Annotated in this window: 52 protein-coding genes, 1 tRNA gene, 1 pseudogene and 1 riboswitch; of the genes and pseudogenes, 22 read left to right on the top strand and 32 right to left on the bottom strand. The window is 72.7% G+C overall.

Features of this window, described 5'->3' with window-relative positions:
• Positions 1 to 254: pseudogene (locus tag ACPZVR_RS24065) on the top strand (HNH endonuclease); the annotation flags it as partial.
• Between the two features lie 72 nt (positions 255 to 326).
• Here the strand turns inward: ACPZVR_RS24065 and ACPZVR_RS24070 are convergent.
• A complete protein-coding gene (locus ACPZVR_RS24070; protein ID WP_436702221.1) occupies positions 327 to 1,520 on the bottom strand; it encodes a dipeptidase in 1,194 nt (397 codons plus the stop codon).
• 59 nt (positions 1,521 to 1,579) lie between these two features.
• On the opposite strand from ACPZVR_RS24070, the gene ACPZVR_RS24075 reads away from it, so the two are divergent.
• Both ACPZVR_RS24075 and ACPZVR_RS24080 read left to right on the top strand, forming a co-directional pair.
• Entirely contained in the window at positions 1,580 to 2,230 is a 651-nt protein-coding gene (locus ACPZVR_RS24075; protein ID WP_436702222.1) for an ATP-binding protein, read from the top strand.
• Positions 2,214 to 2,732, top strand: coding sequence for a hypothetical protein (locus ACPZVR_RS24080; protein WP_436702223.1), 519 nt, complete (start codon positions 2,214 to 2,216; stop codon positions 2,730 to 2,732). The genes ACPZVR_RS24075 and ACPZVR_RS24080 overlap by 17 nt, the downstream gene beginning before the upstream one ends.
• A 3-nt stretch (positions 2,733 to 2,735) precedes the next feature.
• On the opposite strand, the gene ACPZVR_RS24085 is transcribed toward ACPZVR_RS24080, so the two are convergent.
• Positions 2,736 to 3,842, bottom strand: coding sequence for an adenosine deaminase (locus tag ACPZVR_RS24085; RefSeq protein ID WP_436702224.1), 1,107 nt, complete (start codon positions 3,840 to 3,842; stop codon positions 2,736 to 2,738).
• A gap of 135 nt (positions 3,843 to 3,977) precedes the next feature.
• Here ACPZVR_RS24085 and ACPZVR_RS24090 point away from each other — a divergent pair, with 135 nt between their 5' ends.
• Positions 3,978 to 5,144 (top strand): CaiB/BaiF CoA transferase family protein, encoded by a 1,167-nt coding sequence (locus ACPZVR_RS24090; RefSeq protein WP_436702225.1) that lies wholly within the window; start codon positions 3,978 to 3,980, stop codon positions 5,142 to 5,144.
• A 21-nt stretch (positions 5,145 to 5,165) separates the two neighbouring features.
• Here the strand turns inward: ACPZVR_RS24090 and ACPZVR_RS24095 are convergent, their stop codons facing one another.
• On the bottom strand, positions 5,166 to 6,068 hold the full coding sequence (locus tag ACPZVR_RS24095) for a LysR family transcriptional regulator (protein WP_436702226.1): 903 nt from the start codon (positions 6,066 to 6,068) through the stop codon (positions 5,166 to 5,168).
• 88 nt (positions 6,069 to 6,156) lie between these two features.
• Here ACPZVR_RS24095 and ACPZVR_RS24100 point away from each other — a divergent pair, with 88 nt between their 5' ends.
• The 3 genes from ACPZVR_RS24100 to ACPZVR_RS24110 are packed head-to-tail and all read left to right on the top strand — an operon-like array spanning position 6,157 to position 8,804.
• Positions 6,157 to 7,167 (top strand): LLM class flavin-dependent oxidoreductase, encoded by a 1,011-nt coding sequence (locus tag ACPZVR_RS24100; RefSeq protein WP_436702227.1) that lies wholly within the window; start codon positions 6,157 to 6,159, stop codon positions 7,165 to 7,167.
• Positions 7,161 to 7,907, top strand: coding sequence for an SDR family NAD(P)-dependent oxidoreductase (locus ACPZVR_RS24105; protein WP_436702228.1), 747 nt, complete (start codon positions 7,161 to 7,163; stop codon positions 7,905 to 7,907). Before ACPZVR_RS24100 ends, ACPZVR_RS24105 begins: the two co-directional genes overlap by 7 nt.
• A gap of 48 nt (positions 7,908 to 7,955) precedes the next feature.
• Positions 7,956 to 8,804 carry an amidohydrolase family protein gene (locus tag ACPZVR_RS24110; RefSeq protein ID WP_436702229.1) on the top strand — a complete coding sequence of 283 codons (849 nt, stop codon included), beginning with the start codon at positions 7,956 to 7,958 and terminating at the stop codon, positions 8,802 to 8,804.
• Between the two features lies 1 nt (position 8,805).
• Here the strand turns inward: ACPZVR_RS24110 and ACPZVR_RS24115 are convergent, their stop codons facing one another.
• The 11 genes from ACPZVR_RS24115 to ACPZVR_RS24165 are packed head-to-tail and all read right to left on the bottom strand — an operon-like array spanning position 8,806 to position 22,239.
• Positions 8,806 to 10,041, bottom strand: coding sequence for a transcriptional regulator (locus ACPZVR_RS24115; protein WP_436702230.1), 1,236 nt, complete (start codon positions 10,039 to 10,041; stop codon positions 8,806 to 8,808).
• A gap of 32 nt (positions 10,042 to 10,073) precedes the next feature.
• On the bottom strand, positions 10,074 to 11,240 hold the full coding sequence (locus ACPZVR_RS24120) for an XdhC family protein (RefSeq protein ID WP_436702231.1): 1,167 nt from the start codon (positions 11,238 to 11,240) through the stop codon (positions 10,074 to 10,076).
• Positions 11,241 to 11,246: 6 nt separating this feature from the next.
• Positions 11,247 to 12,371 carry a vWA domain-containing protein gene (locus ACPZVR_RS24125; RefSeq protein WP_436702232.1) on the bottom strand — a complete coding sequence of 375 codons (1,125 nt, stop codon included), beginning with the start codon at positions 12,369 to 12,371 and terminating at the stop codon, positions 11,247 to 11,249.
• Positions 12,368 to 13,255 carry an AAA family ATPase gene (locus tag ACPZVR_RS24130; protein ID WP_436702233.1) on the bottom strand — a complete coding sequence of 296 codons (888 nt, stop codon included), beginning with the start codon at positions 13,253 to 13,255 and terminating at the stop codon, positions 12,368 to 12,370. The genes ACPZVR_RS24125 and ACPZVR_RS24130 overlap by 4 nt, the downstream gene beginning before the upstream one ends.
• Positions 13,256 to 13,308: 53 nt before the next feature.
• A complete protein-coding gene (locus ACPZVR_RS24135) occupies positions 13,309 to 13,893 on the bottom strand; it encodes a nucleotidyltransferase family protein (RefSeq protein WP_436702234.1) in 585 nt (194 codons plus the stop codon).
• 57 nt (positions 13,894 to 13,950) lie between these two features.
• On the bottom strand, positions 13,951 to 14,277 hold the full coding sequence (locus tag ACPZVR_RS24140) for a cupin domain-containing protein (RefSeq protein WP_436702235.1): 327 nt from the start codon (positions 14,275 to 14,277) through the stop codon (positions 13,951 to 13,953).
• Positions 14,259 to 14,975 carry a respiratory nitrate reductase subunit gamma gene (gene narI, locus ACPZVR_RS24145; protein WP_436702236.1) on the bottom strand — a complete coding sequence of 239 codons (717 nt, stop codon included), beginning with the start codon at positions 14,973 to 14,975 and terminating at the stop codon, positions 14,259 to 14,261. The genes ACPZVR_RS24140 and narI overlap by 19 nt, the downstream gene beginning before the upstream one ends.
• A gap of 1 nt (position 14,976) precedes the next feature.
• Positions 14,977 to 15,654 (bottom strand): nitrate reductase molybdenum cofactor assembly chaperone, encoded by a 678-nt coding sequence (gene narJ / locus ACPZVR_RS24150; RefSeq protein ID WP_436702237.1) that lies wholly within the window; start codon positions 15,652 to 15,654, stop codon positions 14,977 to 14,979.
• On the bottom strand, positions 15,651 to 17,306 hold the full coding sequence (narH, locus tag ACPZVR_RS24155; protein ID WP_436702238.1) for a nitrate reductase subunit beta: 1,656 nt from the start codon (positions 17,304 to 17,306) through the stop codon (positions 15,651 to 15,653). The genes narJ and narH overlap by 4 nt, the downstream gene beginning before the upstream one ends.
• On the bottom strand, positions 17,306 to 20,983 hold the full coding sequence (locus ACPZVR_RS24160) for a nitrate reductase subunit alpha (protein ID WP_436702239.1): 3,678 nt from the start codon (positions 20,981 to 20,983) through the stop codon (positions 17,306 to 17,308). The genes narH and ACPZVR_RS24160 overlap by 1 nt, the downstream gene beginning before the upstream one ends.
• Positions 20,980 to 22,239: a nitrate/nitrite transporter gene (locus ACPZVR_RS24165; protein WP_436702240.1), complete on the bottom strand. Its 1,260-nt coding sequence runs from the start codon at positions 22,237 to 22,239 to the stop codon at positions 20,980 to 20,982. The genes ACPZVR_RS24160 and ACPZVR_RS24165 overlap by 4 nt, the downstream gene beginning before the upstream one ends.
• 193 nt (positions 22,240 to 22,432) lie before the next feature.
• On the opposite strand from ACPZVR_RS24165, the gene ACPZVR_RS24170 reads away from it, so the two are divergent.
• The gene (locus tag ACPZVR_RS24170; protein WP_436702241.1) at positions 22,433 to 23,935 is read left to right on the top strand and encodes a hypothetical protein; all 1,503 of its coding nucleotides are present in this window, start codon (positions 22,433 to 22,435) and stop codon (positions 23,933 to 23,935) included.
• A 243-nt stretch (positions 23,936 to 24,178) separates the two neighbouring features.
• Positions 24,179 to 25,288, top strand: a complete 1,110-nt coding sequence (locus ACPZVR_RS24175; RefSeq protein ID WP_436702242.1) for an SRPBCC family protein — start codon at positions 24,179 to 24,181, stop codon at positions 25,286 to 25,288.
• An 82-nt stretch (positions 25,289 to 25,370) separates the two neighbouring features.
• On the opposite strand, the gene ACPZVR_RS24180 is transcribed toward ACPZVR_RS24175, so the two are convergent.
• The 5 genes from ACPZVR_RS24180 to ACPZVR_RS24200 all read right to left on the bottom strand — a co-directional run bounded on the left by ACPZVR_RS24180 (position 25,371) and on the right by ACPZVR_RS24200 (position 30,242).
• Entirely contained in the window at positions 25,371 to 25,919 is a 549-nt protein-coding gene (locus tag ACPZVR_RS24180) for a GNAT family N-acetyltransferase (protein ID WP_436702243.1), read from the bottom strand.
• A gap of 316 nt (positions 25,920 to 26,235) precedes the next feature.
• Entirely contained in the window at positions 26,236 to 27,864 is a 1,629-nt protein-coding gene (gene groL / locus ACPZVR_RS24185; RefSeq protein ID WP_436702244.1) for a chaperonin GroEL, read from the bottom strand.
• 113 nt (positions 27,865 to 27,977) lie between these two features.
• Positions 27,978 to 28,847, bottom strand: coding sequence for an ATP-grasp domain-containing protein (locus tag ACPZVR_RS24190; protein ID WP_436702245.1), 870 nt, complete (start codon positions 28,845 to 28,847; stop codon positions 27,978 to 27,980).
• Between the two features lie 9 nt (positions 28,848 to 28,856).
• On the bottom strand, positions 28,857 to 29,684 hold the full coding sequence (locus ACPZVR_RS24195) for an SGNH/GDSL hydrolase family protein (RefSeq protein WP_436702246.1): 828 nt from the start codon (positions 29,682 to 29,684) through the stop codon (positions 28,857 to 28,859).
• Positions 29,685 to 29,774: 90 nt separating this feature from the next.
• The gene (locus ACPZVR_RS24200) at positions 29,775 to 30,242 is read right to left on the bottom strand and encodes an OsmC family protein (protein ID WP_436702247.1); all 468 of its coding nucleotides are present in this window, start codon (positions 30,240 to 30,242) and stop codon (positions 29,775 to 29,777) included.
• Between the two features lie 71 nt (positions 30,243 to 30,313).
• On the opposite strand from ACPZVR_RS24200, the gene ACPZVR_RS24205 reads away from it, so the two are divergent.
• The 3 genes from ACPZVR_RS24205 (at position 30,314) to ACPZVR_RS24215 (ending at position 33,624) form a co-directional block, all read left to right on the top strand.
• Positions 30,314 to 31,921, top strand: a complete 1,608-nt coding sequence (locus ACPZVR_RS24205; protein WP_436702248.1) for an AMP-binding protein — start codon at positions 30,314 to 30,316, stop codon at positions 31,919 to 31,921.
• 97 nt (positions 31,922 to 32,018) lie between these two features.
• On the top strand, positions 32,019 to 32,378 hold the full coding sequence (locus ACPZVR_RS24210; RefSeq protein WP_436702249.1) for a YciI family protein: 360 nt from the start codon (positions 32,019 to 32,021) through the stop codon (positions 32,376 to 32,378).
• Between the two features lie 7 nt (positions 32,379 to 32,385).
• Positions 32,386 to 33,624 (top strand): RNA polymerase sigma factor, encoded by a 1,239-nt coding sequence (locus ACPZVR_RS24215; RefSeq protein ID WP_436702250.1) that lies wholly within the window; start codon positions 32,386 to 32,388, stop codon positions 33,622 to 33,624.
• On the opposite strand, the gene ACPZVR_RS24220 is transcribed toward ACPZVR_RS24215, so the two are convergent.
• Genes ACPZVR_RS24220 through ACPZVR_RS24240 form a run of 5 tightly spaced genes read right to left on the bottom strand, consistent with a single transcriptional unit; the run spans position 33,590 to position 38,292 of the window.
• Positions 33,590 to 34,363 carry an ABC transporter ATP-binding protein gene (locus ACPZVR_RS24220; RefSeq protein WP_436702251.1) on the bottom strand — a complete coding sequence of 258 codons (774 nt, stop codon included), beginning with the start codon at positions 34,361 to 34,363 and terminating at the stop codon, positions 33,590 to 33,592. The two genes, ACPZVR_RS24215 and ACPZVR_RS24220, sit on opposite strands and share 35 nt — an antisense overlap.
• Entirely contained in the window at positions 34,360 to 35,388 is a 1,029-nt protein-coding gene (locus tag ACPZVR_RS24225; protein ID WP_436702252.1) for a FecCD family ABC transporter permease, read from the bottom strand. Before ACPZVR_RS24225 ends, ACPZVR_RS24220 begins: the two co-directional genes overlap by 4 nt.
• Entirely contained in the window at positions 35,385 to 36,380 is a 996-nt protein-coding gene (locus ACPZVR_RS24230) for a FecCD family ABC transporter permease (RefSeq protein ID WP_436702253.1), read from the bottom strand. The genes ACPZVR_RS24225 and ACPZVR_RS24230 overlap by 4 nt, the downstream gene beginning before the upstream one ends.
• Positions 36,377 to 37,201 carry a siderophore-interacting protein gene (locus ACPZVR_RS24235; protein ID WP_436702254.1) on the bottom strand — a complete coding sequence of 275 codons (825 nt, stop codon included), beginning with the start codon at positions 37,199 to 37,201 and terminating at the stop codon, positions 36,377 to 36,379. The genes ACPZVR_RS24230 and ACPZVR_RS24235 overlap by 4 nt, the downstream gene beginning before the upstream one ends.
• On the bottom strand, positions 37,198 to 38,292 hold the full coding sequence (locus ACPZVR_RS24240; protein ID WP_436702255.1) for an ABC transporter substrate-binding protein: 1,095 nt from the start codon (positions 38,290 to 38,292) through the stop codon (positions 37,198 to 37,200). Before ACPZVR_RS24240 ends, ACPZVR_RS24235 begins: the two co-directional genes overlap by 4 nt.
• A gap of 136 nt (positions 38,293 to 38,428) precedes the next feature.
• On the opposite strand from ACPZVR_RS24240, the gene ACPZVR_RS24245 reads away from it, so the two are divergent.
• Positions 38,429 to 39,262 (top strand): helix-turn-helix transcriptional regulator, encoded by an 834-nt coding sequence (locus tag ACPZVR_RS24245; protein ID WP_436702256.1) that lies wholly within the window; start codon positions 38,429 to 38,431, stop codon positions 39,260 to 39,262.
• A 10-nt stretch (positions 39,263 to 39,272) separates the two neighbouring features.
• Here the strand turns inward: ACPZVR_RS24245 and ACPZVR_RS24250 are convergent, their stop codons facing one another.
• From ACPZVR_RS24250 to napA, 5 genes are all read right to left on the bottom strand, one after another.
• Positions 39,273 to 39,551: a MoaD/ThiS family protein gene (locus ACPZVR_RS24250; RefSeq protein WP_436702257.1), complete on the bottom strand. Its 279-nt coding sequence runs from the start codon at positions 39,549 to 39,551 to the stop codon at positions 39,273 to 39,275.
• Between the two features lie 46 nt (positions 39,552 to 39,597).
• Positions 39,598 to 40,884, bottom strand: a complete 1,287-nt coding sequence (gene thrC, locus ACPZVR_RS24255) for a threonine synthase (RefSeq protein ID WP_436702258.1) — start codon at positions 40,882 to 40,884, stop codon at positions 39,598 to 39,600.
• A gap of 10 nt (positions 40,885 to 40,894) precedes the next feature.
• Positions 40,895 to 41,040: riboswitch (SAM riboswitch) on the bottom strand.
• 99 nt (positions 41,041 to 41,139) lie between these two features.
• Positions 41,140 to 41,991 carry a trehalose-phosphatase gene (otsB, locus tag ACPZVR_RS24260; protein ID WP_436702259.1) on the bottom strand — a complete coding sequence of 284 codons (852 nt, stop codon included), beginning with the start codon at positions 41,989 to 41,991 and terminating at the stop codon, positions 41,140 to 41,142.
• 23 nt (positions 41,992 to 42,014) lie between these two features.
• Positions 42,015 to 42,536, bottom strand: coding sequence for a LytR C-terminal domain-containing protein (locus ACPZVR_RS24265; RefSeq protein ID WP_436702260.1), 522 nt, complete (start codon positions 42,534 to 42,536; stop codon positions 42,015 to 42,017).
• Between the two features lie 8 nt (positions 42,537 to 42,544).
• The gene (gene napA / locus ACPZVR_RS24270) at positions 42,545 to 42,844 is read right to left on the bottom strand and encodes a nucleoid-associated protein NapA (RefSeq protein ID WP_436702261.1); all 300 of its coding nucleotides are present in this window, start codon (positions 42,842 to 42,844) and stop codon (positions 42,545 to 42,547) included.
• A 132-nt stretch (positions 42,845 to 42,976) separates the two neighbouring features.
• On the opposite strand from napA, the gene ACPZVR_RS24275 reads away from it, so the two are divergent.
• The 6 genes from ACPZVR_RS24275 to ACPZVR_RS24300 all read left to right on the top strand — a co-directional run bounded on the left by ACPZVR_RS24275 (position 42,977) and on the right by ACPZVR_RS24300 (position 50,104).
• Entirely contained in the window at positions 42,977 to 44,401 is a 1,425-nt protein-coding gene (locus tag ACPZVR_RS24275) for an alpha,alpha-trehalose-phosphate synthase (UDP-forming) (protein WP_436702262.1), read from the top strand.
• Positions 44,402 to 44,429: 28 nt separating this feature from the next.
• Entirely contained in the window at positions 44,430 to 45,554 is a 1,125-nt protein-coding gene (locus ACPZVR_RS24280; RefSeq protein WP_436702263.1) for an alpha/beta fold hydrolase, read from the top strand.
• On the top strand, positions 45,551 to 46,867 hold the full coding sequence (locus ACPZVR_RS24285; RefSeq protein ID WP_436702264.1) for an MFS transporter: 1,317 nt from the start codon (positions 45,551 to 45,553) through the stop codon (positions 46,865 to 46,867). The genes ACPZVR_RS24280 and ACPZVR_RS24285 overlap by 4 nt, the downstream gene beginning before the upstream one ends.
• Entirely contained in the window at positions 46,848 to 48,284 is a 1,437-nt protein-coding gene (locus ACPZVR_RS24290) for a pyridoxal phosphate-dependent decarboxylase family protein (protein WP_436702265.1), read from the top strand. The genes ACPZVR_RS24285 and ACPZVR_RS24290 overlap by 20 nt, the downstream gene beginning before the upstream one ends.
• Positions 48,285 to 48,535: 251 nt before the next feature.
• Positions 48,536 to 49,234, top strand: coding sequence for a uracil-DNA glycosylase (locus tag ACPZVR_RS24295; protein WP_436702266.1), 699 nt, complete (start codon positions 48,536 to 48,538; stop codon positions 49,232 to 49,234).
• Positions 49,235 to 49,315: 81 nt separating this feature from the next.
• Positions 49,316 to 50,104 carry a dioxygenase family protein gene (locus ACPZVR_RS24300; protein WP_436702267.1) on the top strand — a complete coding sequence of 263 codons (789 nt, stop codon included), beginning with the start codon at positions 49,316 to 49,318 and terminating at the stop codon, positions 50,102 to 50,104.
• Here ACPZVR_RS24300 and ACPZVR_RS24305 read toward each other — a convergent pair.
• The gene (locus ACPZVR_RS24305) at positions 50,092 to 50,391 is read right to left on the bottom strand and encodes a MerR family transcriptional regulator (RefSeq protein WP_436702268.1); all 300 of its coding nucleotides are present in this window, start codon (positions 50,389 to 50,391) and stop codon (positions 50,092 to 50,094) included. The two genes, ACPZVR_RS24300 and ACPZVR_RS24305, sit on opposite strands and share 13 nt — an antisense overlap.
• An 87-nt stretch (positions 50,392 to 50,478) precedes the next feature.
• On the opposite strand from ACPZVR_RS24305, the gene ACPZVR_RS24310 reads away from it, so the two are divergent.
• Positions 50,479 to 50,922 (top strand): Hsp20/alpha crystallin family protein, encoded by a 444-nt coding sequence (locus tag ACPZVR_RS24310; protein WP_436702269.1) that lies wholly within the window; start codon positions 50,479 to 50,481, stop codon positions 50,920 to 50,922.
• A gap of 32 nt (positions 50,923 to 50,954) precedes the next feature.
• Here ACPZVR_RS24310 and ACPZVR_RS24315 read toward each other — a convergent pair whose 3' ends face one another.
• Together ACPZVR_RS24315 and ACPZVR_RS24320 are read right to left on the bottom strand one after the other, a co-directional pair.
• On the bottom strand, positions 50,955 to 52,517 hold the full coding sequence (locus tag ACPZVR_RS24315; protein WP_436702270.1) for a succinic semialdehyde dehydrogenase: 1,563 nt from the start codon (positions 52,515 to 52,517) through the stop codon (positions 50,955 to 50,957).
• The gene (locus tag ACPZVR_RS24320) at positions 52,514 to 54,181 is read right to left on the bottom strand and encodes a GMC family oxidoreductase (protein ID WP_436702271.1); all 1,668 of its coding nucleotides are present in this window, start codon (positions 54,179 to 54,181) and stop codon (positions 52,514 to 52,516) included. Before ACPZVR_RS24320 ends, ACPZVR_RS24315 begins: the two co-directional genes overlap by 4 nt.
• Positions 54,182 to 54,308: 127 nt before the next feature.
• On the opposite strand from ACPZVR_RS24320, the gene pdxY reads away from it, so the two are divergent.
• Both pdxY and ACPZVR_RS24330 read left to right on the top strand, forming a co-directional pair.
• Positions 54,309 to 55,172, top strand: coding sequence for a pyridoxal kinase PdxY (pdxY, locus tag ACPZVR_RS24325; protein ID WP_436702272.1), 864 nt, complete (start codon positions 54,309 to 54,311; stop codon positions 55,170 to 55,172).
• Between the two features lie 42 nt (positions 55,173 to 55,214).
• Positions 55,215 to 55,287: transfer RNA gene (locus ACPZVR_RS24330), tRNA-Thr, on the top strand.
• The last annotated feature ends 81 nt before the right edge of the window (positions 55,288 to 55,368 follow it).

Consider the following 55,368-nt stretch of genomic DNA (forward strand, 5'->3'; position numbering starts at 1 on the left):
GCACCCGCCCCGCCCAGCGTTGCGACGTCGACCATGCCCGACCCCACGCCGAGGGCGGTCCGACCTGTCCGTGCAACGAGGTGCCGCTGTGTCGCCGGCACCATCGCGCGAAGACCCATTCGACCTGGCGCTACGACGCCGTCATGCCGGACACCTACCTGTGGACCAGTCCGAACGGCCACCGGTTCCGCGTCGACCACCGCGGCACCCACCCTGTCAGGACCAACCGGGCCGCCGAACCGCCGGACGAGTAGCCACCCCGCCCCCTGCCCCGCGAGTCTCCGAGGTCGCGGGGGCACAGCCATGCCCGGCCCGCGACACGGCCCCTACGGCAGCGTCGCCCGCAGCACCCGCAGCGTGTTGCCGCCCATGATCGCCGCGACCGCGGCGTCGTCGTAGCCACGGTCGACGAGCTCCTGGGTGATCGCGGCGAGGTGGGTGGTGTCCCAGCCCACGGTGGTGGCGCCGTCGTAGTCGCTGCCGAGGGCGGCGGCCTCGAGTCCGCCGACCTCGACGACGTGGTCGATGGCGTCGACGACGGCCTCGGTGCTCAGCTCGCACACGGCGGCGTCCCAGTAGCCGACGCCGACGACGCCGCCGGTCGCGGCGACGCCGCGGATCTCGTCGTCGGTGAGGTTGCGGTTCACGTCGCAGGTGGCCTGGACGCCGCCGTGGCTGAGGACGACCGGCCGGGTGGCCAGCTCCAGCATCTCGGCGACGGCATCGTGACTGGCGTGCGCGATGTCGACGACGATGCCGCGGCGCTCCATCTCGGCGAACACCTTCCGCCCCAGCGACGTGAGGCCGCCCTTCTCCTCGCCATGCATGGAGCCGGCGACCTCGTTGTCGAAGAAGTGGGTGAAGCCCGCCATCCGCATGCCGGCGTCGTAGAGCCGGTCGAGGTTGTCGAGGTCGCCCTCGAGGTTCTGCAGGCCCTCGACCGAGAAGAGCGCGCCGATCACCTGCGTGCCGTCCTCGCGATCGGCGATCAGGCGGTCGAGGTCGCGGCGGGAGCGGATCATCCGCAGCGCGCCGCGGGACTCACGCGTGGCCTTCTGCAGCTTCTCCGCGTGGTAGAGCGAACGCTGCAGCAACGAGGTCCAGGTCCGTGGCGGCTGGAGCTGGGCGAAGGTGAGCAGCGTGATGTTGTCGCTGTCGGCGGAGTTGCTGTCGTAGTTCTGTCCCTTCGGGGACTTCGACACCGACGAGAAGACCTGCAGCGCGACGTTCCCGTCCTCCATCCGCGGCAGGTCCAGGTGTCCGCGGCCGGAGCGGTCCAGCAGGTCGCGGTCCCACATCAGGGTGTCGGCGTGCATGTCGACGACCTGCAGCGAGTCGTGCAGCCGCTGCGTGTCGGACGCCACCGACGGCAGGTCCACCGGATCGACCTTGTTCATGCCGCTCTCCACGATCCGCGGCGCGAACGTGAAGAACCCGATCGCGGCGACGACCACCAGGGCCAGCACCGACAGCAGTGTGACCCGGACCCAGCGGCGCGCGCGCCTTCCTCCCTCTCCCATGAGGCGAACCTACTGCGCCGGCTCGCTCCCCCGCGGCCGGTACGGCAGACTCCACCCCCATGACCGACGGACGGCCCGGGGCCCGCGTGATCGTGCTCGCCGGCCCGTCGGGTTCCGGCAAGTCCCGCCTCGCCGGACGACTCGCCAAGGCCTACGGCTGGCCGACGCTCCGGCTCGACGACTTCTACCGCGACGGCGACGAGCCGGGGCTGCCGCTCATCGCCGAGGGCGCGAACGCCGGGTTGGTCGACTGGGACCATCCCGGCAGCTGGAACCACGAGGACGCGTTCGCGGCGCTGCGGGCGCTCTGCGCCACCGGGAGCGCCGAGGTGCCGGTCTACTCGATCTCGGCGAGCCGCCGCACCGGGACCCAGCGCCTCGATCTGGGCACCGCCCGGCGGTTCTGCGCGGAGGGCATCTTCGCGACCGAGATCGTCGAGGAGTGCCGCCGAGCCGGCATCCTCGCGGCGGCGTACTGCGTCACCCAGCACCCGGTGCTCACGTTCTGGCGCCGGCTGACCCGCGACCTGCGCGAGCACCGCAAGCCGCCCCTGGTCCTGGTACGCCGCGGCCTGGCGCTGGCCCGCGCCCAGCGCCAGATCGTGCGGCGCGCGGTCGCCGTCGGCTGCCGGGTCGCGACCGGCGACCGGGCGTTCGCCGAGATCCGCGACCGCGCGGACCAGGAGGGCGACCATGCGGTGGCCGGCTGATCTCGCTCCGGACCGGCTGCGCCAGCCCGACCGCCGCAGCTGCGGCGCGGCCAGCGTCCTCGGTGCCCGCGCCCTGCTGACCGAGTGGCGCCCCGAGAGCCCCGCGGAGGACATCACCGAGGAGCACCGGCTCCTCACGTCCTCGCGCAGCCCGCGCGACCGGTTCCAGATGCCCTGGCCGCGCGCCCTCGGCACGCCGCCCTGGGCGGTCGCCAACGCCTTTCGCGCCCTGACCGGCGAGCACATCGCGACGGTGTTCGTGCGCCCCCGCCCCGTCATCGGGTACGACGTCCTGCGCGAGCAGCTGCGCGGCCGGCCGGTCGGCGTCTACCTCGGCAACCGCTGGCTACCCCGCCACGTGGTGCTGGCCGTCGGAGCCGTCGAGGGCGGCGTCGAGGTCTTCGACCCCGCCGCCGGCCGCCTCGTCACGGTCCGCGAGCAGCAGTGGACCGGGCACCGCGTCGGCGTCGCGGGCTGGTCGCACTTCTGGTTTGTCGTCTGACGGTCAGCGCCCCAGCTGCTCGGCGTACCAGGGCTTGATGGTCTCGGTGATCAGCCGATAGCGCTCGTCGTAGGGGGTGAAGGCCGACTTCATCGCGTTGACGGTCAGCCACTCCATCTCGGCCCAGCCGTAGCCGAAGGTCTCGGCGAGCAGGCCGAACTCCCGGCTCAGCGTCGTGCGGCTCATCAGTCGGTTGTCGGTGTTGACGGTGACCCGGAAGCGCAGCGACGCGAGCAGCCGGATCGGGTGCTCCTCGAGCGACGGCGCCGCGCCGGTCTGCACGTTGGACGAGGGGCACATCTCGAGCGGGATCCGCTTGTCCCGGACGTACGACGCCAGGCGGCCCAGCCGCGCGGCGCCGGGGTCGTCCGCCCCGTCGGGCACGGTGATGTCGTCGACGATGCGCACGCCGTGGCCGAGCCGGTCGGCCCCGCACCACTGCACGGCCTCCCAGATCGACGGGAGGCCGAAGCCCTCGCCGGCGTGGATGGTGAAGTGGGAGTTCTCCCGCTGGAGGTACTCGAACGCGTCGATGAACCGGGTGGGCGGGTAGCCCGCCTCGGGCCCGGCGATGTCGAAGCCGACCACGCCGCGGTCGCGCCAGGCGATGGCGAGCCGGGCGATCTCCATCGCCCGGGCGGCCTGGCGCATCGCGGTCAGCAGGTGCCGGACGAGGATCGGGCGGCCGGACGCGGCGGCCGCGGCCATCCCCTCCTCGAAGCCCTGCTGGACGGCGGCGACGACCTCCTCGAGCCCGAGCCCGGCCTCGACGTGGAGCTCGGGGGCGTAGCGGATCTCGGCGTAGATCACGCCGTCGGCGGCGAGGTCCTCGACACACTCCCGCGCGACCCTCGTCAGCGCCGCGGCCGTCTGCATGACGCCGACGGTGTGGGCGAACGTCTCCAGGTAGCGCTCGAGCGAGCCCGAGTCGGCGGCCTCGGCGAACCAGCCCGCGAGCGCCTCGGCGTCGGTCGCGGGCAGGGCGTGGTCGACGCCGGCGGCGAGCTCGACGATGGTGGCGGGCCGCAGCCCGCCGTCGAGGTGGTCGTGGAGCAGCACCTTGGGTGCCGCCCGCAGCAGGTCCTCCGGCAGGCCACGTGTCGGTTCCATGACCGCATTCTTACCGTTCCCACCGACGCCGGCCCGGCCACGGGGCCGCTGCCCGACTTCCTGCCCGGATCGCCACGGCTCTCTTGGCAGATGCTGCCATTCTCCGGACTTGCTCTCGTCAATAGTGTCTGCACCATGACCGCGCCTCTCGACGACATCCTGGTCCTCGACCTCACCCGTGCCCTTGCGGGCCCCCATGCCGCGATGATGCTCGGCGACCTCGGAGCCCGGGTGATCAAGGTCGAGAGTCCCACGGGCGACGACACCCGGACCTGGGGACCGCCGTTCATGGACCCCACGGAGGGCGAGCGCGAGTCGACGTACTTCCTCTCGGCCAACCGCAACAAGGAGTCGATCACCCTCGACCTCAAGGACCCGGCCGACCAGGACGTCCTGGCGAAGCTGGTCGAGCGCGCCGACGTGCTGATGGAGAACTTCCGGGTCGGCGTCCTGGACCGCCTCGGCTTCCCGATCGAGCGGCTGCACGCCCTCAACCCGCGCCTGATCGTCCTGCAGATCACCGGCTTCGGCCACGACGGCCCCGAGGCCACGCGGTCCGGCTTCGACCAGATCGCCCAGGGCGAGGGCGGCCTGATGTCGCTGACCGGGCTCGCCGAGCCCACCAAGGTCGGCGTGCCGATCGCCGACCTGCTGGCCGGCATGAACGGCGCGTACGGCGTCGTGTCGGCGCTCTACGAGCGGGAGCGCACCGGCCGCGGCCGCGTCGTCCACACCTCGCTGCTCGCCGGGATGGTCGGCGTGCACGCCTTCCAGGGCACCAAGTGGACGGTCGCCAAGGAGGTCCCCGGCCTGGCCGGCGGGCACCACCCCTCGATCGCGCCGTACGGCATGTTCCAGACGAAGACCGCGCCCGTGCAGATCGCCTGCGGCTCGGAGAAGCTCTGGCAGACCTTCGCCACCGAGTTCGGCATCGACCCGGCCGCGCCGGGCTTCGCGACGAACCCCGAGCGGGTCACCAACCGCGACGCCACGATCGCCCTGGTCGAGGGCGTGCTCGCCGACCTCACCGCCGAGGAGGCCCTGGCCCGCCTCGACGGCGCCGGCGTGCCGGCGGGCAAGGTCCGCACCCTCGACGACGTCTACGCCTGGGAGCAGACGCTCTCGCAGGGCCTGCTCATCGACGTCGAGCACACCACCCTCGGCGACATCCAGCTCCCCGGGCCGGCGCTGCGCTTCGACGACAACGCGTACGCCGGCGGCCGCGAGCGGCATGTCGCGCCGCCGACGCTGGGCCAGCACAACGACGAGATCCGCGCCTGGCTCGAGTCCGACGAGGGCTGAGCCGAGGGGTGGCCGGACCGGTCACCCGATCCAGCCCTGGTCGCGGGCGAGGCGACGCACGACCCGCAGCACCGCCGCGACGGCGGGCGAGTCGCGCAGGCTGTCCTCGCGGTAGGTGAGGAACCACGGCACGGAGCGGGCCGGCGCCATCGGCCGCCAGACCAGTCCGTCGAGATGGTCACGGCCGACCGACTCCAGGGTCAGCATGACGGTGTCGGCGTCGTGGAGGACGTCGCTGCCCGTGCTCAGCCCGAAGACCACCTCCTTGGACCACCGCGCGGTGACGCCGTGGTCGCCGAGGTAGGACGTCACCCAGGCGTCCCACGAGCTCATCTCCGGGTCGATCGACAAGACGGGGTGGCCGGCGAGCTGCGCCGGCGCGACGACCTCGGCCCCGGCCAGCGGGTGTCGCTCGCTGACCAGGACGCCGATCCGCTCGTCGCGGACCTTGACGCTGTGCAGCCCCGCGCGCCGGATCGACCCGGCGATGGCGAGGGTCAGCTCGCCGCTGAGGAGGTGCTCGGCCACGTCGCGCCGGGGCAGCGTGGTCTGGTGGATCGCCGCGCCGGGGACGTGCGCGCGGGCGGCGGCGAGGATCCGCCGCGGGGTGACCAGCGACGACTCGCTCACATGGACCCGCAGCACCTCGGGCAGTCCGCCGGCGACCCGGGTGCGCACGATCGCCTGCTGCACCGCCGCGAGGATGTCGCGGGCCTCGGCGGCCAGGACGTCGCCGGCCGGTGTCGGGGCGAGGTGCCGGCTGGTCCGCTCGAAGAGGCGGACGGCGAGCCGGCGCTCGATGCGCTGCAGCGCCTGACTCAGCGCCGGCTGGGCCATGTGGAGCCGGGCCGCGGCGCGGGTGATGCTGCGCTCCTGGGCGATCATCTCGACATACTCGAGGTCCCGCAGCGTCAGATCCATCATCTGAACATGCTAGATCGGCGACGATCTTGGACGTGGGCAGGCCGAGCGCCGCGCACCAGGATGAAGGCTCCCCATGAGAGGAGCACCCGTGCGCGTTGGGCTCACCCTGGAGATGAAGGCGTCGCCGTACCGCCAGCAGTCCTGGACCGACCTGTGGGAGGACTGCCTGTGGACGTTCACCGAGGCCGAGCGCCTCGGGTTCGACTCGCTGCTGGTGCAGGAGCACTTCTTCAGCGCCGACGGCTACGCGCCGTCGGTGCCGATCTTCCTGTCGCAGCTGATCAGCCGCACGTCGACCGCCCGGATCGGCTCCTACATCTACGTCGCGCCGCTGCACCATCCCCTCGCGCTGGCCCAGGAGACGGCGGTCCTCGACCAGCTGTCCGGCGGCCGCCTCGACGTCGGCATCGGCATCGGCCACCGGGTCGCGGAGTACGCCGCCTTCGGCCTCGACCCGCGCACCCGCCCCTCCCGGATGGAGGAGGCGATCGAGCTGCTCAAGCTGGGCTGGTCGGGCGAGGAGATCGAGTACGACGGCCGCTACCACCGCATCCCCGGGCTCCAGGTGCAGCCGACCCCGGTCCAGGACCCGCACCCGCCGCTGTGGGTCGCCGCCACCACGGTCGCCGCGGCGGCCCGGGCCGGCCGGCACGGCGCGAACCTCGCCGGGGCCTCGGTCGACCCTGAGGTGCACGCCGCCTACCACGCCGCCCTCGCCGAGGCCGGCCACGCGCCCGGCTCGACGCGGGTCTCGAACCCGTGGAGCATCACGGTCACCGACGAGGACCCGGAGCAGGTCTGGGAGCGCAACCAGCACCTCTACGTCGAGCGCTGGGACTACTACCGGCGCATCCGCAGCGAGTTCGGCGACCCGGACCTGGACTACGGGCTCGCGCCGGCCCATGACGCCTATCGCGCCAACGAGCTGATCGGCGACCCGGAGACCGTGCTCGCCGTGCTCGAGCCGTTCGTCAAGGACCTCGGCCTGACCGACCTGGTGCTGTTCGGGCCGCATCCCGGCATCGACCTGCGCGGCGAGGGCATCGAGAGCCTGCGTCGGTTCGCGGCCGACGTGCTGCCGACACTCAGGTCGTGGTGACCGCGCTCCCCGGCCGGGTGCTGGTGACCGGCGCCGCGGGCGACGTCGGCGCGGCGCTGGTGCACCTGCTCGCCCGGGACGGCACCGAGGTGGTCGCCGCCGACCAGCGGGTCGACCGGCTCGGCGAGGTCGTCGCCGCCGCGCAGGGTCGGGTGAGGGCGCTGGCACTCGACCTGACCCGCGACGCCTCGATCCGGGAGGCGGCCACGGCGGTGTCCGACGGCTCGGGGGATCCGCCGCTGCATCTGGTGCACTGCGCCGGCGTCACCCGGCTGGCGCCGTTCGCCGACTCCGACCCCGCCGACTGGGACCTGATGTACCAGGTCAACCAGCGCGGCCCCCTCCTGCTCACCCAGCTGCTGTTGCCGGCGATCACCGCGGCACCGAGCTCACTGGTCTTCGTCGCCTCCGACTCCGCGCGGGCGGGGGCCGGGCACGAGGTGGCGTACGCCGGCACCAAGGCCGCGCTGCTGGGCGCGGCCAAGAGCCTCGCCCGCGAGCTGGCCCGCCACCGCACGCGGGTCAACGTGGTCAGCCCCGGGCCGCTCGAGGGCACCATGTCCGCCACCGCGACCGCGTCGGACCCGGCGTACCTCGACCGCCTGCTGCGCGCCATCCCGCTGCACCGGCTCGGCGCCCCGGCCGAGGTGGCGGCCTGCGTCGCCTGGCTGCTGGGGCCGGGCGCCGGCTACGTCACCGGTCAGACGATCAGCGTCTCCGGCGGCATCACCATGCACTGACGCCTTCCCACCCACCCACCTACCTACCCACCTACGAGGAGAGACCAGATGAGAGTCGTCGACTCCCACATGCACCTGATCGACGTCACCGCCCACGACTGGTATCCCGGCCTGTCGGTCTGGGCGGAGAGCCTGCAGAAGCCCGAGCTCTACCGCGACTTCTCGCTCGAGGGCTACCGTGCGGCCGCCGGCGACCTCGTGGTCGATGCCTTCGTCCACGTCTCCGCCACGACGAAGCCCGGCGCGCACCTGTCCGAGGCCACCTGGCTGGACGAGGTGGCCGAGGCACACGACCTCGACTTCGCCGTGATCGGCACCGTCGACCCGGCGGGCAGCGTCGCGGAGATCCGCGCGGAGCTGGAGGCCCAGGCCGCGAGCCCGCGGTTCCGTGGGGTCCGTGTGCTCTACGGCTTCGACCCCGACTCCCCCGCCGCGGAGACCGTGCTCGGCTGGCTCGACGAGCGCGACCTGGTCTTCGACCTGGTGATCAACCCGGAGGCGATGGCGCCGTGGCTGCGCCGGCTCGAGCGCTTCCCCGACCTGTCCCTCGTGCTCGAGCACACCGGCTGGCCCAGCAGCGTCGACGCCGCCGGCCGTGCCGCGTGGCAGGAGGCCGTGCGGCGGTTCGCCACGGCGACCTCGGCGCCCTGCAAGCTGTCCGGGCTCGGCATGGCCACCCTCGACGTCTCCGAGGCGAGCCTGCGCCCGTGGCTGGAGTTCGCCATCGACCAGCTCGGCTGGGAGCGCGTGATGTTCGGGTCGAACATGCCGATCGAGACGATGGGGGGCTCGTTCGCGCAGCTCGTCGCCTCGCTGCGGGCGGTCGTCGGCGAGGCGTCCCCCGCCGACCAGGCGCGGTTCTGGGGCGAGAACGCCGCGGCGGCGTACCGGCTCTGACTCAGCCGTCGGCGACGGCCAGGCGTGCCTTGAGCAGCGGGATCGCCGGGTGCCGCAGCCGGCCCTCGCGGCCGAGCTGGGCCAGACAGGCCTCCAGCACCGCGGTGTCGTAGGGCGCCAGGTCGCTGTAGTGCAGGACCGCGTCGGGCTGCGGGTCGGCCAGCAGCGCCTCGCGGACCGCGACCGCGACGTACTCCCCCATCTCGACCAGCGCCGGGCTCTCGGTGCCGGGGAGCAGGTCCCCGCCGTAGGCCTCGACGGCGGCGGCGACCTGGCCGCGGCGGAGCAGGGTGAGCACGTGGTCGACGTCGGTGGCGATCGGCATGAGCAGCCGGTAGGGCCGGGAGGCGAGCTGGCCGGCCAGGGCCTGCCGCAGGTGGGAGACCTCGGCCTTGAGGGTGGAGAAGGTGACCGCGTGGTCGCCGTAGAGCATCGCGTGCAGCTGGTCGAGGGAGAGGCCGTCGGGGTGCAGCGCGAGCAGGGAGAGGATCTCGGTCTGGCGGCGGTTGAGCAGCAGCCGCCTGCCGTCGACACGGGCCTCGGCGGTGCCGAGGAGGCTCAGCACCAGGCCCGGGACCGCGATCTCCTCGGGCGACTCGTCGACGTGCTGATGGGTGCGCGGCAGGGCCTGCTCGACCAGGCGCGCGAGCACGCGCGCGGTCGCCAGGCCGATCGGGTGGGTGCGGTCCCAGGTGGTCGAGATGTCGAGGACGCCGAGCTTGGCGCCACTGACCGGGTCGTGGACCGGCGCGGCCCAGCAGACCCAGTTGTGCACGATCGGGGCGTAGTGCTCGGCGCTGAACACCATCGACGGGCGGTCCAGCCGGTTGGCGAGGTCGAGGGCGTTGGTGCCCACCGACCGGTCGTCCCAGCGTCCGCCGGGCACGAAGTTGACGGTCTCGGCCTTGCGCCGCATGACCCGGCCGCCGTAGGTCCACAGCACGCGGGTGTCGGGGTCGGTCACGGCGAGCACCAGGTCGCCGTCCTCGGCGGTGCGGCGCAGCTCGTCCTCCACCCGCTGGACCGCGATCTGCAGCGGCGAGCCCTGCCAGAAGGAGAGGGTCTCGGCCTCGTCGGCGAGCGGCGCCTGGCCGACGTCGCGCGCGACGGAGGCACCGGAGCGGGTCCAGCTGTCGAGGATCTCGGGCCGGACGGTCGTCAGCGCGCCGTCACCCTCCTCGACCCACGTGGTCCACGCGGCCAGGGCCAGCCGCCGCCGCTGGTCGAGCTCGTCCATGGCCGAACCCTACCCCGAGGGTGTGAGCCGGATCACGCGTGGATGCGGCCCGATCGCGCGGCCAGCGGCTCCCCGGATCCGCCCCAGCGGCCGGCGACGATCTCCGCCGCGATGCTGATCGCGGTCTCCTCCGGCGTGCGGGCGCCGAGGTCGAGCCCGATCGGGCTGTGCAGGAGCGCCAGCTCCGCCTCGGTGAGGCCGGCCTCACGCAGCCGCTCCATCCGGTCGTCGTGGGTGCGCCGCGAGCCCATCGCGCCGACGTAGCCGACCTCGGGCAGCCGGAGGGCGACCTCGAGGAGCGGTACGTCGAACTTGGGGTCGTGGGTGAGCACGGTGATCACCGTGCGAGCGTCGACCCGGCCGGCCTCCTGCTCGGCGGCGAGGTAGCGGTGCGGCCACTCGACGACGACCTCGTCGGCGCCCGGGAACCGGCTGGTCGTGGCGAACACGGGACGCGCGTCGCAGACCGTGACGTGGTAGCCGAGGAAGCCGCCCACGCGCGCCACCGCGGCGGCGAAGTCGATCGCCCCGAAGACCAGCATCCGCGGTGCCGGCGCGAAGGCCCACACGAAGACCCGCATGCCCTCCCCGCGCCGCTCGCCGTCGGGACCGTAGGACAGCGTGCCGTTGTGACCGGCGGCCAGCAGGCCGAGCGCGTCGTCGCGCACCGCGTCGTCGATGCGCGGGCTCCCCAGCGATACTCCCTGCTCAAAAGCACCGTCCTCGGCCGCGTTCTGGTGCTTTTGCCCCGGGACTATCGGGGCGGGACGGATGACGGTGCGCCGGCCGACGTACGCCGGGTCGGGGTGGTCCACGACGGTCGCGACGGCCACGGGCCGGCCGGCCTCGATGTCGGCGGCGATCGCGCCCAGCTCGGGGAAGGTCTCGCGGTTCACCCTCTCGACGTAGACGTCGAGGATCCCCCCGCAGGTGAGGCCCACCGCGAAGGCGTCGTCGTCGGAGACGCCGTAGCGCTGCAGGGTCGGCGTGCCGGAGGCCGTCACGTCCTGGGCGAGGTCGTAGACCGCGCCCTCGACGCAGCCGCCGGAGACCGAGCCGACCGCGGAGGCGTCCGGGCCGACCAGCATCGACGCACCGGGCGGCCGGGGCGCCGAGCGGAAGGTCGCGACGACCGTGCCCATGCCGATCGTCTCCCCCGCCTCCCACCAGGCCAGCAGCTGCGGCAGCACCTCACGCATCCCGCGTCATCTCCCAACCTCCTCGAGCAGTGCGGTGAACGTCGCCAGGGAGTGCCCGGCGAGGAAGGCGTCGACGTGGGGCAGGACGGCGACAATCCCCTGCTGCACGGGGACGTAGCCCACCTTGCCCCGGTGCGGGTTGACCCAGACCACCTTGTGGGCGAGCCGATGGAGCCGATCCACCTGCGCGGCCAGCAGGGCGGTGTCGCCGCGCTCCCAGCCGTCGCTGAAGATCACCACGACCGCGCCGCGGGCCATGCCGCGCCGACCGTGCCGGTCGACGAACGCCTGCAGCGTCTCGCCGAGCCGGGTGCCGCCCGACCAGTCGGGCACGACGTCGCCGGCCGCGGCGATGGCGCGGTCGGGGTCGCGCCGCCGGAGGGCGCGCGTGAGATGGGTGAGCCGGGTGCCGAGGCTGAACACCTCGACGCCGGGTCCGGCGTTGACGACCCGGTGCGCGAGGCGCAGCAGCGCGTCGGCGTACCCGCTCATCGAGCCGGACACGTCCACGAGCAGCACGACGCGACGGGGCCGGGTGGTGCGCCGGCGGCGGTGGATCTCGGCCGGCTCGCCCATCCGGCGCAGGCTCGCGCGCAGGGTGCGGGAGGCGTCGACGGCGCCCCGCCGGTGCGGCGTACGACGGGCGGTGGGTCGCGTCGGCAGCCGGACCGGGAGGCCGGCGAACATGGTCGCGAGCCGGGCCCGCTCGGCGGGCGCGAGGGTCGCCACGTCCCGGTGCCGCAGCACCTCCGCGGTGCTGGCGGCCGCCCGGACCGGGTCGTCGTCGGACTCCGGACCGCCCGTCGCGGCGTCCTGGTCGTCGGGCAGCAGCGCCGCCGCCGTCCGGGGCTGAGTGGCGCGGGGCCGGCTGACGGGCGTGCTGAGGTCACGGTGGAACCACTCGTCGAAGATCCGGTCGTGGCGCTCGAGGTCCTCCGGCGTGGCGCAGAGCGTGGCCCGCCCCGCCGCCCGGGTGGCCGCCCGGTCGCCGAGCCCGACCAGGGCGACGGCGTCGAGGTAGGCGCGGGTGCGATCCTGGGTCACCGGCACGCCGGCCGAGCGCAGCGCGGTGGCGAAGCCCAGCAGGATCTCGTCGGGCTGGTGCAGCAGGTCCGTCGCCGCGGCGCTCATCTCGCCAGCATCCGGTCGAGCGCGGCGCGCACCCGCTCGGCGTCGTCGCGGTACTTCACGAGCGCGCCGAGGGTCCGCGCGGCGGTCTCCACCTCGAGGTCGGCGGTGCCGAGGTGGTGCAGGGCCCGCGCCCAGTCGAGCGTCTCGGCGACGCCCGGCGGCTTGAGCAGGTCGGCGTCGGAGCGCAGCTGCTGCACGATCTCGACCACCTGACGGGCCAGCGTGGCGCTGACCTCGGGCGCGCGGGACCGCACGATGGCGACCTCGCGCTCCAGGCCGGGGTGGTCGATCCAGTGGTAGAGGCAGCGCCGCTTCAGCGCGTCGTGCAGCTCGCGGGTGCGGTTGGACGTCAGCACCACGGTCGGCGGGGTCGCGGCCTGCACGGTCCCGAGCTCGGGGATCGTGACCTGGAAGGTCGAGAGCACCTCCAGCAGGAACGCCTCGAACTCGTCGTCGGCCCGGTCGACCTCGTCGATGAGGAGCACCGCGGGGCTCTGCTGGAGCGCGGCCAGGACCGGCCGGGCGAGCAGGAACCGCTCGTCGTAGAGGCTCTTCTCGGCCTCCTCCACCCCCGCGACACCGCCCTTGGCGGCGTCGGAGAGCGCCTCGAGCGCGCGCAGGTGCAGGATCTGACGCGGGAAGTCCCAGTCGTAGAGCGCCTGCGTCGCGTCGATGCCCTCGTAGCACTGCAGCCGGATCAGCGGCCGGTCCAGCGACGCGGCGATCGCCTCGGCCAGCGCGGTCTTGCCCGTGCCCGGCTCCCCCTCGAGCAGCAGGGGCCGCGACATCTCCAGGGACAGGAAGAGCACCGTCGCCAGCTCCTCGTCACAGAGGTAGCCGGTCTCCTCCAGCCGGCGTGCGAGGTCGGCGACGCGGGTGTCCATGTCTCCAGGCTAGGGGGCGGTCGTTGGCGCGAGGTTGGCAACTCTTGCCGAACTCACCGCGGCGTCGGTCGCCGATCGACGTCGGCGCCCGTGGCGAGATCGCCGCACTCGACGAGCGCGACCTCGTGCTCGGCGAGGTACGCCCGCGCTCCCCGGTCGCCCACCGCGCTGCGTGCCACGCCGGCCCAGTGCTCGCGGCCGATCAGGACCGGGTGCCCCGGGCGGGCGCCGTACGACGCCCGGGCGAGGGCCGCGGCACCGTCGCCGGCCTCGGCGAGGACCCGGGCCACCACCGCGGCGGTGACATCGGGCAGGTCGACGAGGTGCACCAGCGCGGCGCCGGCATCGGCGCGGGGAGCAAGGGCCTCGAGCCCGGTGGCCAGCGAGGCGCCCATGCCCGAGGACCAGTCGGCCGACCGGACGACCGTCACGCCGGACAGGCCGTCGAGAAGCGGCTCCGCCTCGTCGGCGCCGGCACCGAGGACGACGGTGACCTCCGGGCAGCCGCCGTCGAGGAGCACCCGCACCGAACGGGTCAGCCAGGGCCCGCCTGCGTCGCCGGGGTCGCGCACCAGCGCCTTCGGCATGCCCATCCGGCGGCCCGCGCCGGCGGCGAGGAGGAGTCCGTGGGCGGCCACGTCCCGAGCCTGCCACACCGGGCCGTGGAGGACCGGTTGCAGCGGCCCGACCCCGCCTCAGTTCGCGACCGTCAGCAGCACCGCGGCGTCGGTGAGGGCCTCGAGGTCGTGGCGCTGCGGCGGGATGACCAGGTGGTCGCCCGCCTCGCCGCGCCAGGTGTCGCCGCCGGCGTGCAGCGCGACCTCGCCCTCGAGCACCTGCAGGGTGGCCTCGTCCGGCGCATCGTGCTCGCCGAGCCGCTCGCCCGCCCGAAGCGCGATCAGGGTCTGGCGCAGGCGGTGCTCCCGGCCGCCGTAGACCGTGACCGCGGCGCGTCCGCTGCTCGCCGCGCGGGCCGCGTCGACCTGCTCGCGGACCAGGATGGTCAGACTCGTGGACTCCATGGCGTGCTCCTCCCGGGCCGCGCGTCGCGACAGCGATAGACGATGTAGGGGCGGGTGAGATATCCGAGCGGGGCGCTGAAGACATGCACCAGGCGGGTGAACGGCCACAGCGCGAACAGCCCGAAGGCGGCGAGCGCGTGCAGCTGGAACCCGATCGGGGCGTCGGCCATCAATGAGGCGTCGGGGGTGAAGGCGAGGAAGGACCGGTACCAGACCGACACGCCCTCGCGGTAGTTGTACTCACCGCCGAGGGTGAAGACCGATCCCGCGATGGTGTTCCACATCCCCAGCGCGATGACCACCCCGAGGAAGGCGTACATCACCTTGTCCATCGGGGTCGTGGCGGAGAAGACCGGCCCGACGGTCCGCCGGCGGTAGATCAGGATGACCATGCCGACGAGGGCCATCGCCCCGGCGACGAGGCCGCCGACGACCGCGACGACGTGGTAGGCGTGGTCGGAGATCCCGATCGCGTCGGTCCAGCCGCGCGGCACCAGCAGCCCGATCACGTGGCCGCCGACGACGCCGAGCATGCCGAAGTGGAAGAGCGGCGAGCCGAGCCGGAGCAGCCGGTTCTCGTACAGCTGCGAGGAGCGCGTGGTCCAGCCGAACTTGTCGTAGCGGTAGCGCCACCCGTGCCCGATCACGAAGGTCGCCAGGCACAGGTAGGGGACGATCACCCAGAGGAGGACGTCCATGTCAGCTCCTCACCGCGAGGGTCGCGGGCGCGATGAGCGCCGGTCCCGGCCTCGTGCCGCCGTAGCCGTCGAGGCCGACCTCCTCGGCCGGTGGCCCCTGCTCGACCAGCCGGCGGATGGCGTCGGCCTCCTCGCCACGCAGCTCGGGCAGGGTCGCGCAGACGGCGCGCAGGGCGCCGGCCCAGGGCGATCCGGTCGTGCCGTCGTCGTTGCGCCACCCGCTCAGCGCCAGCCGCAGCATCTCCACGCCGGCGCGGTGGTCGGCGAGCAGCCGCCCGCCGGCGACCGGGTCCACGGTCGCCGCGAACTGCAGCACCGCGCACAGGTGGTCCGGCAGCTCGCCGGTCGACTCGTCCCAGGCGACGCCGGCGGCCCGGTAGGTCTCCTTGAACCGCACCAGCGCCTGGCCGCGGCGCCGCGTGTCGCCGTACGCGAAGTAGGTGAGGTAGAGCGCGCACTTGCGGGTGTGGTCGAAGGTGGCGACGTACGCCGCCTGCAGGTCGGCCAGCGGCAACGCGCGCAGGTGGCCGAGCAGGCCCGTCAGATCGGGGTTCCCGGGCACCAGCGCCTCGATGTCGTCGAGCGCGTCGAGCAGGGCCGGGGTCGGGTAGTCGAGCAGGGCCGCGCACGCCGCCCACACCGGCCGTACGTCGACGCCGCGGGCCCGGCGCCGCCTCACGACCGGTCCTCCTCGGAGCGCGGCGGGAACAGCCCGTCGGGGACGCCCTTGCCGTCCCAGCTGAGCAGGTTCACCCGGCGGCCCTTGTCCTCGGGTGCGGCGAGGGTGTCGCTGGTCTGGCGCTCCTGCAGCATCCGGAAGTTCTCGACCGCGACGGGCGTCGGGTAGCCGGATCCCTCGCCGAACAGGTCGTTCTGGCCGCCGCCGTACTCCGAGACGGGGCAGTCGGTGGCGAGCTCCTCGAGCGCGTGCGCCTGCTCGACGTGCGCGGTCGGGATGACGTAGCGCTCGTCGTACTTGGCGATGGCGAGCAGTCGGAACATCTCGTAGAGCTGCTCCCCCGTCATCCCGACCGCGGCGGGGATCGTCTCGTCGAGGTCGCGGCCGAGGTTGATGTCGCGCAGGTAGGACCGCATCGCGGCGAGCTTGCGCAGCACCCGGTCGACAGGGACGGTGTCGCCGGCGGTGAACAGGTTGGCGAGGTACTCGACCGGGATCCGCAGCGCGTCGATCGCGGCGAACAGGTTGCCGCGGTCCTCGGCGTCCTCACCGGTGTCCTTGACCGCGTCGACGACCGGCGAGAGCGGCGGGATGTACCAGACCATCGGCATGGTGCGGTACTCCGGGTGGAGCGGCAGCGCGACCTGGTACTCGTTGATCAGGCGCCACACCGGCGAGCGCTCGGCGGCCTCGATCCAGTCGCCCGGGATGCCCGCCTCGGCCGCGGCGGCGCGCACCGCGGGGTCGTGCGGGTCGAGGAAGCAGGCCCGCTGGGCGTCGTACAGGGCGTGCTCGTCCTCGATGCTCGCCGCCTCGAGCACCCGGTCGGCGTCGTAGAGGACGAGCCCGAGGTAGCGCAGCCGGCCCACGCAGGTCTCCGAGCAGACGGTCGGGATGCCGACCTCGACGCGCGGGTAGCAGAACGTGCACTTCTCGGCCTTGCCGGTCTTGTGGTTGAAATAGACCTTCTTGTAGGGGCATCCGGAGACGCACATCCGCCAGCCGCGGCAGCGGTCCTGGTCGACGAGCACGATGCCGTCCTCGGCCCGCTTGTAGATCGCCCCCGACGGGCAGGACGCCGCGCACGACGGGTTGAGGCAGTGCTCGCAGATGCGCGGCAGGTAGAACATGAAGGTCTGCTCGAACTCGAGCCTCACCTTGTCCTCGATGCCGCGCAGCATCACGTCGCGCGCCGCGTGCTCCGGGGAGCCGCCGAGGTCGTCGTCCCAGTTGGCCGACCACTCGACGTTCATGTCCTTGCCCGACAGCAGGCTCTGGGGCCGGGCGACGGGGAAGCTGTCGGTCTGCGGCGAGCTCAGGAGCGTGTCGTAGTCGTAGGTCCAGGGCTCGTAGTAGTCCTCGATCGAGGGCAGCTTGGGGTTGGAGAAGATCGTCAGCAGCTTCTTGATCCGGCCACCGCCGCGCAGGGCGAGCCGGCCGTTGGCCTTGCGGACCCAGCCGCCCTGCCACTCGTCCTGGTCCTCGTAGGTGCGCGGATAGCCCAGCCCGGGGCGGGTCTCCACGTTGTTGAACCAGACGTACTCGGTGCCGGTGCGGTTGGTCCACGCCTGCTTGCAGGTCACCGAGCAGGTGTGGCAGCCGATGCACTTGTCGAGGTTCATCACCATCGCCATCTGGGCCATGACGCGCATCAGTACTCCACCTCCGTCCGACGGCGGCGGATCATCGTGACCTCGTCGCGGTTGTTGCCGATCGGCCCGATGTAATTGAAGAAGTACGCCAGCTGGGCGTAGCCGCCGACGATGTGGTTGGGCTTCATCAGGATCCGGGTGAGGCTGTTGTGGATGCCGCCGCGCTTGCGGTCGCGCTCGGTCAGCGGGACGTCGATCAGCCGGTCCTGCGCGTGGTGCATGTAGACCGTGCCCTCGGGCATCCGGTGGCTGACGATGGCGCGCGCGGCGACGACGCCGTTGCGGTTGACCATCTCGATCCAGTCGTTGTCGCGGATGCCGACCTTCGCGGCGTCGCGGTCGGAGATCCACACCGACTGCCCGCCGCGCGAGAGCGACAGCATGAACAGGTTGTCCTGGTACTCGCTGTGGATCGACCACTTGTTGTGCGGGGTCAGGTAGCGCACCGAGACGCCGAGCTCGTTCCGCTCGCCGATCGGCGCCTCCCCGAACAGCCTGGTCATGTCGAGCGGTGGTCGGTAGACCGGCAGCATCTCGCCCATCCCGAGGAACCAGTCGTGGTCGACGTAGAACTGCTGGCGCCCGGTCAGCGTGTGGAACGGCTTGTGCCGCTCGATGTTGATCGTGAACGGGCTGTAGCGCCGGCCGCCGGACTCGGAGCCGGACCACTCCGGTGAGGTGATCACCGGCACGGGCGCGGCCTGGGTGTCGCGGAAGGTGATCTGCTTGCCCTCGTGCTCCGCGGCGAGGTCGGCCAGCTGCGTGCCGGTGCGCTTCTCGAGCGTGCGGAAGCCCTGCGTGGCGAGGTGGCCGTTGGAGACGCCGGCGAGGTGCAGGATCGCGTCGGCCATCTGCACGTCGGTCTCGACCCTCGGCTGCCCGGCGCCCGCGCCGTGCTCGGCGACACCGTGCCGCTGCCGCAGCAGGTCGACCTCGCGTCGTACGTCGTAGAGCACGCCCTTGGTGGTCATGCCGACCTTCTCGAGCAGCGGCCCGATCGTCGTCATCTTGTCGTAGATGGCGGTGTAGTCGCGCTCGGCGACGGCGATCACGGGCATCGTCCTCCCGGGCACCGGATCGCACTCACCGGTCCGCCAGTCCTGGACGACGCCGTGCTCGGCCGCCATCGCCTCGGGAGTGTCGTGCCACAGGGGCTTGGCGACGACATCGCGCCGGGTGCCGAGATGGTCGACGGCGAGCTCGGAGAAGCGCTGCGCGATGAGCTTCCAGGCGTCCCAGTCGGACTTGGTCTGCCAGGGCGGCGAGATCGCGGGGTTGAAGGAGTGGACGAAGGGGTGCATGTCGGTGGTCGACAGGTCGTGCTTCTCGTACCAGGTCGCGGCGGGCAGGACGACGTCGCTGAGGATCGTGCTGCTCGTCATCCGGAAGTCGAGCGTCGTGAGCAGGTCGAGCCGTCCCTCGGCGGCCTGCTCGGCCCACACGACGTCCCTGGGCCGCAGCTCGGGCGGCGCCTCCTGCGCGGTGGCGGCGCTGTCGGTGCCGAGCAGGTGACGCAGGAAGTACTCGTTGCCCTTGGCCGAGGAGCCGAGCAGGTTGGAGCGCCACAGCGACAGGACCCGCGGGTGGTTGTCCTCGTGCTCGGGATCCTCGACGGCGAACCGCAGCCGGCCCTCCTTGAGCTCGCGGGCGACGTACGCCGGCGCCTCCATGCCCGCCGCGTCCGCGTCGTCGGCGAGGGTCAGCGAGCTGCGGTCGAAGGTGGGGTAGCTCGGGCTCCAGCCCAGCCGCACCGACTGGGCGAGCAGGTCCATCACCGTCCTGCCGGCGAAGACGCCGGTGCCGGCGTCGAGGTCGTCGGCGCTGAACGTGTCGTAGCGGTACTGGCTGGTGTTGACGTACCAGTAGGCGGTCTGGTTCATGTGCCGCGGCGGCCGGTGCCAGTCGAGCGCGAAGGCGAGGTGCTGGAAGCCCATGATCGGGCGGACCTTCTCCTGCCCGACGTAGTGCGCCCAGCCGCCGCCGTTGCGGCCCTGGCAGCCGGTGATCGTGGTGAGCACGAGCATCGCGCGATAGATCTGGTCGGAGTGGAACCAGTGGTTGACGCCGGCGCCCATCAGGATCATCCCGCGGCCCTCGGTGTCGACCGCGTTCTGCGCCCACTCCCGCGCCAGGCGCCGGACCTGGGCGGCCGGGACGCCGGTGTGCTGCTCCTGCCACGCGGGTGTGGCGACGCCGTCGGGGTCGTCGGATCCCTGCGGCCAGGCGCCCGGCAGGCCGTCGCGGGCGACGCCGTACTGGGCGAGCATCAGGTCGAGCACCGTGGTGACGAGCCGGTCGCCGACCCGCTTGACGGGGACGCCGCGGCGGTGGTGGCGGACCCTGCCGTCGGGGGCGTCGAAGCGCGGCAGCTCGACCTCGACGGCGTCGTCGCGCGCGTCGTACAGGGTGAGCGCGGGGTCGAGGTCGCCGAGCTCGAGGTTCCAGCGACCCAGGCCCTCGTCGCCGAAGCGGTGGCCGATCGCGCCCTGCGGGATGCGCACCTCGCCGGTGGTCGCGTCGAGGACCGCGGGCTTCCACATGGCGTTCTCGGCACCGCCCTCGGGGTGGCCGATGTCTCCGGCGACGAGGAACTTGCCCGGCTTGTAGCCGCCGTCGCCGGTCGGCTCCAGGCAGATCAGGTGCGGCAGGTCGGTGTAGCGCTTGTTGTAGTCGGTGAAGAACGGCACCTGGCGCTCGACGAAGTACTCCTGGAGCACGACATGGCCCATCGCCATGGCCAGCGCGCCGTCGGTGCCGGGAGCGGGGCTGACCCACTCGTCGGCGAACTTCACGTTCTCGGCGTAGTCGGGCGCGACCGCGAGCACCTTCTGCCCGCGGTAGCGGGCCTCGGTCATCCAGTGCGCGTCGGGCGTGCGGGTCAGCGGGACGTTGGAGCCCCACATGATGAGGTAGCCGGCGTCCCACCAGTCCCCCGACTCCGGTACGTCGGTCTGGTCGCCGAACATCTGCGGCGAGGCGTTCGGCAGGTCGGCGTACCAGTCGTAGAAGGAGAGCATGGGCGCGCCGATGAGCTCGAGGAAGCGGGCGCCGGAGGTGTAGGAGACCGGCGACATCGCGGGGATCGGCGAGAACCCGGCGATCCGGTCGGGCCCCCAGCGCTTCACCGTGTAGACGTGCGCGGCGGCCACGATCTCGGCCGCCTCCTCCCACGTCGCCCGCACCAGACCGCCCTTGCCGCGGGCCTTCTTGTAGGCCCGGGCCTTCTCGGGATCCTGGACGATCGAGCCCCAGGCGACCACCGGGTCGCCGTACTGCTCCTTGGCGGCGCGGAACAGCTCCAGGAGGGTGCCGCGCACGTAGGGATAGCGGACCCGGGTCGGGCTGTAGGTGTACCAGGAGAACGCCGCGCCCCGCGGGCAGCCGCGCGGCTCGTACTCGGGCCGGTCGGGGCCGGCGCTCGGGTAGTCGGTCTGCTGCGCCTCCCAGGTGATGATCCCGTCCTTGACGTAGACCTTCCACGAGCACGAGCCCGTGCAGTTGACGCCATGGGTGCTGCGCACGACCTTGTCGTGGCTCCAGCGGTCGCGGTAGAAGACGTCGCCCTCGCGGCCGCCCTCCTTGAAGAGTGCGCGGGCGTCGGCGCTGACCTCCGCCTTGGTGAAGAAGCGGCGCGACCCGATCGCCGCGCGTTGCAGCCGGGACTCGAGGTCGCTCATGCGGACTCCGTCCCCCGGGCGTCGGCGGAGCGGCCGCCGGCGGTGCGGGCGACGACGGTGTAGGTGAGCACGAGGGTGGCGGCGGCCGTGATCGCGAGCAGCCACAGGCCGATGGCGTAGGAGTCGGTGTGGCCGTAGACGTAGCCCATGATCAGCGGAGGCACGAAGCCGCCCAGTCCGCCGGCCGCGCCGACCAGTCCGGTCACGCCGCCGACCCGGCTCGGCTCGGTGACCTGGGCGACCAGCGCGAAGGTCGCGCCGCTGCCCATGCCCAGTGCGGCGGCCATGGCCAGGAAGGCGACGGTGCCGCCGGCGTGCAGCGGCGGCGTCCCGGCCGCGATGGCCGCGCACACGGTGACGACGGCGAAGCCCGTGCCCAGCACCGCGATCGCGCCGATCCGGTCGGCCAGCCAGCCGCCGACCGGCCGCATCACCACGGCGATCACCACGAAGCCCGCCATCCGGTTGGACGCGTCGGCCGCGGTCAGCCCGTGGGCGGTCTTGAGGTACGCCGGCAGGTAGACCGAGAAGGCGACGTACCCGCCGAAGGCGACGGCGTAGAGCACGCAGGCCTGCCAGGTGATCGGCAGCCGCGCCGTGCTGGCGAGGCGCTGCCCGAGCGGCGTGGTCGGGACGCTGCGGCCGGGAGCGTCGCGCAGCACCAGCCACGCGACGACGCCGTACGCCGCGAGCGCGGCGGCCGTGATGAGGAAGGGCGCCCGCTCGCCCAGGCCGTCGTACAGCTTGACGGTGGTGAGCGCGCTGATCGCCGTACCGCCCATGCCGGCACCGAAGATGCCGACCGCCAGCCCGCGCTTCGCGGGCGGGAACCAGGCGTTGACGAAGGGCACGCCGACCGCGAAGGCCGTGCCGCCGATGCCGAGGAAGAAGCCGCCGACCAGCAGCAGGGCGTAGGAGTCGAGCGCGAAGAAGGCGACGAACAGGATCGGCACGACCGTCGCCAGCGACACCAGCGGGAACATCACGCGCCCGCCGAAGCGGTCGGTCAGCGCGCCCACCACGATCCGGCCGAGCGAGCCGACCACGACCGGCACCGCGACCAGCAGCGACACGTCGGACTCGCTGAGCTCGCCCAGCGCTCCGGTGTCGCGGAACAGCGGACCCAGGGGGCTGAGCAGGGCCCACGCCCAGAAGTTCACGACGAAGCCGAGGGTGGCGACGGCCAGCATCAGCCACGCGGTGCCGGACGACGTGGCCTGTCGGTCCTCGCTCGTCGTATCGATCGATCCCGCCATGGACATCCCTCCGCCCCGGGCCCCGTTGCCCGCAGTTTGGTGGTCGTTCCTCGGACTCACCATGCCCCAGGATGGTGCTGGGCGCCAGGGACGAAGGTCCTGCGGAGTGCTGACTCGCGCCGTTCCACAGGGATCGGCTGATCCCTCAGATTCGCGTCGGGTTTCTGTCGGGGGTGGGTGGTGTGGTGGTTCCATGGCCCGGGACCTCGACGATCTGTCAGCAGCGGAGCTGCTGGCTGCCGCCGAGTCCAACCTCGCCGCACGACGCCGGGCGGAGGTCGACCAGCTGCTCCTGGTGCTGGCGTGGTGCGACCGCAACGGCGACGACCCGCAGAGCAGGCCGGGGGCGGTGCCGGTGGCGAGGGGTGGCGACCGGCTGGTCCGCCTCGGGGGCGACGGCACGCCGGAGGTCGCCGAGCTGTGCCTCGCCGAGCTCGCGATCGCCCTGCAGGCCGGGCACGTCGGCACCCGGCACCTCGCCGCGGCCGCGCTCGACCTGCGCCACCGGCTGCCGCTCGTGTGGGAGCGCGTGCTCGACCTGGCGGTCCCCGCCTGGCTGGCCCGCAAGGTCGCGGCGATGACCCGCGAGCTCGACCGCGAGGCGGTCCGGCTCGTCGATGCGGCGGTCGCGGCCGCCGTCAGCCAGTCCCCCGGCCGGATCCTGCGGATCGCCGAGGCCAAGGTGATCGAGGCCGACCGGGCCGCCCACCTGGCCCGGATCGAGGCCGACGCCAAGAAGACCGGTTGCTGGCTCTCCCGGCCCCGGCCCGGCGACATCCTCGACCCGAGTGCCGTCGGCGGCGGCGAGGCCGCCACCCGCCGGATCTCCGCCAAGCTGCCCGCCGGCGCGGCCGTCGAGCTGGACGCCGTCATCGACGACCTCGCCGACGCGCTCGAGGCCCACCAGCAGCGCACGGAGGACGAGCAGCCCGCGACCCGCGCCCAGCTCCGGGCCGAGGCGCTGGCCCTGCTGGCCGACCCGCACGCTGCCGCCGCCTTCCTCGACGGCCTGGGCGAGCCCACGCCGGCCCCGGCAGCGGCCCCGACACCAGCCCCGACACCAGCCCCGAGGAAGGCCACCCGGCCCCGCAAGGCCGTCATCCACGTCCACCTCTCCGCCCTGGCGCTGACCGGTGCGCTGTCAGGCGTGGCTCGGGTCGAGGGTCTGGGCCCGTTCCTTCTTGAGCAGCTGGGCGACCTCCTCCGCCGCCGCGACATCACCCTGCAGCCCGTCCTCGACCTCGCCGGCGTCACCAGCGGCAACGCCTACGAGCACCCCACCGTGGTCCGCGAGCGCGCCATCCAGCGCATGTGCGGCGACGTCTTCCCGCACTCGGCCAACGCCGCCGGCGTCGGCGACCGGTTCGACCTGGACCACGCCACGCCGTACGTCCCCACCGCCCGCGGCGGCCCACCCGGCCAGACCGGCGACCACAACGCCGCGCCCCTCACCCGACAACACCATCGGATCAAGACCCACGGCCACCTCCCCGACGGAGGCGGCGGCTACCAGGTGCGCCAGCTCGCCCTCACGGCGTACCGCTGGGTGACTCCGCACGGCCTGGGCCGTGTGGTCACATCCCGTGGCACCACCTGTGTCGAGTTGATCCGAGACAAGGACTGCACCGTCGTCGGTGAGTGCTACCCGCAGTCGCCGGGGATCGAGATCACCGTCGATCTCTACAACCCGGCGTGACCTCCCTCAGCTGATAGATCATGAGTGGCGGTCCCCGGTCGGTACCGGTTCGGCGCTCGGTCGCTGCGCGCCGTCATCGGCGGCGTTGCCGGCCGGATCTGCCGATGTGCGGGTCGTTCCTGAAACGGGGAGGCGGGCAGGCACAAGGTGCGCGATCTCAGGTCCCAGGTCGACCCATGAGCGAGGATGGCGTGGGGCGGCGTCACAATCGGGCCGTTCGGACGTCGGGTGGAGGTGCCGTCAATGGATCGGGTTCGGAGCGTCGTGCTCGGGTCGGACGAAGGCGCCTTCGCGATACGAAGCAGTGACTGCGAACCCATCCCGGTCGAGGGTTGGGACGAGAGCGACAACACGCTCGTCCGAGCCGGCGGCGCGCTCGCCGCCGATGGGGAGCTGTTGGTCACGACGGGTGATCAGTGGGGACCGTTCTCGGTGACCACGTGCCTCCTGGACGTGCCTCCCGGTGCCCCCGGCGTCGAGTGGGAGGACGTGGTGGAACTCAGCCTGGAGGCCCGGGCTTCACTGGTTGCCACCGAACTGGTGGACAACGATCCAAGCGTCCCGCTGATCGATGAGCCAGGCGTGTACCGGCTGCGGCTGAGCGCACGCGGCCGGGCAACTGGTCACGATCGGCAGGACGACGAGTTGGGCGAGGAGCCCATCGAATGGTACCGCCTGGAGGCGTGGCGGGCCGCCCCAAGCGCACCCGCGATCTTGAGGTTGACAAGTGCGTTCGCCCACGAGCAACTCGCTGACCCACCACCCCCACTCCTGATTCCCGAAGGCGAAGCCGGCCTGGCCGCCTCGGTAAGGATCGGCCGGGATGTCGAGCAGGCTCCGGGGGCTCGCAGCCTGTCGGGGGCGACAGGGTATGTCGAGGTCGAGCGAACCATCCGTGGTACCCGCCGCAAACTGTTCACGCGATGTGCCCACGTGACGACGTGGAGTCACGCATGGGTGCCGGGAGGGACTTGGGGCTTCTCAGCTGGACCGGAGCCCCCCTACGCCCCAGGCACCCAGCACTTCGCCAGCTCGCATGACCACGCGGACCAGTTGACGGGCTCGTGCGGTTCGATCCGATACTCCTTCATCGAGGTGGAGAGCCCGAAGCGCGCGGTACGGAACTGGAACTGGCTGCCGGGGCCGACATGGGACAACGATGGCGCGCCTATGCTGCGTGAGGAGAGCCGAGTGACGATGACATTGAACCAGTCCAAGGATGCCGCCGGCGTTCCGTGGACGACCATCCGCATCAGGCACGAGGGCTTGCCCGTGGAGTGGCTGGAGGACATGGAAACCTGGTGGGCCTACCAGCTCTCCATCGCCGACCACGCCGAGTTCGGAACCCGGTAGCCACGGCGACTCAGGTCGATATCGAAGCCACACGGCCCCCGCCCGAGGACGGGGGCCGCGCAGTTGGTCGACGAGCCGGCTCTCAGACCCCGAACGCAGGCGCGTAGCGGATCTGACCGTCGGGCACCGGCCGCGACGGGTCGAGCGCGAGCGCCATCAGGTTCTCGTCCGGCACCTCGAAGCTCGCCGTGATGCCGAACCGCGACGCCCGGTCGAAGCCGAACCGCGGGTAGTACTCGGCATGGCCGAGGACGACGACGAGGTTCTCTCCGTCCGTTCGCGCCGCGTCGAGGCCGGCCCGGATCGCCGCGCCCCCGGCTCCCTGGGACTGGTGCTCGGGGCGCACCGCGCAGGGACCGAGCGCGAGGGCGGGGACACCGCCCACGTGGCACCGGGTCAGCAGCGAGTACCCGACGACGCTCCCGTCGTCGGCGACGGCGAGGACGGACAGGTCCGGAAGCCAGGCCTCCGGGTCGGCGCGCAGGGCGTCGACGAGGTCGGCCTCGAGACTCGTCGGGAAGGCGGCCAGCAGGACCTCGCGGATGCCCGCGTGGTCGGCGTCGGCCCGTTCGGGACGGGTCGTCCAGATGACGGCCGAGGTGAATCGATTCGCATCAGGTGTTGATGACAACGGATTGCTCCCTTGAAGCAAGGGGTCTCGTCCGACAGTGATGCCGACCATGGCACCGCCGGCCGCGCGGAGCGGCGTCAGCGGAGGGGTCGGAGTCGGATGGAGACCGGTGAAAGTGGGTCGGTTTCAGGCGCGCCGACAGCGGCGCACTGCGCTTCGGGCATCAACCCACACTCCCTTCCCTCTCGATCCGATCACGGAAGCGCCCATGCTACCGGCGCACGGCGCTCGGGGCGACGGAAAAACCACACGACCCCCGCCCAACGGACGGGGGTCGTGCGGTGGTTCTGCGGGAGCCGGGCTCCTGCTCGGTCGATCAGAAGTCCATGCCGCCCATGCCGCCGGTCGGGTCGCCCGCGGGGGCGGCCTTCTCCGGCTTGTCGGCCACGACGGCCTCGGTGGTGAGGAACAGCGCGGCGATCGACGCGGCGTTCTGCAGCGCCGAGCGGGTCACCTTGGCCGGGTCGATGATGCCCTCGGCCAGCAGGTCGACGTAGTCGCCCGTGGCGGCGTTGAGGCCCTGGCCGGCGGGGAGGTTCGCGACCTTCTCCGCGACGACGCCGCCCTCGAGGCCGGCGTTGATGGCGATCTGCTTCAGCGGCGCGGACAGCGCGACCTTCACGATGTTCGCACCGGTCGCCTCGTCACCCTCGAGGTCCAGCTTGTCGAACGCGTTGGAGCCGGCCTGGACCAGCGCGACGCCACCACCGGGGAGGATGCCCTCCTCGACGGCCGCCTTCGCGTTGCGGACGGCGTCCTCGATGCGGTGCTTGCGCTCCTTGAGCTCGACCTCGGTGGCCGCGCCGACCTTGATGACGGCCACGCCGCCGGCCAGCTTGGCGAGGCGCTCCTGCAGCTTCTCGCGGTCGTAGTCGGAGTCGCTGCTCTCGATCTCGGCGCGGATCTGGTTGACCCGGCCCTCGATCTGGGCCTGGTCGCCGGCACCCTCGACGATGGTGGTCTCGTCCTTGGTGATGACGACCTTGCGGGCCTGGCCGAGCAGCTCGAGGCCGGCGGTCTCCAGCTTGAGGCCGACCTCCTCGGAGATGACCTGGCCGCCGGTGAGGATCGCGATGTCCTGCAGCATGGCCTTGCGGCGGTCGCCGAAGCCTGGGGCCTTGACGGCGACGGACTTGAAGGTGCCGCGGATCTTGTTGACCACCAGGGTCGACAGCGCCTCGCCGTCGACGTCCTCGGCGATGATGACGAGCGGCTTGCCCGACTGCATGACCTTCTCGAGCAGCGGCAGCAGGTCCTTGACGTTGCTGACCTTGCTGTTGGCGATGAGCACGTAGGCGTCCTCGAGGACGGTCTCCATGCGCTCGGGGTCGGTCACGAAGTAGGCCGAGATGTAGCCCTTGTCGAACCGCATGCCCTCGGTGAGCTCGAGGTCGATGCCGAACGTGTTCGACTCCTCGACCGTGATCACGCCCTCCTTGCCGACCTTGTCCATCGCCTCGGCGATGGCGTCACCGACGGTGGCGTCGCCACCGGCGGAGATGGTGGCGGTGGCGGCGATCTGCTCCCGGGTCTCGACGTCCTTGGCCATGCCGAGCAGCTGCTCGGAGACGGCGGAGACGGCGGCCTCGATGCCGCGCTTGAGACCCATCGGGTTCGCGCCGGCGGCAACATTGCGCAGACCCTCGCGGACCAGCGCCTGGGCGAGGACGGTCGCGGTGGTCGTGCCGTCACCGGCGACGTCGTCCGTCTTCTTCGCGACCTCCTTGACCAGCTCGGCGCCGATCTTCTCGTAGGGGTCCTCGAGCTCGATCTCCTTGGCGATGGAGACACCGTCGTTGGTGATCGTGGGGGCGCCCCACTTCTTCTCCAGAACGACGTTGCGGCCCTTGGGGCCCAGGGTGACCTTGACGGCGTCCGCGAGCGTGTTCATGCCACGCTCGAGACCGCGGCGGGCCTCCTCGTTGAAAGCAATCAGCTTCGACATAACTCCTGCGATTCCTTCGCGATGTCCGTTGTCACTCTCAAGGCGAGAGTGCCAACATCATGTTTAGCACTCGACCATGGCGAGTGCAAGGAGAAGACGGGTTCGAGCCGGGTTCAGGAGCGGGCCAGCCGAGCCGCGACCAGGGTGGCGAACCGCTCGGCGTTCGCCGGGTCGACGTCGAGGTAGAGGCCGGGCTCGATCAGCTCGAGCTCGCTGACCACCCAGCGGTCGGCCCAGACCATCAGGTCCACGCGCGCGTAGGCGAGGTCCGCGCGCCGCTGCCGCGCCGCCGCGGCGACGGCCGCCTCCGCGACCGCCGCCCGCTCGGGGTCGAGCGGGACCGGCCGGACCTGACCGCCGTGGACCTCGTTCACCCGCACCTCGCCCGCCGCCGCGACCTGCCCGAGCCGCTTGTCGACCTGCCCGACCGCGACCCCGTCGAACACGAAGACCGACGTCTCGCCGGTGGTCCGCACCGACTCCACCAGCGGCTGCGCGATCCACGGCCCGGCCACGAGCCCCTCGAGGCGCGGGTCGTCGGCGCGCTCGGCCACCACGACGCCGACCCCGCCGGCACCGGTGCGCGGCTTGACGACCACGCTCCCCCACCGGTCGAGCACGACCGCGAGGCCCGCGGCCAGGGCGTCGTCGTCGAGCGGCCGCGTCGGCACCGTGGGTACGACGTCGGCGAGCTCGACGAGGTAGGCCTTGTCGGCGTTCCACGCGAACACCTCGGCACCGTTGAGCAGCCGGGTCCCCGCCTCGACCCGGCGCGCCCAGTCGAGGAAGGCGGGCAGCCGGCGGTGGTAGTCCCAGGTGGAGCGCACGGCGACCAGGTCGGCGCCCGCCCAGTCGACGGCCGGGTCGTCCCAGCGCACCCAGCGACTCTCGACCCCGCGCGCGTCGAGCGCCGCGGTGAGCGCGGCGGCACCCGGCTCGCCGTCGGGCATGAGGTCGAAGGTGGCGAGGAGGACCGCGGTCATGCCCCCACGCTAGGAGGCCGGAGCCCGATGCCCGAAGGGGACCCGCTCCGCATGCCCGAGCGCCAGCAGCACCGACGGGAGCAGCGCCTTGGCCGTGCGCTTGTAGCCCAGCGCGCTGGGGTGGAACCGGTCGAGGCTGAACATCTCGTCGGGGTTGGTGATGAAGAACGGCCCGACCACGTGGGCGAGCGACACCGCGTGCGCTCCGTTGCGGACGGCGACCTCCGCCTGCGCCTGCGCGAGCTGCCGCGACATCCGCGAGCCCAGCGAGCGCAGCGGCTGCGGCACCGGCCGGAGCGCGCCGAGGTCCGGGCAGGTGCCCACCACGACCTCGGTGCCCCGTTCGCGCAGCCGGACGACGGCGTCCTCGAGCTGCGCCGCCGCCGTCGCCACCGGCACGCGGTGGGTGACGTCGTTCCCGCCGACGACGATCACCGCGACGTCGGCACGGTAGGTCTCGGGCAGCCCGTCGAGCTGTCCGGCGAGCGCGGAGCTCTCCGACCCGACGACCGCCGCCGTGCGCAGGGCCACGGGACGGCGCACCTCCCCCGCCAGACCGCGGGCGATCCGCGCCCCGAGCGTGTCCTTGGGGCGCTCGGCGCCCAGGCCGGCCGCGATCGAGTCGCCGAGGACGAGCAGCCGCAGCGGCGCTCCGTCGTACGACTTGCGCTTCCAGACCTTGTCGGCCGGGATCGCGTCCTCACCCAGGGGCTTCCCGATCCGCGCGCGGGCGATCGCGGCCTGGCGGCGCAGCAGCTCACGGCCGCCACCGGTGGTGACTCCGATCCCGGCGAGGGCGACGCCGGCGGCGACGAGGGTCTTGTGGACGCGGCTCATCCGCGACCCCCACGGAGTGCTCGGGTGGTCATGGCTGCTTTGAACCAGACCACCCTGAACGGATCATGGCGGGCCGGTGGCGCGCGGGTGTCAGCCGGCGACGAGGATCGTCGGCTCGTGCCCGACGGGGAAGCTCACCGAGGCGGCGATGAAGCAGTTGCGGCTCGCCTCGCCGTGGATCTCCCGCGCCGTGTCGACCATGCCCGCCTCGGCGACGGTGACCCGCGGCCGCAGCGTGACCGACGTGAACCGCCCGCCCTGCCCGACCTGCGCCATGGTGCCGACCGGGCTGTCGTCGTACGCCGTCACGACGACACCGTGGTCGACCGCGGAGTGCAGGTAGGACAGCAGGTGGCACTGGGCGAGGGCGGCGAGGAGCAGCTCCTCGGGGTTCCACCGCGCCGCGTCGCCGCGGAAGGTGGGATCGGCCGAGCCGAGCAGGTCGGGCTTCCCGCTCGCGGTGAGCAGCACGGTGCGGTCGTAGTCGCGGTAGCCGCTGGTGCCGGTGCCGCGGTTGCCCTGCCAGACCAGGTCGAGGGCGTAGTGGTGATCGGTCACGCGACCATCATCGCCGAACCGAGTCGGGAGAACCCTGGCGAGAACTTGTTCTAGTTTGGCACTCTTCTCCTGTGACCTCCACCACATCCGCCGCCGCGCCCGACGCCACCGCCGCTCGCCCGCTCAACCTCGCCGACGTCCTCGAGGCGATGGCCGACGCCGTGCCCGACCGCGCGGCGGTGCACACCGGCGACCGGATCTGGACCTTCGCCGAGATCGACGAGCGGTCCACCCGCCTGGCCAACCACCTCGTCGGCCTCGGCGTGCGCCCCGGCGAGCACGTCGCCGTGCACTCCACCAACCGGATCGAGTGGGTCGACGCCCTCTACGGCTGCCTCAAGGCGCGGGCCGTGCCGATCAACATCAACTACAAGTACCTCCACGACGAGCTGGCGTACCTCTACGACAACGCCGACTGCGTCGCCGCGATCATCGCGCCCGAGTACGTCGACGCGCTGGCCGAGCTGGACACCCCCACGCTGCGGCACACGATCGTGCTCGGCGAGGAGTACGACGCCGCGCTGGCCGCCGCGTCCCCGGAGCGCAGGATCACGGGCCGGAGCGCGGACGACCACTACGTCCTCTACACCGGCGGCACGACCGGCTCCCCGAAGGGCGTGGTGTGGCGCAACGAGGACCTGATCCGGGCCGCGCTCAACGCCGCCCGCTACGGCGCGCCGCTGGACTCGGTCGAGCAGCTGGCCGAGGAAGCCCGCGCCGTCGAGAACCCGATGGTGCTGCTGGCCTGCGGGCCGATGATGCACGGCGGCAGTCAGTGGATCCTCGGCAACGGCCACGTCGCCGGGCAGACGATCGCGCTCTTCACCGAGCCGCACTTCGACGCCGTGAAGATCCTCGACCTCGTCGAGAAGGCGAAGGTGGTCTCGCTGACCTTCCTGGGCGACGCGATGGGGCGCCCGGTGGCCGAGGCGATCCTCGCCGAGCCGGACCGCTGGGACCTGTCCAGCCTTGCCGCGGTGTCCAACGGCGCCGCTCCCCTGTCCGACGGCGTGCGCGAGGAGATCCGCCGCGCCCTCCCCGGCCGGTTCATCCTCGACAGCTACGGCTCGTCGGAGTCCGGGGCCGCCGGCTCGCGGATCGACGACGGCACCGACGGCGGCCAGAGCGCGCCGCGGTTCACCGTGACCGACCAGGTCGAGGTCTTCGACGCGGAGTTCAAGCCGTGTCCGGTCGGCGTGGACGGCATGCTGGGCCGCTCGGGCCCGGTGCCCCTCGGCTACTACAAGGACCCGGTCAAGACGGCGGCCACGTTCAAGGAGATCGACGGCGTGCGCTGGGCGATCCCGGGCGACTTCGCCCGGCGCGAGGAGGACGGCTCGGTCACCGTCCTCGGCCGCGGCTCGGTGTGCATCAACACCGGCGGCGAGAAGGTGCACCCCGAGGAGGTCGAGGCCGTGCTGCTGCGCCACGACGACGTCTTCGACGCGGTGGTGGTCGGCACGCCGCACGAGCGCTGGGGCCAGCAGGTGACCGCGCTGGTGCAGCGCCGCGACGGGGTCGACCTGACCGAGGACGCCGTCCGCGACCACTGCCGCGCGCTGATCTCCAACTACAAGGTCCCCAAGACGGTGCTGTTCGTCGACGAGGTGCCGCGCACGCCCGTCAGCAAGGTCGACTACCCGGCCAGTGCCGCGCTCGCGGCCCGGCTCCTCGGCTGACCCGACGCGAAGATCCCCGCGCCGATCTGTCGATTCCGGTCCGGCTCGCCCGTCATCGGGGTGGAAGACTCAGCACACCCCACGAGGAGATGATCCGATGACCGAGTACGTCGTACTGCTGACCGGTGACGAGGCCACCTGGGAGGCGGCGGGCCCGGAGGAGCGAGCCCAGATCTACGCGCGACACGGCGAGTTCAGCCGGCTGCTCGAGGAGCGCGGCCACCGCGTCACGGGCGGGGCCGAGCTCGCCCACTCGCGCACGGCCAAGGTCGTGCGGCGCTCGGCGGAGGACGTGGTCGTCACCGACGGCCCCTACGTCGAGTCCGTCGAGCAGCTGGGCGGGTTCTACGTCGTCGAGAGCGACGACCTCGACGACCTGCTGCAGATCTGCGCGGTCCTCGCCGACGCCGAGGACGGCGTCGAGGTCCGCACGTGCCTGCCCCCGCCGCCGGACTGACCACGGAGTGGAGCAGCTCGAGCACGCGCTGCGCGACGAGTGGGGCCGGCTGCTGGCCCTGCTCGCCGCGTGGTGCCGGCGGGTCGACCTCGCCGAGGACGGCCTGGCCGACGCGTTCGAGGCGGCCGCCCGCGCCTGGCCGGAGTCGGGCCCGCCGGCCAACCCGGCCGGCTGGCTGTTGACGACGGCCCGCCGCCGGATCACCGACGCCCTGCGCAGCGAGGCGGTGGCGGCCCGCAAGGAGCCGCTGCTGGAGGTCGAGGCGTCCCTGCACCAGGAGGCCCAGCGGGTGCTGGCCGCTCCCCCGGAGACCGAGGTCGTGATGGACGAGCGTCTGCGCCTGGTGCTGCTGTGCGCCCACCCGTCGCTGTCGCGCGAGGCGTCGGCGGCGCTGACCCTGCGGCTGGTGCTCGGTGTGGCCACCGAGGACGTCGCCCGGCTCTTCCTGGTCCCGACCGCGACCATGGCCGCCCGGCTGACGCGGGCCCGCAAGAAGCTGGCCGGCGCCCGCTTCGTCGTCCCGCCGCCGGCCGAGCTGGACGCCCGCGTCGAGACGGTCGCCGACGTCGCCTACCTCGCCTTCACCAGCGGCTACGCGCCGGGCTCGGGCGCCGACGTCCTGCGGGCCGACGTGGCCGGCGAGGCGCTGCGACTGGTGCGGGTGCTGCGCGCGCTGCTCCCCACCGGGTACGACGAGCTCGACGCGCTCCTCGCCCTGATGATCCTGCAGCACGCGCGCCGCGACGCCCGGGCCGTCGACGGCAGCCTGGTGCTGCTGCCCGACCAGGACCGCACCCGGTGGCACCACGACGAGGCGCTCGAGGCACTGGAGCTGTTGCGACCGCTGGTGACCGCACCACCGGCGCCCTACCTCCTCCAGGCGCTGATCGCCGCCGAGCACGCGATCGCCCTGACGGCGGGCGCGACCCGCTGGGACCGCATCGTCGAGCGGTACGACGAGCTGCTGGCGCTGCGCGACTCCCCCGTCGTGCGCCTCAACCGGGCGGTGGCGCTCGCCGAGCGGAGCGGACCCGCGGCCGACCTGGCCGCGCTCGAGGGCGTCGCGCTGCCGGGCCACCGGCTGCCGGCCGTCCGGGCGGAGCTGCTGGCCCGGCTGGGCCAGGACGCCGAGGCGCGGGTCGCCTACGACACCGCCATCGCCCTGTGTCGCAACGAGGCGGAGGCCGAGCATCTGCGGACCCGGCGCGCGCTCACGCGTGCGGGACGACCATCGGGGTCCCCGTGACCGGATCGGGCAGCACCTCGCACGCGAGGCCGAAGACCCGCTCGACGAGCGCCGCGTCCACGACCTCGGCCGGCGGGCCGGCCGCGACGACCGCGCCGTCGCGCATGGCGACGACGTGGTCGGCGAAGCGGCAGGCCTGGTTGAGGTCGTGCAGCACCGCGACGACCGTGCGGCCCTCGTCGACCAGGCGGCGCAGCAGCCGCAACAGCTCGTACTGGTGGGCGATGTCGAGGAAGGTGGTGGGCTCGTCGAGCAGCAGCGCGGGCGTCTCCTGGGCCAGCACCATCGCGATCCAGACCCGTTGGCGCTGACCGCCCGAGAGGTCCGCGACCCGCCGGTCCGCGAGGTCCGCGACCCCTGCGGCGTCGAGTGCGGCGGCGACCGCGACGTCGTCGGCCCGGGTCCAGGTGCCGAGCACCGGCTGCCGGGCGTAGCGCCCGCGCCGGACCAGGCCGACCACGCGGATGCCGTCGGGGGTCGTGGTGCCCTGCGGCAGGAAGCCCAGCTCCCGGGCGACCGCCTTGGGCCGCCAGGCCGCGATCGACCGGCCGTCGAGCACGACGCTGCCCTCCTCGGGGCGCAACAGCCGCACCAGCGAGCGCAGCAGGGTGGACTTGCCGCACGCGTTGGGACCGACGATCGCCGTGAGGACCCCGTCGGGCACGGTGAGGTCGAGGTGCTCGACCACCGTGCGCTCGCCGTACCCGAGGCGCAGGCCCTCGGTCCGCAACCGGCTCATCGTCCGACCTCCTTGAAGAGCAACCACAACAGGTAGACGCCGCCGATGGCGCCGGTGACCACGCCGACCGGGAGCTGCACCGGCGCGACGACCTGGGCCAGCAGGTCCGCGGCCCCCAGCAGCAGCGCGCCGGTGAGCGCCGAGGGCAGCAGCGCGACCCCCGCCGTGCCGGCCAGCCGGCGCCCGATCTGCGGCGCCATCAGCGCGACGAAGACGATCGGGCCGGCCGTCGCCGCCACGATGGCGGTGCAGCCGACGCCCACGGTCGCGATGAGGAGCCGGAGCCGGCCGAGGCGGATCCCGCTCGTCACGGCGACGTCGTCGCCGAGGGCGAGCTGGTGGACCGGGCGCGCGAGGCAGGCGGCGCCGACGCCCAGGACGGCGAGTCCCGCACCGGGCACGACGAGGTCCGACCAGTCGGTGCCGTTGAGGTTGCCGGCCGACCAGCTGGCGGCGGCCATCGCGACCTCGAGATCGGCACGCAGGATGAGCCAGGAGTTCAGGGCCGTGAGCACGGCGTTGACGGCAATGCCGATCACGATCAACCGGTAGCCGGTGTAGCCGCTGCCCAGGGCGAGCAGCGCGACGATCCCCGCCGCCGCCAGCCCTCCGGCCAGTGCCGCTCCCGCCAGCCCCAGCGCGAAGCCGCCCCCGTTGTCCGCGGCGGCGGCGAAGTGGCTGCCGCCGGCGACGACCAGCACCAGCAGGACGCCCGCGTAGGCGCCCTGGTCGAGCCCGATCACGTCGGGCGCGCCGAGGGGGTTGCGGGTGAGGTTCTGGAAGAGCGCGCCCGCCAGCCCGAGCGCGAGCCCGAACACGAGGGCCGCGGTCACCCGCGGCAGGCGCCACTCCAGGACCCGCCCGGCGAGCGGACCGTCACCGCGCAGGCCGGCCAGCACCCGTCCCGGCGTCGACCATCCGTCGCCGTAGCAGAGGGCGACCAGGGACACCGCGAGCGCGGCGACGGCGATGAGGCCGAGTGCGAGCACGGTACGCCGCGCGGGCGGCAGGAAGGCGATGCTCACGAGGCGGCCCCCGCGCCCTGACGACGCACGACCCACGCCAGCAGCGGACCGCCGAGCAGCCCGGTCACGATCGCGACCGGGGCGTCCCCGACCGGCAGCACCAACCGTCCCACGGTGTCGGCGGCGACCAGCAGCACCGGGCCCCCGACGAGGGAGAGCAGCAGGAGCCAGCCCACCGAGCCGCGCGCGAACCGGCGCACCAGGTGCGGCACGATCAGCCCGGCGAAGGCGATCGGGCCGGCGATCGCCGTGGCGACGCCGGCGAGCACGGTCGCGACGACCAGGACCGCCGTGCGGGTGGCGCCGACGCGCACGCCGAGTCCGTGCGCGACGTCGTCGCCCATCTCGAGCGCGGCCAGCGGCCGGACCAGCACCAGTGCGATCCCGATCGCGACGAGCACGACGACCGTCGGCAGCGCCAGCGGCTGCTGGTCGCGTCCCGCGAGGGAGCCGACCGCCCAGAAGCGGTGGTCGTCGAAGGCGTCGGGATCGAGCAGCCGGACGCCGAGCGAGAGGCTGGCGACCAGTGCGCTGAAGGCCGTCCCCGCGAGGAGCAGGCGCAGCGGGTCGGCCCGGCCCACGGCGTACACCACCGTGGTGGCCACCGCGGCGCCCAGCGTCGCGACCACGAGCTGGGCGCCCTGCCCGCCCGCGATGCCGAGAGCGGTCGCCACGACGACCGCGAACGACGCGCCGAAGGTCACGCCGAGCACGCCCGGCTCGGCGAGCGGATTGCGGGTCAGCGCCTGGACGAGCGCACCGGCCAGCGCGAGCGCGGCGCCGACGAGGATCGCGAGCAGGGTGCGCGGCAGCCGGACCTGGCGCACGATGATGTGCGCGGCGTCGTGGTCGTCGTACCGGACGAGCGCGGGCAGCACCGAGCCGACCGGGATGTCACCCTGCCCGATGGCGAGGCTCCACACGACCGCACCGACGAGGGCCGCACCCAGCGCGACGAGCGCGACCAGGGGGCCGGGGTGGCGCAGGGTCAATCGTCCGACCCCGCGACCCCGCGCTTCCAGTAGCCGGTGATGCTCGACGGCAGCTCGCGCTCGGCCACCCAGCGCCGGACCGGCTTGAGGTCCTCGGCCTCGCCCGCGCCGAAGACGAAGGTGTCCTCCGGTACGTCGAGCGAGCGCACCTGCGCGCCGAGCTGCGAGCCGTCCGCGCGACTCAGCCAGCGCACCTCGACGCCGTCGCGCGCGGTGAGGGGGTAGCCGGTCTCGTCGGCGTGGTCGTGCTCGACGAGCACGTGCGCGGTGACGCCGGCCGCGGCGAGCCAGTCGGCCTCGTCGAGCCAGCGCGCGACGGCGGGCAGGCCGGTCATGTCGACCGCGAAGACGTAGTGGCGATGGGTGTGCGCGAACGCCTTCGCCCCGGGCGGGCCGGCGATCACGGCGGGATCGCCGATCGCGGCGGCCTCCGCCCAGTCGCCGGCGAGGCCGCCGGCATGGAGCACGACGTCGAGGTCCACCTCGCGGGCCGCGACATCGACACGGCGGATCGTGTAGGTCCGCGTCGGCGGGTGCGGCTTCGGCCAGTCGAGCAGCTGCCGGTCGTTGGGCACCGGGTCGGTACGGGTGCCGTCGGCGTGCGGGAAGACGATCTTCACGTGGTCGTCGGCCACGTAGCTGTGGAAGCCGGCCAGGTCGTCGCCGGTGAGGGTGAGCCGCAGCATCCGCGGGGTCACCAGCTCGCGCCGTGCGACGGTCGTGCGGCAGATCCCGATCGGGTAGCCGATGCGCCGCATCCCCCGGCCGGCACCGTGGTGCTCGGCGACGCGCTCGGCCGGCCGGTCGCGCTCGCCGATCACTTCAGCTCGTCCGCGAAGGCCTCGGCGAAGGCGCTGTCGATCTCCTCCAGCGCGCGCTCGGCGGTGGGGTACGTCGCCGCCTCGGTGTAGCGCAGCGGGATCACGGCGCCGTCGCGGACGGCGGGCAGGGTCTGCCACAGGGCGTGGTCGAGGACGTACTGCACCGACTCGGACGGCTTGCCCTCGTCGTCGACGGTGTAGGTGATCACGTCGGCGTCGGCCAGGCTCTGCGGGAGCTCCTCGATCGAGGGGTACTCCGAGAACGCGGCCGAGCCCTTGCCCGGCTCGGCCGGCCCGCCGTAGTAGGTGGCGCCCACGTCGGTGGCGATATTGGTGCCCCAGGCGCCGGCGTACTCGCGGTTGAAGTTGCCCGCGCTCACGTCGCCGTAGGCGCCGACGTGGCCGAAGCAGTGCCCGTCGAGGACGTCGGCGTACTTCTCGCTCAGCTCCGCCGCCTTCGCGTCGTAGGAGGCCTTGGCGGCCTCGAAGTAGTCGACGACGCCCGCCGCGTCGGCCTGGCGCTGCGAGAGGTTCTTCCACCCGTCGGGGCGGTCCGGGCCGAGGACGACGACCGGCGCGATCGACTCGAGGCGGTCCAGGTCGACGTCGCCCAGCACCGGCAGGGGGACACCGAGCATGATCAGGTCCGGCTTCAGGTTGGCGATGGCCTCGTAGTCGGTGCTGGCGGCGGTCTCGCCGGCGACCTTCTTCAGCGCCTGGTAGTCGGCGAGGTCCTCGTCGGTCATCAGCGCGGTGCCGCGGCCCCACTCCGAGATGCCGACGACGTCCGCGTCGGCCTCGAGGAGCACGGGCACGGCGTACCCGGTGGCGACGATGCGCTGTGGGTCGGTCGGGATCTCGACCGTGCCGTTGTCGGCCTCGAAGGCGCGGGTGGGTGCCGCCGGGTCGAACGCGGCGATCGGCGCCGCCTCGGGAAGCGCCGGGGTGTCGGCCTCGCAGGTCGCCGTCGTCGCCCTCTCCTTGCCCGCCTCGCCGTCGTCCTCGCTGCCGCACGCAGCGAACGTGGCCCCGATCAGGGCGCTGGCGGACAGCGCGGCGAGCGCACGGGCGGGTCGGAGGGTGAGCTGCATGATGGTCCTTCTGGTCGGGGATGCGGCGCGCGTGGTCACCCGAGACCGCGCGCCGGACCAGGTGAGGGTAGCCTTACCAATCGCAACGGCGGTGTCGCGAAGGAGTCAGATGGTGACGCGGAGAGGACAGGACGGCATGCCCGCCCGTCCCGGCCCGGCGGTCACCGCGACCGAGGCCGGTGGCGCGGTCGTCGAGGAGTTCCCCTACGGCCTCGGCCCGCCCGACGGCATCCTCGCGCTGCGCTATCCACCCACCGCCGGCGTGGTCACCGACTTCCCCGAGTCGCGCAACGACTTCGTGCACCAGATCTACCTCTCGCCCGACGGCGTGATCGCCATCGGGCGCGGCGGGACCTCCGCCTTCGCCGGACCCACGCACGCGGTGTGGGTGCGTCAGGGCGTGGTGGCCGAGGTGACCGCGCTGGAGGTCCAGACCGTCGTCCGACTGTGCGTACGCCGCGCGCCCGAGGAGCTGCTCCGACACGAGGCGACGGTGCTCGCCCTGTCACCGGCGGCGCTCGAGGCGGTCGCCCGGCTGGTCCGCCCCGGCACCGACGAGCGCGCCGGCCTGGCGGCGCGGGGCGTGCTCCTCGCCGAGCTCGCCGCCTCCCCCGCCGACCCGATCGGCTTCGCCTCGGCCGCGCTCGGTCCCGCGCAGGCGGTGGCCCGCGCCCTCACCCTGGACCCGGCCGACCGAACCGGCCTGACCGGCTGGGCGGAGCGGCTGCACGTGAGCGCGAAGACGCTGCAGCGCGAGTTCGAGCGGGTCTACGGCATGTCCTTCTCGGCCTGGCGCACCCGGACCCGGCTCGAGGCCTCCCGCGCGATGCTGAGTCGCTGGTCGGTCACCGAGACCGCCCACCGCGTGGGCTACGCCACCGCGTCGTCGTACGTCGCCGCGTTCACCCGCGCATACGGCGAACCGCCCGGGCGCCATGCGCACCGGGCGGTCGACGCTCAGGCCAGCTGAGCCGCCGCGCTCAGCAGCCGCCGGCGACGGCGGGGATGACCGAGACCTCGGCGCCGTCCGGCGTCGGCGTGGCCAGGTCCTGCTCGAAGCGCACGTCGTCGTTGTTGACGTAGACGTTGACGAAGCGGCGCAGCTTGCCGTCCTCGTCGAGGATCCGGCCCTTGATGCCCGCGAAGCTCGCGTCGAGGTCGTCGAGCACCTCGGCGAGGGTGGCCCCCTCGGCGGTGACCTCGGAGTCGCCGCCGGTGTAGGTGCGCAGGATGGTGGGGATCCGGACGCGGACGCTCATGCTGGGCTCGTTTCTGCTGTTCGAGGTGGAGTGAGGGAGGCGCTGGTCAGAGGCCGGTGGCCTTGAAGGCGTCGTAGCTCGGCGCGATCGTCGCGGCCGGGCCGACCTGGCCGGAGATCGAGTCGAGGGTCTTCAGGCCGTGGCCGGTGTTGATGATGACCGTCTCGAGGCTCGGGTCGAGCTGGCCGGTCTCGACGAGCTTCTTCGTGACCGCCGTCGTCGTCCCGCCGGCCGTCTCGGTGAAGATGCCCTCGGTGCGCGCGAGCAGCACGATGCCCGCGCGGATCTCCTCGTCGGTGACCTCCTCGACGGCGCCGCCGGTGCGGCGGGCGATGTCGAGGACGTAGATGCCGTCGGCCGGGTTGCCGATGGCCAGGCTCTTGGCGATCGTGTCGGGCTTGACGGGGCGGATCGCGTCGACGCCGGCCTTGAAGGCCGTGGCGACCGGGCCACAGCCCTCGGCCTGCGCGCCGAAGATCCGGTACGGCTTGTCCTCGACGAGACCGAGCTTGATCAGCTCCTGGAAGGCCTTGTCGACCTTGGTCAGCTGCGAGCCGGAGGCGACCGGGATGACGACCTGGTCGGGCAGCCGCCAGCCGAGCTGCTCGGCGATCTCGTAGCCCAGGGTCTTGGAGCCCTCGGCGTAGTAGGGGCGCACGTTGACGTTGACGAACGCCCAGCCCTCCTCCTCGCCGGCGATCTCGGAGGCGAGCTTGTTGACGTCGTCGTAGTTGCCGTCGACGGCCACGAGGTTCTCGGTGAAGATCGCGGAGTTGACCTGCTTGGGCGTCTCCAGGTTGCTCGGGATGAAGACCACGGTCTTGATCCCGGCCCGGGCGCCGGCGGCGGCCACCGCGTTGGCGAGGTTGCCGGTCGAGGGGCAGGCGAAGGTCGTCGCGCCCAGCTCGCGGGCGGCACTCAGCGCACAGGCCACGACCCGGTCCTTGAAGGAGTTGGTCGGGTTGGTCGAGTCGTCCTTGACCCAGAGCTTCGCGATGCCGAGCTCGGCGGCCAGGTTCGTCGCGTCGAGCAGGCGGGTGAAGCCCGGCTCGGTGTTGGGGCTGGTCTCGATGTCGGCCGGGACCGGCAGCAGCGCCTTGTAGCGCCAGATGTTGCGCGGGCCGGCCTCGATCTCCTCGCGGGTGACGGCCGGGAAGGCGTAGGAGATCTCCAGCGGGCCGAAGCACTCCGGACATGCGTAGAACGGGCCCAGGGCGACCTGGTGGCCGCACTCGCGACAGGAGAGGGCGGTGGCGTTGCCGAACGCGCCCTCGCGCAGGCCGGACGTCGCCTCGGTCGTCGTCTCCGGGGACTCGGTCACAACGGCGCTCATGGATTCCTCCTTCTCATCTGTCCCGGCGACTCTCGCGCGGGTCGGATTTGGCACCGTTTCCGCGACGTCGGACTCCTGCGAGCAGGTGTCCGACGGGAGTTCGCGGCGGTTGCCGGGACTTCTCAGGGCCGTTCCCTCAGTCCCTCTGGATGAGCACGCACAGCCTAGGGGCGACCGGTCACCGGCACCCAATCGAATGTCCGGATCCCGAGACATCCGTCCGCCATCTGGGACATCCTCGGCGCGGGCGGTCGCTCAGTCGTCGCGGCGGCGTTCGTGGGCGTCGGCCGCGAACCGTCCGAGCAGCTCGAGGACGCCGGCCGGGCCGGGCACGACCACGTCCGAGAGCGCGACGAGTGCGCTCTGCTCGTCCGACGCCGAGCACACCCGCAGGGGGGCGAGCCCGCGCTCGCCGAGCTCCTCGACGGCCTCGAACGCCTCGACGTCGCCCAGGTCGTCGCCCGCGAACAGGAAGCCCTCGGCGTCGAGGACGGCGGCGAGCCGGTGCACGACCATGCCCTTGTGAGAGCCCGCCGAGCGCACCTCGATCACGGCGCGGCCCGGCTCCAACACCAGGCCGTGCCGGCTGGCCAGCGCGCGCAGCGGCGGCAGCAGCCGGTCGAAGGCGCCCTCGGGGTCGGGCAGCCTCCGGGTGTGGACGGCGACGGCGAGCCCCTTGTCCTCGACGTAGGCGTCACCGGCGCCCGCGCTGCGCAGTGCCCGCGGCAGGTCGCGCTCGAAGGTCGCCAGGCCGCGCGGGGGCCGGGCGCCGACGATCCGGCGCCGGCTGGAGGTCCAGCGCTCGTTGCCGTACTGGCCGAAGACGAAGAGCTCCTTGCCGGTGGCCGCGAGCGCGTCGCCGACCTCCTCCAGGCCGCCGAGGTCGAGGGCCTGGCGGGCGGGCCGGCCGGTGATGACCGCGATCGCGGCGACCTCCTCGGCCAGCGCCGTCAGCACCGCGGGCGCGTCGGGATGGATGTGAGCCTGGGTGGGGTCGTCGACGATCGGCGACAGCGTGCCGTCGAAGTCGAGGCCGACGACGGTCCGCGGCGCGACACGCACCAGGGCGTCGTAGCGCTGTTCACCCTCGCGGGACGAGAACCTCACGTCCCCATCCCATCACGCCGCGCTCAGAGCTCGCCGGTGAGGATGACCGTCAGGTGGGTGGCGCTCATGTCGCTGTCGGTGTCGGCGGGCAGGACCCGGGCGACCCCGAGGTCGAGGGCGAGCTGCCGGGCGGCGGCCTTCTTGCCCCGGGGGAAGTAGACGGTGGTGGCGGGCACGGTGCCATACCAGTTGTCGGCCGCGGCCACCTTCCAGCCGGCGTCGCGGACCTTGTCGGACACCCGGGCGGCGAGGCCGCGGATAGCGGTGTTGTTGAACACCACGACCGAGTGCTCGCCGCGCACGACGGGCGGCGGCGCCGGCTTCTCCTTCTCGGTGGGCGGCGCGCTCGGCTCGTCGGACGGCTCGTCGGTGGCGTCGTCGGTCGAGGTGGCCGACGCCTTGGTGGCGGAGATGTCCCGCTCGGCGGGGCCGCCGTCGCGGGTCGCGACGAAGGCCACGGCCGCGAGGACGACGGCGACGATGCTGAGCAGCACCACGGGCGACGTCAGGACGGCGCCGCGCTGGTGGTGGTCGCGAGTGGGCATCGGACCGGTCAGATCTCGAACCCCAGGCGCCGTGCCGACCGCTGCCTCTGGCGCTGCGAGCGCAGCCGCCGGAGCCGGCGCACGAGCAACGGGTCGGCCTCGAGGGCCTCCGGGCGGTCGATGAGGGCGTTGAGGACCTGGTAGTAGCGGGTGGCGCTCATGTCGAACTTCTCCCGCACGGCGCTCTCCTTGGCGCCGGCGTACTTCCACCACTGGCGCTCGAACTCGAGGATGTCGCGGTCGCGGTCGCTGAGGCTGCCGGGAGCGGCCGCGGTGGCGTTCTCCTGGGTGCTGCGCTCGGCGGTCATGAGGTCTCCTCGACACATCAGGTGGGGGAAGGCCGACAGGTGTTCTGACTCGTACTGTAACCCCCGAATCACAACGATGTCATTCGGCCGCGCGGGGGAAGCCGCGACCATCCCCCTGACTAGGGTGGGGTCGTGGGCCATGACCTTGTGATCGTCGCCAACCGCCTCCCCGTCGACCGCGTCACCGACCGCAACGGCAAGGCGCGCTGGCGCCGGTCCCCCGGCGGCCTGGTCTCGGCGATCGAGCCGGTGATGCGGGCTCACGACGGGGTGTGGGTCGGCTGGCCGGGCGGCACGCAGAAGTTCAAGCCGTTCAAGGTCGACGGGCTCGACCTGGTGCCGCTGGCGATGTCGGCCGAGGAGATCGAGGAGCACTACGAGGGCTTCTCCAACGGCACGCTCTGGCCGCTCTACCACGACGTCGTCGCGAAGCCGGAGTTCCACCGCGAGTGGTGGGACACCTACGTCAAGGTCAACCGGCGCTTCGCCGAGCGGGCCGCCGAGCTGGCCAACGACGGCGCGACGGTGTGGGTCCACGACTACCAGCTGCAGCTGGTGCCGCAGATGTTGCGCGAGCTGCGCCCGGACCTGCGGATCGGCTTCTACCTGCACATCCCGTTCCCGCCGGGCGAGCTGTTCCAGCAGCTGCCCTGGCGCCGACAGATCCTCGAGGGCCTGCTGGGTGCCGACCTGGTCGGCTTCCAGCTGCCCGGCGCCGCGCAGAACTTCATCCGGCTGGTCCGCCAGCGCGTCGGCCACAAGACCCACCGCGACCTCGTCTACCTGCCCGACGGCCGCACCGTCCGGGCCGCGGCGTTCCCGATCTCGATCGACGCCGCCGGCTTCGAGGAGCTGGCCCGGTCCGAGGCGGTCGCGGAGCGCGCCGCGGCGATCCGCGAGGCCCTGGGCAACCCGCGCCAGATCTTCCTGGGCATCGACCGGCTCGACTACACCAAGGGCATCTACGCCCGGCTGCGCGCCTTCGGCGAGCTGATCCGCGACGGCGCGCTCACCGTCGACGACGCGGTGTTCGTCCAGGTGGCCGTGCCCTCGCGCGAGCGGGTGGAGCACTACCGCAACCTGCGCGACGACATCGAACGCCTCGTCGGCCGGCTCAACGGCGACCTCGGCCGGATCGGCCGGCCGGCGGTGAGCTACCTGCACACGTCGTACCCGCGCGAGGAGATGGCCGCGCTCTACCGCGCCGCCGACGTCATGGTCGTGACGCCGTACCGCGACGGGATGAACCTCGTCGCCAAGGAGTACGTCGCCTGCCGGGTCGAGGACGACGGCGCGCTCGTGCTCTCCGAGTTCGCGGGGGCGGCCGACGAGCTGCGCCAGGCGTGGCTGGTCAACCCCTACGACATGAACGGGATGAAGGCCGCGCTGCTCGAGGCCTACCGGGCCGAGCCGAAGGAGCTGACCCGGCGGATGAAGGCGATGCGCCGCCAGATCGCCCAGCACGACGTGAAGGCATGGGCCGACAGCTTCATGACCGAGCTGGAGGACGAGGTCCACAGCCACACCAAGACGGTGCGACCGGCGACACGCTCCTGAACCCGCTACCGCGCGGTAGCGTTCGGCCATGGACCTGGTGCCCCTGCGCTCCCTGCCGGGCGCCGGCCTGCTCCCCGCCCCGGACCAGGTCGCTGCCGCCGCGAGCAATGTCGCGCACAAGCTGCTCTACGGCGGCGTGGCCGACCTGCGGCCGATGCCGCGCACGCTCATCGACGACGGGATGCTGCGCGAGGTCTACCACTACCGGCCCGCGGGCCACGTCCAGGAGCACGGCGACCCGGTCCTGCTGGTGACCCCGCTCGCCGCGCCGTCGAGCTGCTACGACCTGCGCCGCGGCTGCTCGCTGGTGGAGCACTTCGTCACCGAGGGACGCCCGACGTACCTCGTGGAGTACGGCGAGGTCTCCTTCCGCGACCGCAACCTGGGCATGGAGCACTGGGTCGACGAGGTGGTGCCGACCGCGATCCGCGAGGTGTCGGCCCATGCCGGCGGCCGACCGGTGCACGTGATCGGCTGGTCGCTCGGCGGCATCTTCTCCCTGCTGACGCTGGCCGACCAGCGCTCGGGCGACCTGCCCGTCGCCTCGCTGACCGTCGTCGGCTCGCCGATCGACATCGCGCAGGTCCCGCTCCTCGCGCCGTTCCGCCCGCTCCTCAACCTGTTCAACGGCCCCGGGCCGATCACCCGTGGCTACCAGATGCTCGGCGGCGCGCCCAAGCCCCTCGTGAAGTGGGCCTTCCAGCTCACCGCCTTCCAGAAGCTGGTCACCAAGCCGATCGCGCTGGCGACCCACGTCGACGACCGCGAGTTCCTGGCGCAGGTCGAGGCGGTCGACCACTTCACGGCCAACATGATCGCCTACCCGGGCCGCACGTTCGGGCAGCTCTACCACCGCTTCGCGAAGGGCAACCAGCTCGCCGGCGGCACCTTCGAGCTCGACGACCGGACCATCGACCTCGGCGAGATCACCGTCCCGGTGCTGGTGTTCGGGGGCGCGGGCGACGGGATCGCGCCGGTGCCGTCGGTGCAGGCGGTCGTCCCGCTGCTGACGAAGGCCGAGGAGGTGCGCTTCGAGGTCGTCCCCGGCGGCCACCTCGGGATGCTCACCGGCCGCGCCGCGCGCACCACCACCTGGCTGGCGATGGACGAGTGGATCACCCAGTGGTCGACCGACAGCCAGCCGGTGGGTTGAGCAGGATCGGGTACGGCGCCGGGTCGGTCGCGACCGGCGCCTTCGGGACCGTCCCCGGCCTGATGCTCCTGCCGTACCTCACCGACACCCTCGCCGTCCCCGCGCTGCTGGCGGGGGCGATCGTCTTCCTCCCGAAGGCATGGGACGTCGTCCTCAACCCCGTCGCCGGACGGATCAGCGACCGGACGGTGGACCCGCGCGGGCCGCGGCGGCCGTGGCTGCTGCGCGCCGGCGTGGTGCTCGGCGTGTGCTTCGCGCTGCTGTTCGCGGGCCCCGACGTCGGGTCCCGTGCCTTCGACGCGGCCTGGGTGCTGGTGGCGTTCCTGGCCTGCGCGACGGCGTACGCCTTCTTCCAGGTGCCCTATGTCGCGATGCCGGCCGAGATCACCGACTCCTACGCCGAGCGCACCCGGCTGATGACCTGGCGCGTCGCGATCCTGGCCTTCACCATCCTGCTCGCCGGGGCCAGCGCTCCGGCCATCCGGGACGCGATCGGCGGGCGCGACGGCTACCGCGTGATGGGCCTGGCGATGGCGGCCGTCATCGTCACCGGCGCGCTGCTCGCCTACCACGGCACCCGTGCGAGCACGGTCCGCGACGTCGCCCCGGGGCCGGGCACGCTGCGCGACCAGCTCCGGCTGGTGGCGGCCGCGCGCGACTTCCGGCTGCTGCTGGTGACCTTCGTGGTGCAGGCGCTCGCGACCGGCTGCATGCTCGCCGGCGTCGACTACCTGGCCGGGGACGTCCTCGAGCGCGACGGCGCGGCGACGATCCTGTTCGTCTGCTTCGTCGGGCCGGCGCTGCTGCTGACCCCCGCGTGGGCCGCGCTCGGTCGCCGGGTCGGCAAGAAGCGGGGCTATGTGACCTCCTCGCTCGTGCTCGCCGCCGGCGCCGCGCTGGCGGTCCTCGCCGGGCACGCGCCGGCCGCCGTCGTGTTCGCCGCGGTCGGCCTGGTGGGCGTCGGGTACGCCGGCGTGCAGGTGTTCCCGATGGCGATGCTCCCGGATGCCGCAGCCATCGACGCGCGGCGTACCGGCTCCTCGCGGATCGGCGTCTACACCGGGGTCTGGACGGCGGGCGAGACCCTCGGCCTCGCGCTGGGGCCGGGCCTGTTCGCGGTCGTGCTGGCGCTCGGGTCCTACCGGTCCAGCGACAGCGGCGACGTCGTCCAGCCGGACTCCGCGGTCACCGCGATCACCCTCGGGTTCTCGGTCCTGCCCGCGCTGCTCGTGCTCGCCAGCCTGTGGTGGCTGCGCGGCTACGCCCTCGACGAGGAGGAGGTCGACCGACCCGATGTCCCAGCCGACGCCTGAGGAGATCCGCGCGCGGCTCGCCGCGCTCCAGGCCGACGACCTGCCGGTCCACGGCGGTCGCACGCTCGCCTACGTCTACGACGCCGGCCTGGCCGAGGTCGACGCGCTGGCGCGGGAGGCGGTCGCCGCCTTCGCGGGCAGCAACGGCCTGGACCCCACGGCGTTCCCCAGCCTGCTCGCCATGGAGAACGACCTGGTCGCCTTCGCCCGCTCGCTGGTCGACGGGCCGGCGACGATGGTCGGGACGCTGACCTCGGGCGGCACGGAGTCGTGCCTGCTCGCGGTGCAGGGAGCGCGGGACTCCCGTCCGGACGTGACGTCGCCGTCCATCGTCGTGCCCGACACGGTGCACGCGGCCTTCCACAAGGCGGGGCACTACTTCGGCGTCCGCGTGGTCGTCGTCCCGGCGGGGGCGGACCGTCGTGCGGACGCCGCGGCGATGGCGGCCGCCATCGACGACACCACGGTCCTGGTGGTGGCCAGCGCGCCGTCGTACGCCGACGGGGTGGTGGACCCGGTTCCCGAGATCGCCGCGGCGGCGCTGTCCCGCGGCGTGCGCTGCCACGTCGACGCGTGCATCGGCGGCTGGGTGCTGCCCTACGCCGCGCGGCTGGGCCGCCCGGTCCCGCCGTGGACCTTCGCGGTCGAGGGAGTCACGTCCATCTCGGCGGACCTGCACAAGTACGCCTACGCACCGAAGGGCGCCTCCCTGCTGCTGCACCGCGACCCGGCCCTGCGGCGGCCGCAGTACTTCGCGCACGCCGGCTGGCCGGGCTACACGATGCTCAACGCGACGATGCAGTCGACGCGATCGGGTGGTCCGACCGCCGGCGCGTGGGCCACGGTGCGCGCGATCGGCGACACCGGCTACCTCTCCCTCGCCGAGCGGGCGCTGGGCGCGACCGACGCGATCGCCGCGGGGATCTCCGCGCTCGACGGACTGGCCCTGGTCGCCGTACCGGACTCGACGCTGGTCGCGGCGGTCGCCGACGGGCCGCTCGACGTGTTCACGGTGTGCGACGAGATGGCGGCGCGCGGCTGGTTCGTCCAGCCGCAGCTGTCCTACGGCGACCGGTCGCCCTCGCTGCACGTCGCGATCAGCGCGGCCACCGACCCGGCGGACTTCCTGGCCGCGCTGGGGGCGTCCGTCGCGGCGGCCCGCGCGGCGGGTCCGGTGCCGGTCGACCCCGGCGTCGCGGAGCTGCTGTCGACCCTCGACCCCGCGACGCTCGGCGATGCCGAGTTCGACCTCCTGCTCGCGGCCGGCGGGCTCGCGGGCGAGGACGGCGGGCTCGGCCTGCCGGAGCGGATGGCACCGGTCAACGCCCTGCTCGACGTCGCTCCCCCACGGCTGCGCGAGGCCGTCCTGGTCGCCTTCCTGGACCGCCTGGCGCGTCCGGTCGTGCCCGGGACATAGTCCCAAAGGACTAACCGGTCCCGGCCGCGTTCCCGATCCGCCGCCCCGGCCGCGCTGCGTAGATTCCTCACTACCGACGCGGACCTCGACGCCGCTGGAGGGAGCCCCACCGGGTCCGGCACCCCATCTGCCGGGTGCCCCCGGAGGACCAGGAGCCCGGGATCCGCGTCGGAGCAATGTCGCCGCCGGGTGGCGTCCCTGGGAGGGAGAGGGGCGCCACCCGGCCCGCGGCCCACGGATAGGGTGCGGCCGTGGGTGCACTCTCCGGACTCGTCGACCAGGGCCTGATGGCCGCCGACTGGGCCGAGGCGCTGGCGCCGGTCGAGGACCGGGTCGCCGCGCTGGGCCGGTTCCTCCGCGCCGAGATCGCCGCGGGCCGCGCGTACCTGCCGGCCGGCGACCACGTCTTCCGGGCCTTCCGCCGCCCCCTCGCCGAGGTCCGCGTCCTCGTCGTCGGCCAGGACCCGTACCCGACCCCGGGCCACCCGATCGGCCTGAGCTTCGCGGTCGACCGCGGCGTGCGCCCGATCCCGCGCAGCCTGGTCAACATCTACCAGGAGCTGGCCAACGACGTCGGCTTCGTGTCTCCCGGTCACGGCGACCTCACGGCGTGGACCGAGCAGGGCGTCATGCTGCTCAACCGGGTGCTGACCGTGCGGCCCGGGGAGCCGGGCTCGCACCGCGGCCAGGGCTGGGAGCACGTCACGGCGTGCGCGATCCAGGCCGTCGTACGGCGGGCCGAGGCGGGTGCCCCGATCGCGGCGATCCTGTGGGGTCGGGACGCGCAGACGCTCAAGGCGCATCTCGGCCCCATCCCCTCGGTCGAGTCCCCGCACCCCTCGCCGCTGTCGGCCTCGCGCGGGTTCTTCGGGTCGCGTCCGTTCAGCCGGGTCAACGCGCTGCTCGCCGAGCGCGGCGGTCAGCCCGTCGACTGGACCCTGCCCGCCTGAACGGCCGCGGCCGACCGCACTCGCCGGTTGCCGTTCGGGCCGCGGAGGAATATAGTTGAACTCTCAACTATTGAGATGGGCATGACCATGACGGACACCAGCACCCGGATGCCGGCCCTCTACCTCGGGCACGGCGCTCCCCCGCTCCTCGACGACCCGGTGTGGTCCGGCCAGCTCGCCGCCTGGGCGGGCGACCTGCCCCGCCCCACAGCGATCCTCATCGTCAGCGCGCACTGGGAGTCGGCACCGCTGTCCCTCACCGCGAGCGGCGCGCCCCTGGTCTACGACTTCGGCGGCTTCGCGCCGAAGTACTACCGGATGACCTACGAGACACCCGACGCCACGTCGCTCGCGGCCCGCGTCGCCGCGATGATGCCGCGCACCGAGCCGGTCCACCAGCACACCTCACGGGGGCTCGACCACGGCGCCTGGGTGCCGCTGCGGATCATGTACCCCGATGCCGACATCCCGGTCCTGCAGATGTCCCTCCCCACCCACGACCCGGGCCGGCTGATGGAGATCGGCCGCCGGCTCCGGCCGCTGCGCGACGAGGGCGTGCTGGTCATCGGCTCCGGCTTCCTCACCCACGGCCTGCCCTTCCTGACGTCCTGGCGGATCGACGCCGACGCCCCCGGCTGGTCGACCGACTTCGACGCCTGGGCCGGCGAGGCGATGGCCCGGGGCGATGTCGACGGCCTGGCGTCCTACCGCTCGGCCGCGCCCGGCATGCCCTTCGCGCACCCGACCGTCGAGCACTACACGCCGCTGTTCGTCACCCTCGGCGCCGCGACCGACCCCACCGAGCCGGGCGAGCAGGTCATCGACGGCTTCTGGATGGGGCTGTCGAAGCGCAGCCTTCAGGTCGCCTGAGCCAGCCGCGCCCGCAGGTGGGCCACCTCGGCCTCGAGCTCGAGGACCCGGGCGATGCCGGCGAGGTTGAGGCCCTCGGCGAGCAGGTCGCGGATGCGGTGCAGCGTCTCGATGTCGGCGCGACTGTAGAGCCGGGTCCCACCCTCGCTGCGGGCGGGAGCGAGCAGTCCGCGCCGTTCGTAGACCCGGAGGTTCTGGATCTGCAGCGAGGTCATCTCGGCCGCGACCGAGATGGCGAAGACGCCGTGCGTGCGTCCACTCCTGTCCTCCGGATGCCCTTGATTCACGGGAACAGATTATCTATAACAGTCATTGCAGATCAACGCACCGCCCGGCACGACCGGTGCCGGCGAATCCCGAAGGAGGAACCTGTCATGTTGCTGCGTACCACCGACCCGTTCCGTGACTTCGACCGGCTCGCCGGTCAGCTCCTCGGCGCCGGACTCGGTACGACGAACCGGCCGGCCGTGATGCCGATGGACGCCTGGCGCCAGGGCGAGCAGTTCGTGCTCGAGTTCGACCTGCCCGGCATCAGCAAGGAGAGCATCGACATCGACGTCGAGCGGAACGTGCTGACGATCAAGGCCGAGCGGGTCGCCGGCAACGGCGACTGGCAGCGGCTGGCGTCCGAGCGGACCCACGGCCAGTTCTCGCGCCAGCTCGTCCTGGGCGACAACCTCGACCTCGAGCGGATCGAGGCGGCCTACGAGAACGGCGTGCTGCGCCTGGTCATCCCCGTGGCCGAGAAGGCGAAGCCGCGCCGGATCGAGATCAGCGGCACCTCCCCCGCGGGCGACCGCGAGGCGATCGAGGCCTGACCGGCCGGGAGGCTCCGCGTCGGCGGACACGCTCAGCGGACGCGGAGCCTCCGCATCAGCTTCAGCGAGCTCAGCATCTGCTTGACGTAGGCGTCGTAGTCCTGACCGGGGCGAGGTCCCATGACCTGCTTCTTCAGCACCGCGACGTTCTTGGCGTCGGTGTACTTCAGCAGGCCCTGGTCGCCGTGGCGGGCCCCGACGCCGGACTTCTTCACGCCGCCCGACGGCGACCCCTTGGAGGCGTACGCCGTCGCGAGCGCGTCGTTGATGTTGACGTTGCCCGACTCGATCCGCGCCGCCACCGCCTCCGCGCGGGCGAGGTCGCCGCTCCACACCGAGGCGTTGAGGCCGTAGTCGGTGTCGTTGGCGAGGCGGATCGCCTCGTCGACGGTGCGGTACGGGTACAGCGCGACCACCGGGCCGAAGGTCTCGGTGTGGCCGGCGAGCATGTCCTTGGTGACGCCCTCGAGCACCGTCGGCTCGAAGAAGGCCGGGCCGATGTCGGGCCGCGCCCGGCCGCCGGTCAGCACGGTGGCGCCCTTCGCGACGGCGTCCTCGACGTGGGAGGCGACGCGGTCGCGGTGCTCGGGGCTGACCAGGGAGCCGATCTCGGGCCCGAAGTCGTACGCCGCGCCGATCCGCAGGTTCGCGGCCCGCTCGACGAAGGCGGACCGGAGCTCGTCGTACCGACTCTCGGGGAGGTAGATCCGCTCGATGTGCATGCAGATCTGGCCGGTGTTGCCGAAGACGCCGAAGGTGGTCCCCTCCACCCACTCCTCGACGTTCACGTCGTCGAGCACGATCATCGGGTTCTTGCCGCCGAGCTCGAGGCAGCAGCCGATCAGGTTGCGGCCCGCGCGCTCGCCGATCACGCGACCGGTCGCAGTGGAGCCGGTGAACATGACGTAGTCGGCGTTGTCGATCAGGGTCGGGCCGACGTCGGGGCCCTCGCCGCACACGACCTGGAACAGCCCCTTCGGCAGGCCCGCCTCCTCGAGCAGCGAGATGCCGTAGAGCGGCGACAGCGCGGTCTTGTTGTCCGGCTTCACGACCACGGCGTTGCCGGCGATGAGCGCGGGGATCGCGTCGGAGAGACCCGTGGCGAACGGGAAGTTCCACGGCGCGATGATGCCGACGACGCCCTTGGGCACGCGGATCTCGGTCGAGCCGGACACGACCGGCACCGGGCCGCCGTGCTTCTTGGGCGCGAGCAGCCGCTTGGCGCGCTTGAGGTAGTAGGACATCACCATCGGCGGGTCGCAGGTCTCCTCGATGGCCATCCGCCGGTTCTTGCCGCTCTCCACCTGGATCAGGTCGGCGGTGGTGTGGGCGTTGTCGACGAGCAGCGTGTGGGCGCGGTCGAAGACCTCCAGCCGCTTCGCGACGGGCCACTGCGCCCACAGCGCCTGGGCGGCACGGGCCCTGGCGAACGCGTCCTCGATGTCCTCGGGCGTCGACTGCGGCAGCTCGACGAGCACCTCGCCGGTGTAGACCTCGGTGAGCTTCCACGTGGCGCCGGACCGGCCGGGCACCCGCGCGACGAGGCGCTCGAGCAGCTCGTCGGTGACCGAGGCCGGGCGCGTCGTCGTACTCACCACGTCACTCCGCCCAGGATGAGCTCGGCCGCCTTCTCCCCGATCATGTAGCACGGCGCGTTGGTGTTGCCGCCGGTGATGCTCGGCATGATCGAGGCGTCCGCGACGCGCAGGCCCTCGATGCCGCGGACCTTGAGGTCCGGGGTGACGACGGCACGCTCGTCCACGCCCATCCGGCAGGTGCCGACACCGTGGTAGACCGAGGTGGAGCGGTTCTTGAGAGCGACCCGCAGCTCCGCGCCGTTGGGGATCGACGGTCCGGGGTGGATCTCCTCCTTGACGCCGCCGCCGAACGCGGCGGACGCCATGATCTCGCGGATCATCTCCGTGCCCTCGGCGAGCACCTCGACGTCGGCCGGGTCGGTGAAGAAGCCGTAGTCGATCAGCGGCGCGGCCGTCGGGTCGGCCGACGCCAGGCGCAGCGTGCCGCGGCTCTTGGGATAGATCAGCGTCGAGAACACCGTCAGCGACGGGCGTCCGTCGGGGATGTGGCGGATCGGCTCGTCCTGGTTGGGGCTCGGGTAGGCCCACGGCAGCATGTGCAGCTGCAGGTCGGGGACGTCGGTGGCGGCCGAGGTCCGCACGAACCCGACGGACTCGAACACCGAGTTGTCGAGGAACGAGCCGCCGCGGGTGAGGTCCTTGGCCATGCCCTTGAAGAAGGTCCAGGCGTTGCCGCGGTACTGGACGCTCGGCACGTGGAACGACATCGGGTGGAACAGGTGGTCGTGCAGGTTGTCGCCCACGGGGAGGTCGGCGACGCAGTCGATGCCGACCGACGCGAGGTGGTCGGCGTGACCGATGCCCGAGAGCATGAGGAGCTGCGGGGAGTTGGCGAACCCGGCCGAGAGGACGACCTCCTTGCCGGCCCGGATGAACCGGCGGGTGCCCCCGCGCTTGCCCTGGTCGATGACCTCCACGCCGGTGGCCCGGCCGTTCTCGATGACGACCTTGGCGACGTGGACCTCGGTCTGCAGCTCGAGGGTCGGCGGCGCGAGGTGGTGGACGTACCCGCGCGAGGAGGAGTAGCGCAGCCCGTCAGCGGTGTTCTGCTGCATCCGGGCGATACCCTCCTGCTCGGCGGCGTTGTAGTCGTCGAGGACCTTGACGCCGAGAGTGTCGGCGGTGGCCTGGATGAACTGGAGGGTGCCCTCCTGCGGCGTCTTGTTGCGGGTGATCTTGATCGGCCCGCCCGCGCCGCGGTAGGCGTTCTCACCGTCCTCGAAGTCCTCGTAGCGCTTGAACGCCGCGTTGACGCTGTCGGCGTCCCAGCCGGTGTTGCCCTCGGCCGCCCAGGAGTCGTAGTTGGCGCGGTTGCCGCGCACGTAGACCATGCCGTTGACCGAGCTCGACCCGCCCACGACCTTGCCGCGCGGGGCCGGCATCCGGCGGCCGTCGAGGCCGGGCTGCGGGACGGAGCGGTAGCCCCAGTCGAAGAGCCTCTCGAGCTTGGGCTCGGAGTGCATCGGGCCGATCATGCCGGGCTTCTTCGTGAAGTAGCCGTGCATGCCCTTGTCGTCGGACTTGCCGGCCTCGATCAGGATCACGCTCGCACCGGACTGGGCGAGCCGCCCGGCCACGATCGACCCGGAGCTGCCGGAGCCGACCACCACATAGTCGGCCTCGTTGCTGCGCAGGTTGCCACCTGCCGCGCGCTTCGCCATCGGTTCCCATCCTTCGCTCGAGTGACCGGGGTCGTCGGGGCCCGGCCGGGCCACTGTAACGCGTTCTAGTTTCGACACGAAAGGGTTTCACTTTCTCAATCCGGCGGCGGCGCGGGAGGATGGTGCGGTGCGGATCCTGTCCATCCAGTCCTCGGTCGCCTACGGCCACGTCGGCAACTCCGCGGCGGTCTTCCCGCTGCAGCGCCTCGGGCACGAGGTGTGGCCGGTGTTCACCGTCCACTTCTCCAACCACACCGGGTACGGCGCCTGGCGCGGCCCGCTGCTCGACCCCGCCGACGTCGGCGAGGTGATCACCGGCATCGAGGAGCGCGGCGTCCTGCCCTCCTGCGACGCCGTGCTCTCCGGCTACCAGGGCTCCCCCGCCGTCGCGTCGGTGATCGTCGACGCGGTCCGCCGGGTCAAGGCGGCCAACCCCGCGGCGACCTACACCTGCGACCCGGTCATGGGCAACGCCAAGTCCGGCTGCTTCGTGAACCCCGAGATCCCGCCGATCATCCGCAGCGAGGTGGTGCCGGTCGCCGACATCCTCACGCCCAACCAGTTCGAGCTCGGCTTCATCACCGGCCGTGACGCCCTCGGCGGGCCGTCGCCGATCGAGGACGTGCTCGCCGCCGCCGACGAGGTGCGCGCCCTCGGCCCCTCGACCGTGCTGATCACCTCCGTCGAGCGCGCCGGCGCCCCCGCCGACGTGATCGAGATGGTCGCCGTCACCGGCGACGGCGCGTGGATCGTGCAGACCCCGCGCCTGCCCATGAAGGCCAACGGCTCCGGCGACATCACCGCCGCCCTCTTCACCGCCCACCTGCACACCACCGGCTCCGCCGCCGTGGCGCTCGGGCGCACCGTCGCGTCGGTCTACGACGTGCTGGCCGCCACCCTGGAGTCGGGCGAGCGGGAGCTGCGCCTGATCGCGGCCCAGGACGCCATCGCCGTGCCGGACGAGCGGTTCGAGGTCACCCGGCTGCGGTGAGCGGTGGCTGACTAGGATTGCCCGCGCGCCCTCGCGGTGCACGCCGGTGTAGCTCAGTTGGTAGAGCGCCTCTCTTGTAAAGAGGATGTCGCGGGTTCGAATCCTGTCACCGGCTCCCATGTGATGTCTCGGGACATCGGCATGGCCTGGACCCACGGTTGTGGGTTTGGGCTCATTGCTTTTTCGGTGTGGGTCC

Origin of the sequence: Nocardioides segetis, assembly GCF_051390595.1 — a bacterium.
Lineage (GTDB): Bacteria > Actinomycetota > Actinomycetes > Propionibacteriales > Nocardioidaceae > Nocardioides.

Coding starts and splice junctions, on each gene's coding strand:
- ACPZVR_RS24070 (WP_436702221.1), bottom strand. CDS start 1,520: ATGGGAGAGGGAGGAAGGCGCGCGCGCCGCTGGGTCCGGGTCACACTG.
- ACPZVR_RS24075 (WP_436702222.1), top strand. CDS start 1,580: ATGACCGACGGACGGCCCGGGGCCCGCGTGATCGTGCTCGCCGGCCCG.
- ACPZVR_RS24080 (WP_436702223.1), top strand. CDS start 2,214: ATGCGGTGGCCGGCTGATCTCGCTCCGGACCGGCTGCGCCAGCCCGAC.
- ACPZVR_RS24085 (WP_436702224.1), bottom strand. CDS start 3,842: ATGGAACCGACACGTGGCCTGCCGGAGGACCTGCTGCGGGCGGCACCC.
- ACPZVR_RS24090 (WP_436702225.1), top strand. CDS start 3,978: ATGACCGCGCCTCTCGACGACATCCTGGTCCTCGACCTCACCCGTGCC.
- ACPZVR_RS24095 (WP_436702226.1), bottom strand. CDS start 6,068: ATGATGGATCTGACGCTGCGGGACCTCGAGTATGTCGAGATGATCGCC.
- ACPZVR_RS24110 (WP_436702229.1), top strand. CDS start 7,956: ATGAGAGTCGTCGACTCCCACATGCACCTGATCGACGTCACCGCCCAC.
- ACPZVR_RS24115 (WP_436702230.1), bottom strand. CDS start 10,041: ATGGACGAGCTCGACCAGCGGCGGCGGCTGGCCCTGGCCGCGTGGACC.
- ACPZVR_RS24120 (WP_436702231.1), bottom strand. CDS start 11,240: ATGCGTGAGGTGCTGCCGCAGCTGCTGGCCTGGTGGGAGGCGGGGGAG.
- ACPZVR_RS24125 (WP_436702232.1), bottom strand. CDS start 12,371: ATGAGCGCCGCGGCGACGGACCTGCTGCACCAGCCCGACGAGATCCTG.
- ACPZVR_RS24130 (WP_436702233.1), bottom strand. CDS start 13,255: ATGGACACCCGCGTCGCCGACCTCGCACGCCGGCTGGAGGAGACCGGC.
- ACPZVR_RS24140 (WP_436702235.1), bottom strand. CDS start 14,277: ATGGAGTCCACGAGTCTGACCATCCTGGTCCGCGAGCAGGTCGACGCG.
- narI (WP_436702236.1), bottom strand. CDS start 14,975: ATGGACGTCCTCCTCTGGGTGATCGTCCCCTACCTGTGCCTGGCGACC.
- narH (WP_436702238.1), bottom strand. CDS start 17,306: ATGCGCGTCATGGCCCAGATGGCGATGGTGATGAACCTCGACAAGTGC.
- ACPZVR_RS24160 (WP_436702239.1), bottom strand. CDS start 20,983: ATGAGCGACCTCGAGTCCCGGCTGCAACGCGCGGCGATCGGGTCGCGC.
- ACPZVR_RS24165 (WP_436702240.1), bottom strand. CDS start 22,239: ATGGCGGGATCGATCGATACGACGAGCGAGGACCGACAGGCCACGTCG.
- ACPZVR_RS24170 (WP_436702241.1), top strand. CDS start 22,433: ATGGCCCGGGACCTCGACGATCTGTCAGCAGCGGAGCTGCTGGCTGCC.
- ACPZVR_RS24175 (WP_436702242.1), top strand. CDS start 24,179: ATGGATCGGGTTCGGAGCGTCGTGCTCGGGTCGGACGAAGGCGCCTTC.
- groL (WP_436702244.1), bottom strand. CDS start 27,864: ATGTCGAAGCTGATTGCTTTCAACGAGGAGGCCCGCCGCGGTCTCGAG.
- ACPZVR_RS24190 (WP_436702245.1), bottom strand. CDS start 28,847: ATGACCGCGGTCCTCCTCGCCACCTTCGACCTCATGCCCGACGGCGAG.
- ACPZVR_RS24195 (WP_436702246.1), bottom strand. CDS start 29,684: ATGAGCCGCGTCCACAAGACCCTCGTCGCCGCCGGCGTCGCCCTCGCC.
- ACPZVR_RS24210 (WP_436702249.1), top strand. CDS start 32,019: ATGACCGAGTACGTCGTACTGCTGACCGGTGACGAGGCCACCTGGGAG.
- ACPZVR_RS24220 (WP_436702251.1), bottom strand. CDS start 34,363: ATGAGCCGGTTGCGGACCGAGGGCCTGCGCCTCGGGTACGGCGAGCGC.
- ACPZVR_RS24240 (WP_436702255.1), bottom strand. CDS start 38,292: ATGCAGCTCACCCTCCGACCCGCCCGTGCGCTCGCCGCGCTGTCCGCC.
- ACPZVR_RS24245 (WP_436702256.1), top strand. CDS start 38,429: ATGCCCGCCCGTCCCGGCCCGGCGGTCACCGCGACCGAGGCCGGTGGC.
- ACPZVR_RS24250 (WP_436702257.1), bottom strand. CDS start 39,551: ATGAGCGTCCGCGTCCGGATCCCCACCATCCTGCGCACCTACACCGGC.
- thrC (WP_436702258.1), bottom strand. CDS start 40,884: ATGAGCGCCGTTGTGACCGAGTCCCCGGAGACGACGACCGAGGCGACG.
- ACPZVR_RS24265 (WP_436702260.1), bottom strand. CDS start 42,536: ATGCCCACTCGCGACCACCACCAGCGCGGCGCCGTCCTGACGTCGCCC.
- napA (WP_436702261.1), bottom strand. CDS start 42,844: ATGACCGCCGAGCGCAGCACCCAGGAGAACGCCACCGCGGCCGCTCCC.
- ACPZVR_RS24280 (WP_436702263.1), top strand. CDS start 44,430: ATGGACCTGGTGCCCCTGCGCTCCCTGCCGGGCGCCGGCCTGCTCCCC.
- ACPZVR_RS24290 (WP_436702265.1), top strand. CDS start 46,848: ATGTCCCAGCCGACGCCTGAGGAGATCCGCGCGCGGCTCGCCGCGCTC.
- ACPZVR_RS24300 (WP_436702267.1), top strand. CDS start 49,316: ATGACCATGACGGACACCAGCACCCGGATGCCGGCCCTCTACCTCGGG.
- ACPZVR_RS24310 (WP_436702269.1), top strand. CDS start 50,479: ATGTTGCTGCGTACCACCGACCCGTTCCGTGACTTCGACCGGCTCGCC.
- ACPZVR_RS24320 (WP_436702271.1), bottom strand. CDS start 54,181: ATGGCGAAGCGCGCGGCAGGTGGCAACCTGCGCAGCAACGAGGCCGAC.